The organism is Pseudomonas sp. DCB_AW, assembly GCF_026240895.1.
Lineage (GTDB): Bacteria > Pseudomonadota > Gammaproteobacteria > Pseudomonadales > Pseudomonadaceae > Aquipseudomonas > Aquipseudomonas kermanshahensis.
In genome coordinates, this window is record NZ_JAPFCE010000039.1 from 1 (window position 1) to 47,194 (window position 47,194).

Here is a 47,194-nt window from a genome sequence, read left to right on the forward strand (position 1 = left end):
GAGGTGGATGGTGACTAGGCTCCTACTCGTGCTTTAGGCACCGCTGGCTATCAGTCTGCCATCCACTGCTCTCACCCTTTTGAGTTTAATTGGCCTTGAAGACACAAGCTGGCTTGCCTGCGATGGGTCGCACAGCGACCCCACTGACCCCAACTAACTAACATCATGGCTCGCGCCCCAACACCAGCTCAGCCAACGCCCTACTCAACTACTTCTACCTCAGGACTAACACTGGCCTTGAGAGCTGCACAGCCCCCTGTAGGAGCTGGCTTGCCTGCGATGGGTCGCACAGCGACCCCACTGGCCTCAACTGACTAACATCACGGCTCGCGCGCCAACACCAGCTCAGCCAACGCCCTACTCATCTGCACGTTATGCACCGAATTCACCAGCATGCCGATCCCCGGCTCACCGGCATTGCCGCAAATGTATTCGTCCAAGGTGTCTTCAATCCCGCGCATCAGCTGAATGGCGTACAGCAACGCCTCCGGTGAAGGGACCTTGTTGTCGATGGTATAGAACGGACGTGGCGACGTTTGGCTGGGTGGATCTGGAACAATCTTCTTCATATTTCTCTCTCGTTTGATTGCATCAGGCCCCACCCATTCCCTCTCACAGGAATAGGTGGCAGCTGTACGCGGGGTGAGAGACCGGCCAAACAAGGAGGAAAACCGGCCAGGCACAAGGCCTGCCCGCGCACAGCTACCATGACGGTAAATCTCTTGAATGGAACGGGCTCTCACACCCGGTCGCCAAACCTCAGCGACCCAGGGAAACTAGCCCCAACGCCCATCATCGACAACAGAGAAACCGCTGCAGCGCCAGTAGGATAATTCCCAAACCCATCCACCACGAAGCATTTAGTTTCAAGTTCAGAATCCCCCTACAGCCGCATCATATCGCCCTGCCAGCATCCCGATTGAACCCACGCCAAATCTGCGCAGTCCACTTAACAGGCCCACCTTCCAGAGGCCTTAGAAGGAGACACCCATGAAAGGTACCGCGCTATCGGCCCTGTTCGCGGCCGCCACCTTGTTGGCATCGCCGGTGTTTGCCGCCGACGACCTCTGCACCACCAACCTGCAAAAGATCGATGACAGCATGGCCACCGCCGGCGCCACCTCCGAAGGCCTGGACAAAGCCCTGACCGAGCACGTCGACAAAGCCAAGGCCGCGCAGGCCTCGGGCGACACCAAAGAATGCATCGCCATCACCAGCAAAGTGCTGGAGCGCCTGGAAAAAACCGAGAAAGGCAGCGGCGGCAGCGGATCGTGACCCCTGGTGCGGGCGACCGGACCAGTTGTCGACGTCGCCCGCGCAATGGCGTATACTCGCTTCACGTGCCGTAAGGTGCGTTAGCTAGAGCTAGTGTGGGGCCGATTAGGATTCGACGCCGGTAGCGAAACTCTAGGTGCATGCCGAGTTGGTAACAGAACTCGTAAATCCACTGTTGCAACTTTCTATAGTTGCCAATGACGAAAACTACGAGGGTTACGCTCTCGCTGCGTAAGCAGCTGAGCCCGCTCTCCTGGTAGCTTCGGCTCCAGCAATCATCAGGGGATGCCTGTAAACCCGAAATGATTGTCATACAGAACAGGATCGTCGTGTAGCACGTTGGGGGCAAAGCGACTAAAACTTACCCAACTCATCCAAAGCACCCTGCCCGTCGGGCGGCTGCGGATTAAATCAGTAGACACGGCTAAGCATGTAGTACCGACAGCGGAGTACTGGCGGACGGGGGTTCAAATCCCCCCGGCTCCACCACTTCATCATCTAAAGACGTCCACGGACGTCTTTTTTTGTGCCTGAAACCCAGTGAATACAGGGATTTAGAGTCCACGAGCGTCCACCAGCATCCGTGACCATCTACGATTTCGTGTATTCCAAGTGGTATTCCAAGCCCTCACCTGCTATTTTTTGGAATACATAAACAGCACTGGAATACACCATGGGGGCCCAAGCCACGCGCCTTTCGGACGTAAAAGTCAAAGCCGCGAAGCCAAAGGAAAAGGACTACATACTCACCGACGGCAACGGCCTTCAGATGCGAGTGAGAATCAATGGCTCAAAGCTATGGAATTTCAACTACATCCAACCCGTGACGAAAAAGCGGATAAATATGGGATTGGGCACCTTTCCTGAGGTAAGCCTGGCTCAAGCACGCAAGAGAACCGTGGAAGCGAGAGAGCTCGTCGCCCAGGGGCTGGACCCTAAAGAGAAACGCGACGCCGAGCGGCACGCGAAAAAAGCAGCCACGGAACACACTTTCGAAAATATCTCGACAGCGTGGTTCGAGCTCAAAAAGGATTCAGTCACGCCAGCGTACGCCGAGGATATTTGGCGCTCTCTCACGCTGCATGTTTTCCCTGAGCTGGCCACCACCCCAATCTCTGCTATCACTGCCCCTAAAGTCATAAATTTGCTTCGCCCCCTCGAGACGAAGGGGAGCCTCGAAACCGTTAAACGGCTAACCCAACGCCTCAATGAGATCATGACCTATGGCGTCAATTCGGGATTGATTCACGCTAATCCGCTCAGTGGAATCCGCTCCGTCTTCAAAAAACCCAAAAAGAAAAATATGGCGGCCCTTGCGCCCGATGAGCTGAAAGAGCTCATGGTGGCAATTGCCAATGCCAGCATAAAAAGAACTACGCGCTGCCTAATTGAGTGGCAACTTCACACCATGACCCGGCCAGCCGAGGCTGCCACATCCCGCTGGGCTGATATCGACTTCGAAAAGAAGATCTGGACGATACCTGCGGAGCGCATGAAGAAACGTCGGATACACATCATTCCGCTCACTGAACAAGCTTTGGCGCTCTTGGAAGCGATCAAGCCCTACAGTGAAAATCGTGAGTACGTTTTCCCTGCAGACCGAGATCCTCGCACCCATTGCAACAGCCAGACTGCCAACATGGCACTGAAACGTATGGGTTTCGAGGGGCGCCTGGTAAGCCACGGCATGCGCTCAATGGCGAGTACCATCCTCAATGAACACGGTTGGGATCCTGAGTTAATCGAGGTTGCGCTAGCCCACGTCGATAAAGATGAGGTACGCAGCGCCTACAACCGAGCCGACTACATCGAGCGCCGACGCCCGATGATGGCCTGGTGGAGTGAGCACATCCAAGAGGCGGCAACTGGCAGCCTGTCGGTGGCAGCTATCAAAGAAAGTAGAGACAGAAAAGTCGTGTCGATACGTTGACCTGCAGCCCAGTGTCGGACAAACCAAAGGTTCTCGGGTAGAGAGAACGTCATTGCTCCGACACCTCGTCGTTGGACTCCTCTAAATCGGATTTTATCGTTGCGTACATCTTCTTGAGTAATGGCTCAACGAGCCTCATCTACCAACCTAAAGTTGTCGCTACATACGCTTCCGCGAATTCGAGCTTTTCGTCATCGGCCCAAGATACCGCGGCACATTGCCCTCTGTATATTCCGCGAGCTTATCCTCTATGGCTGCCTCAATCCGGCGCACCATTCCTTTGTCTTCAGTGATAAAGCCAAAGGGAACCGGCACCGGGTGCAGGTCGGGCTGGATTAGGTGGTAGACAACAATCGCAAACGAATCTACAAGGCACACAATCTCAAGCGCTGACAGTGCATCGGATTCTATAAAGCTGTGTAGAACCGACTCAGCCTCTTTGCATTCATTAAAAGCCCGGCGTCGCGCCTGCTCGTCGTGCTGATCGGCCAGCGGGATGAGTAGTCTCGGATTGAAGACTGACTTATCCTTCCCGCTGACCTTGAATGTTGCGGAACCAACAAACGCGCTCAACGCCTGACTATGGCGCGAAGACTTGCCCCACAAACCATGGGCGGCCGGGGACAGCCAGGTTAGTGTGACAGGCTCATTGGCATCTTCGCTCGCGAGTCGTTTCGCATATTTGGATAAAAGGTACTCCGCTCGATCCCAGTTGCGCGTTATCTGTAGAGCACCGTAGATCGGTTCTATTTCGGCCTGACCCGCTCTAAAAGTCGCAATCGATGCTTGCGCCGCCTTGCTTAAATCGAGGACGCCAGTCGAGAGAATGTCTAGCGTATGCTGATCGCCTATTCTGTCAGCAAAAGCAGCTATCGTTTCGATATTCCGCCGCCCTACAAGTCCTGCCAATAGGAGGCTTCGCTGGGCGATGTAAAGATCTTCCTCGGGCAGCCCGGTATGCTCTGCGAACCCAAAGTTCATCGTCTCCAAGTCGAGGCAGTAAGATTCGGCAAACCGGATATAACCCTCCCTCTCCTTCCGAACTTGGCTGACTTTGTATAGCTCGGGCACCTCCATTTCGTCTACCTGACCACAAAGCTCACCGGACCGATAGATTTTGAATAGATTGTGCTGAAACGCTCGCTCTGCACCCGCTGCGGATTCTGCGCGCGTAGAAGGATCTGCGCTCAGAACTACAGAGCACCTCGGGGTCTCTAAGCGATGCTTCTTATGCTCGACGAACGAGTAGGCTAGTAGATCGAATGTAAGTGGCTTCCGGTACTCCTTGCGCCCTTTGACGATAGGGGTCTCGCCACCGCCAGCAAACAGTCTCAGCCCCTTTTCCGTAAGCGTCACGCGTCCATCAACGGTGAGGGTCAGCTCGCCTTGCTGCAAGTACGGCAAGAGAGCGGTACTGACCTCCTTCGGAGTGAAACCGAAAAAACGGGCAATGTCCGCAGGCGGTAGTGCTGAGACCCTCAACAGTCGTAACAGGTACTCAGGAACAAAAGGCAACCCGCCCTGCTCAACCAGGGTGTACTCAATACGGAACTGCTGGACCGGGACGCTGACATCAACCTCAAACAAACCAAGCTCGTTCGTAGTCATTTTGCAGCTCCTTTTGCCGGTATGATTGCATACCCGGTTTCGTGCTGGCGCTCTCGAATGAACGTACAGACCCTACCTAGCGGCAACTCCGCATTTCTCCCTGCCCACATTCGCATATCCCCCACCACTACTAGCCGATCCATCGCCCTGGATAGAGCTACGTTCACCCGGTTAGATGAGCGCAGGAACCCAGGGGACAGATCCGCGCACGAGCGCGTAAGTGAAATTATCACGATGCGATTTTCCTTTCCCTGGTAGCTATCCACCGTGTCGATTTTGACCAATCGCTTAAATGCATCCGGCCAGTTCTGTTCCGCGAACTTACGTCGCATTAACTTCTTCTGATCGCCGTACATGCAAATGATGCCGATTGCAGGCTCTTGCGTACGACTCATCTCATCAATGAGCCCATCGGAAAACTCAGTCTGCTGTTCGATCTCCTTGAGCATCTGCATGATCGCGTCTACTTCGGCGTGGTTGATCAAGCTCATGCTGCCATTGGGCGATTGATGGTAAGCCCTGTTGCCAAAGGTGCCAGTGTCCAACCAACCGCACACTTGCTCCAGACAACCAAGAGCTCGCTCGAAATGTTCTGGTATGAGCCGCTCACCTGTCTCCAGCAGCCCCTGGTAGAACACCTCCGAGACCATATTGCCGATTGCCGGCTGCATCCGATATTGGGTTTTAAGCGTGGCGCTGGCCAACTGCCCGTAAGGGGACTCGAATGCCCTCTCGAAGTCGCTGCGCATGATGTGCTGGAACTCCCCAGAGGTCGTGTGGAGCTCCAATGACCTGGCGATAGCTTTCTTGTGCTCATCTTCATAGAAAGGCGGTAATTGTCGATGGTCTCCTACAAGGAGTACTCGCCGACCAACCTGCATGGCGATCGCTAGTTCTGTTGGCGAGGAACGGGCTGCTTCGTCGATAATTACCCAGTCAAATCTGCCGTCAGCAAGCTTGAGGTGGTTCAAGCCAATACCGACACAGGTGCCGCACACCAAAGTGCGAGTTCTCACCAAGAACTCATCGTAGTTCGCCTTTTCGCTGCCCATGCGCTCAAGCATGTCGTCGGAGAGCGTAATCAACGCCAGACAGCGTTTCAGTTCATGGCTACGAATGCCGAAGTCATTGGCTATCTTGTTTTGGACTTGCTCCAACCACATTAGGGGAGCGCCCTCCTCGTCAACCTCAACCTCGAAGTCATGACGCAACAACTCTAGGAGCTCGGAGCGCATCTCGTCCAAAGTCACCGCATTGTCGTTTCCGGTCGTTTCGTGGCTTTCTTCCGACTCCAAGTCGGCAGTTAGTCGAGCAAGACCTTTCACAAGTCCACCAACTTTCTGCTGGACGGTGACCAACCGCTCGAGAAAGGCAGCGCTCACGCCAAGGGATGGGGCCATGAGACTCAGCCGATGCGCTATCTCCGCGCGAAATGACTCACGCTGCTGGCTAACGATGGAGCGAGAGTAAACATCCCGAAGCTCATCGGAAACGACCTGTTCCCTATTGCTAAACCGCACCACATCGAGGTCAGTATTGAGTTTGCGACAGTGGGAGCGAATGCGCTCAGCCGCGGTGTTCACCGCTTCGTGCGATTGACTGGTAAGTAGAATATTTCGGGCACCAACCTCACTGATTAGGTAATGGCTGAACGCAGCGATGAATTCGGTCTTACCGGTGCCGGGCGGCCCCTGCAGTAAGCCAAGAGGTCCAGTGCTGACGAGCCGCGCAAATGCTTCCTTCTGTGCGTCATTCAGTCCGACGGTGGTACCGTCAGGAGCCTGACGCTCATACATTCTGAAGTGGTGCTCTGTCGGCGGTTCATTAAATCGCTCGGGTTTCGCATCGCACTCCTCGTCAAAATAGTCGATAAGATTCGGGACGACTGACAGGCGTTGCAACATGCGCTCAGTCGCGCGCTTGCGGCGCGAAAAGGAGGTTCGGGTCGATCGCGATTGCAAGAACAGCAGGTCGTCAACTTGAATGCCTTTGGCCTGCTTCGATAGGGCCAAATAGATCTCCGACTGGGTGCTTAGACGGATATTGACTGCGCCCAAATCGATTGTCTTACCGTCCCTCCGCCTCGATAGATAAACTGTTTCGTCTGAATCGAATGACTCTAGGACCTCCCGCTCCGCCGAATACGGAATCAGAAGCCCGACCCCGTCTTTGTGCATCCTGGGCACATCGGCAACCTCGACACTTGGTAAGGCCTCAGTTTCGGTCTCCAGAATCGCCTTCCATACCTTGGTTACCGGGTATGGCTTACGGGATGGTTCAGAGGAAGTTAGATCGGCGTCCTCCTCTAATACAGCCTCGACGATCGATCCAAATGGCTTTTCCTCATTTTGGGCGAGGAAAGCTGCGCGAGAGTCGTTGAGGATACTGATTGCGAGGTCGCCAAAACCCGCCTGTTGCTCCATGAAGCCAGTTAGTGTGGCCAGATTGGAATATCGGCCGACGGAAACCTTGATGCTGACGTCGACTTCGAAGTCAGCATCCTGGGCCTCACGCTGCCGAACACTGTTCTGCACCTTCGGTCCAAAGGCTTTTATGAACACTCTTGTGGCAGGATCGTAGGTGGCACGGAATGCGCCACCAATTCCATCGAAGCTTACGACCAGAAGCTTCGGATCCTGCCGATCCGAGGTGATCTTGATGTATAGCCGACCGTTATCGGGGTAGATGGTAAACCCCTCGACCTCATCTCGACTTACGACATCGATTGCGATCGATGGCCGAGCCTTGGGTGGATTGTTCGCTTCTTCAAGAGCGTCCCGAAATCGCTCGAGAGAGATGAATCCCGACTCGCTTTGCCGCTCCTGATCGATTGCTGCTCTGAGTTCGGGAATATCAGCATCGCTAGGCTCATCCCAGTCCATCCCAAGCAGCTCGACCGTCATGCGCATGACAGCAAAATTGTCTCGTTCAATGACAGTACAGTTCTCTAAGAGTGGACTGTAGCGATGATTGAACGGCTGGGTGCCCGAGGCGCATAAGTCAGGCATGTCCAGCAGGTATACGGTACAGGAGGCCGGATCGCCGGCAGTAACGCATACCTTCACGTTCTCAGGGTGGATATCACCGTGGCTTACCTGCTGCTCGTGAAGACATTCAACCGCAGCCATTAGCTTCCGGGCCACGATGAAGGCGACATCGCGCTCAGGCTTATGCAACCCACTCCAGTCGCATCCCTCGACATGACGCTGGATCAGAAACGGCGTCCCGCCCTTACCGTACCCAAAATTTTCGATCTCAGGGAGGAATTCATAGCCGCTCTTTTGCAACAACTCGAGCCGCTCAAAGAATGCAAGCAGCATAGAACCTTCACCGCCAGAGACTGAGTTGGCGTGAAGGGTCGGCCATATTTTGACTACGTGAGAACCTGACCGATAAACCTCTTTGACCTCGGAGTCGACAAGCTCATCTTCTACCGGAAAAACCTTATAGGGGACGAATCCGCTCGACCCGAAGCGCTCCAGAAGGCTGTGATCAAACTCGAATGCCCCATCAATTCTTGGCGTGTCCCGGTTCAATGCATCGAGCAGCGCACCAGCGTCGGGGTAACGGTCGTTAGGATCAATCTCCATAGCCCGAAGAAGTACAGCAGCGTACCAATCGTCCGCGCTACTTAGCTCACGGCGCGCGCTCTCAATGTGCGTGTCCTCAAATTTGAGCGGAAGCGCGGTCGCAGTGATGAGATGCCAGCACATGAGGCCAAGCGCGAAGACATCCCGTTGGAACGGTGTTCCCCGATAAACGTCGGGATTGGTGTCCTCTGGCATGCAGATTGCGCCGATGCTCAACTGGTCACGACGTGGGCCGACCGTTCCTGCTGGCTGGTGATATGCGGCAATAAAATTTGACAGCGAGATACTGCTGTCCGGTGAAAACCAAATGCTATGGTCACCGAGATCGCGGTGAGCGACTTTGAACCCATGCATAAGCGAGAACTGCGCGACCAAGACCTTTACTAACCGTATTCGGCCAAACTGATCGAACTGCCCCACATAGCGATGGATGAATTCATTTAGACGATAGTGCTCCGAGGGCAACTCACAAAGCTCGGAATACTCCTGGGTCACAGAGTCCTTTGAAGGATTTTTCATCGGCCGAAGGCAGCGTCTACCCAGGTCCAAGTCCCGGTTACTCAGATAGACCAACACGTCACGTTCACGTGAAAGGATTTTGAAACGCCCCTCCGGCGTTTTGGCATCCAGATCATCGAGCTTGGAGAAATCCCAAAGACGCAGCAGCGCACGCTCGTCTTTGTTGTTGTCGTTCTTCGCCTGGTGCTCGACATACACCTTAGCAGGGTGCTCGAAAATCAGTTCCTGAGCTCTGAAACCATCAACGATCAGCTCTTTTGGCTTAGTATTCCCTTTGTTGAGCAAGCGATCGAACACGTCGAAATGCTGATTCAGTCCCTGCTGAGCCGGGTGCGGCCGGAACCGCTTGTTGTATTGACCCTCGTTCGCGAGCGCCAAGAAGTCTCCAAGGGTCAGAACGTGGTTGAGCTCATTGTCGGGCAAGTCGGCAAAGGTGCAATCGCCGGTGAGGACAACGCAAAACTGAATGTTAGGTACGCGGTTGCCTGGGAAACTCGATTTGATAGCTTGGAGCTTCCTTTGCAGCAGGAAGAGCTTGTTCTGAGTTACGGCGACCGGTGAGCGCCCGCGTTCGCTGCCGTTCTGGTACCACTTCCCGCCGTTGTATGTAATTTCCCCGTGCCAGTGCTTCAGCTCTACGATAAGCACGTTCTTGTGCGTAACAATAACAAGGTCAAACTCACCCTCTGCGCCTCGAGCGTCCGCAAAACGGAAACCCGCATATCCACGCCAGGGCCACATCCCACCCGCCCCGGCAGCAAGAGCTTTCAGCTGCTGAGCCATCCCCCCCTTCGCTGTGGATGACCCATTGGGCGGTTCGGAGCCTTTGAAGGTTTTCTCCATGGCCTCGATGGCAGCAACTTCGTGGCGCAGAAGGCCACCCTCCCAGTACACGACCTCCATATCCTCAAACCCCAAATTCATAAGCGAGAAACGTGCTTCAAAAGATCATGTTCAGTGGGGGCCTTGGCCACTCGCGTCAGGATCACTTGAATTAAGTGATGCATTATCATGTTTGAAGTAGCCAAAGGGTCAAGACCCTTCTGCTCTCTAGGATTAAGGAAGAGCCGCCGAACTGGCCAGCAAAACCATTCAATTCGAAAAAATCTTAGTCCTACATAACCGTAATGACATCAACACCAAGAAGGTTCGTCCCATGTCATTACAGTGCCCTCGCTGTCATTCCCCCAAAATTGCCTCTTTCCATCACGCCATGAAAATCGGGGCTGCCATCAACAGCGTAGGCGGTGCAGCCCGAGGTGTCAGCGCAGTTTTAGCAGGAGGTCAGGCTGGTGCGCTTATCGGTGCTATCGCTGGGCCCATCGGCATCACCCTCGGCTCAGTGTCAGGTGTCATCCTAGGCGGACTGGCCGGCGGTGTCAGCGGCTGTGCGCTCGGCGCCCAACTGGGTGAGTCGCTAGATCGCCATCTGCTTGCCAACAACCTCTGCCTTGCCTGCAATCATCGCTTCAACCTACCAGCCTAATCCTCTTAAAAAACTCTTCGGCCAGTGCTGCGTGATGCGCAGCATTTATGCCGGCACGCACCCAAAGGAATCACTCCCATGGCTCATCTCGTCGAACAAATGGCATACGTTGGCGCTACCCCTTGGCATGGTCTGGGTAACCGCCTAACGCAAAAGCAACCACTGGAAATCTGGCAGCGCGAAGCCGGCATGAACTGGCAGATTCAGGAAAGTCCTGTTCACTTCAAGGCCGACACGGTCGGCAACCTGGGCACGATTCACTCCTTTCCGGAACAGAAGGTGCTGTATCGCTCCGACACCAAGTCCCCTTGTCGGTAGTTTCCAACCGCTACCAAGTTGTGCAGCCTCGTGAGGTGCTGGAGTTCTACCGAGATCTGACTGAGGTCTCCGGCTACGAGTTGGAAACAGCTGGGATACTCAAAGGTGGTCGCAAATTCTGGGTTCTAGCCAGGACGGGGCAGACAACCGCGCTGAAGGGTAATGATCAGGTGAATGGCTATCTTCTACTGGCTACCTCCTGCGACGGCACCCTAGCCACCACCGCCACTCCGACCACGGTGCGCGTGGTCTGCAATAACACCCTGACCATCTCCCTGAACGGCGCTACACGCGCAATCAAGGTGCCGCACAACACGCGCTTTGATCCACAGGCGGTGAAAAAGCAACTCGGCATCGCCGTCTCGCAATGGGATGAATTTATGTACCGCATGCGCGCACTGGCGGAGCGCAAGGTGCAGCGGCATGAGGCGATGGGCTTCTTCATGAATGTGCTGTGTGACGTAGCCCCCCATAGCAAACTGCCGGAAGTGCTGCCGAATGAGCGAGCGCTGCGCAAAATCCAAGGCCTGTACGAAGGCCAAGGTCGTGGAGCGACGCTTGAATCAGCTCAAGGAACTGCGTGGGGCCTGCTCAACGCCGTTACGGAGTATGTCGATCACGAGCGACGCGCCAGGAGTACTGAGTACCGCATGGACTCTGCGTGGTTTGGGGCCGGGGCCGTCCTCAAAGAGCGCGCACTGAACGCAGCGCTGCAACTCGTCGCCTAGCCCCACTCACCTACTCAACGATTAAAGCGCCTGGTCAGCTTCTGCTGGCCGGGCGTTTTTTATGCCGGATAGGAAAACATCATGGAAACGCAAACGCTGCAACAATCCTGCAGTAAACCCCGCCCCGCCTTGCGCCTGGTGGGGACCAAACAACTTCCCCGAGAAGACTGGCTGGCCGTGCGCAAACAAGGCATCGGCAGCTCGGATGCCGCCGCTGCCGTAGGTCTCAATCCTTACAAATCCCAGCTGGAACTGTGGCTGGAAAAAACTGGCCGTGACAGTTCGCTGCCAAAGTTAGATCAAAATGATGAAGAGAGTCCAGCCTACTGGGGCAATGTGCTGGAGCCCATCGTCGCCTGGCATTACAGCAAGCGCAGCGGTAACCGAGTACGACGTATCAATGCAGTGCTGCAGAATCCGGATCCTAAACTGCCCTGGATGCTGGCCAACATCGACCGAGAGGTGATCGGTGCAGACGATGTACAAATCCTTGAATGCAAAACAGCCGGCATTAACGGCGCTCTCCTCTGGAAAGAAGGCGTGCCTGAGTATGTGCAGTTACAGGTCATGCACCAGTTGGCGGTGACCGGCAAGCAGGCGGCGGATGTGGCGGTACTGCTGGGTGGCCAACACTTGGAGATCCACCGCATCGAACGAGACGAGTCGATGATTGCTCGGCTTATAGACCTGGAACGGCTGTTCTGGGACTACGTGGTCAGTGATACCCCGCCACCGGCCGATGGTACGGACTCAGCGGAAGCCGCACTACGCTGCCTCTACCCCGAGGACAACGGTAAGACCCTGGACTTCAGCCGGCACCCGGAACTGGCAACTACCTACCGGGAACTCAAGGCTGTTCGCCAGAGCATTAACCAACAGGAGACACGAGAGGCGCAGCTCAAACAAGTCCTGCAGCAGGCCATGGGCATCGCCACCCGCGCGGAGTTTACCGAGGGCTACATCAGCTGGAAGAAGTCCAAGGACAGCACCGTGCTGGATGTCGAGCAGATGCTCAAGGACAAACCCTATCTGCAGATCCGCTACAGCAAGCTCCGCGAAGGCAGTCGGCGTTTTCTGATCGCCTGACTCTACCCACCATACATAAGCCACCCGGACCTATCACGTCCCGGTGGCTTTTTTATTTCCAGATCAAGGATAACCGCCATGCTCAAAGGTTTAGCGATCACCCCTCCTGTACTCGGGCGTATTTCCATCGGCAAGGTCGTCGAGAAAAACGGCAAACGTCTGCCAGAGAAAGACGATCAGTTCACTATTACTTCGCAGGTACAGAGCCGCGACGGCTGGCTGCTGCACCCGCTCAATGAGGAACTGCGCAATGCCCAGGACGGCAAGCTACGCAGCATTCCGATCCGTTTGTTGTTCAACGAGCCGGACCTCAACTTTCGGGCTGACTACAGCCTGTTCGACCGTACCACCGGCCGGCCGCTGTGCGTGGGCAATGGTGAAACCTGCAAGCGTTTGACCGAGGACGGCATCCAGTCGTTGCCCTGCCCTTCACCGGATGGCTGCTCGCTGGCGCAATGCGGAGCCTGCAAGCCCTACGGACGACTGAATGTTGTCATCGGGGATGACGATCCGCTGGGTAGCTTTGTTTTTCGCACCACGGGCTACAACAGCATTCGTACCCTGGCAGCGCGTCTGCACTACCTACAAGCCATCTCCGGCAATCGCCAGGCCTGTCCTACGTCTGCGTGGTAAGTCCACTCGCCTGAGCCACGGCACACCGATTTTCTACGTCGATATCACGGTTCGCAACGGCCTGAGCCTAGAAGACGCCTTGCTCGAAGCCAAGCAGCTGGACGAAACCCGACAAGCCTCGGGCTTTGACCAGAGCGCCTTGGATCAGGCGGCCCAGCGAGGCTTTAACAATGGGGCCTTTGAAGACACCGAGGATGGCACTCGTACCATCGTCGAGGAGTTCTTTCCAACCATTGAAGATCAACCCAGACATATAGAGGCCCAAGCCCAACTGGCAGCGCATGGCAAACCCTCACTCGCGCAAAAGCTGGAGTCGCAAGCCACGCGGAACAACGGCAAGCCCAGCGTTCAGTAATCGGGTTGCTCAATCTCCCGCTGTTCTCACGCATTCGTACAGGAATACCCGCATGAAATATCACAAGCTGATAGCCGGTGAAACGACCGGTACCTATGTCATGGAGTCCCCGGTCACCGAGGCTGATATCCTGCAGATGGCGCAACAACTGGCGATGAGTCGTCTGTCTAAAGGTCGGGCATTGACTGAGCCTAAGCAAGTATTCAGCCATCTACAAACACTGCTCCAATACCATGAGCATGAAGTCTTTGCCTTGCTACTGCTTGATGCCAAGCACCGTGTGATTGGTTTCAGAGAACTGTTCAGAGGCACGCTAGATGGAGCCAGTGTGTACCCACGGGAAGTGGTCAAGATCGCCCTGGAGCATAACGCCGCAGCCGTGATCCTGGTCCACAATCATCCCTCCGGCGACCCGGAGCCCAGCCACGCCGATCGCACGCTGACCACAATCCTCAAGAACGCTCTCAGTATGATTGGCACCCAAACACTGGATCATGTGGTAGTGGGCGCTGAGGGCTGTGTATCGTTGGCTGAACGGGGTTACCTGTAACCCATAATGGCTGGCTGAATCACTCCGCCCGATAGACCACACCCTGGCGAATGCCAGGGGTGGTTATCGGTGCGGATGTACTCTAGCTTATGCTTTCTTATTTTTTTCAAGTTGTATACGGTGCATTTGAATGACGACCGACACCACTGTGATGCTCCTTCGGGGTCAGTCAGCCATTGCTTTCAGCAAGGCATCCTTGGCATCCGAATAAAACTGGATATCGATCTTGGTCGCCATATCATCAGACAGGTCGACCAATTGGCGTCGACATGCCACGGGTATTAACAGCGACGTTGCGCCCTTCTCAACGGCGATTTCAGCAATCGTGACCGCGTTGTGAACGGGCTCAATCGACCCCCCGAGATTGATCTCGCCAACGATGATCAAGCCTCCACGTACGCTTCGCTTCAACAGAGAAGTGCACAGAGCAATCAAAGAAGCCACACCGAGCTTCGCGCCAGACTTCACCGCATCAAACGCCCGAAGCTGCACCGTGAACTCATGCTGTCTGGGGTCCTTGTCACCAACCAGCTGCAGCGACCTGGCATAAAGGTTTTGCTCGGCGAAACCAATGCTTTCGCGGAATGCCGGCGGAATGGGTTTGTTGAGCACCTTCACACCAGACCCAGGGCCATCGTTGACTTCGATGCGGTAGAGGCCAGAGTTTTCCTCGCCGCCACCCGGGCTGATGGTCCACACCTGTCCAGGCTCCAGCGGGTCGCCACCAATACTGTTGTCGCTCTGCAGTTCTGGCGTGGAGACGAACTTCTCGACACCGTCAGCGCCCATGATGTAGCTGAAATGTGTGTTCCGGAATTCGGCAGCACCCACGCGCTTTTGCTGCTCCTTCACCCGGCGCCGAACCTCCATGGCGATGCGAACGGCCCACTCCAAATCGTCGTCGGGGACCGGGACATCTGCGCTGGGGTACATCAGCTTCAGCAAGCCGCTGACTGTTTTGTTGATCGCATTCGTGTCGCGACCAGATAGGGCGCCGCCAAAGAAGACGCGGTTCTGCAGCTCGCTCACCCGGCTCTGGTTACGAAGCTGGCTCCAGCACTCAGACAGGAAGTCGCTGACCAGACCGAAGTGATTGGTGACCAAGTCTTTGTTGATCTTGGGTACGTCCCAACCAGGCAGAAACGCGTGGATGCGGTCCATGAAGGCGGTGTCGTCGCGCATTTCCGGTGGCATAGGGCCAAACAAATGCCCCACGCGCTGCTGGTGCTCCACATCGACATCGAAGTTGCCGACCAAGACGATGCTGCCATCCGCACGAATGCTCTCCTTGCCACGGCTAAATTCGCCGGACTCCATGTAGCCCTTCATGATGTTCACGCCGTCCTTCTGATCGAAGGAAATACCGGACACCTCATCGAAGCAGACTACGTCGTACTGGCACACCAACCCCCGGCGCCCCTTGGCTGTATTCTCCACGAACATCTTGGCCACAGTGGCCTTGCCGCCAGAAATGAGGTGGGCATAGGGCGAAACCTGCTGAAACAGATGGCTCTTACCTGTGCCGCGCGGACCGAGCTCTACCAGGTTGTAGTTGCGCTCCACAAACGGAACCATGCGCAGGAGAAGAGCGTTCCGCTGGCGGTCGCTCAGCTTGCCGGACTCAATGCCGATGGATCGGAGCAGAAAGCACTTCCATTCTTCGGAGGTGAACGCCTGGCGAGCATTGGCCAGGATTTCCAACACGTCGCGCTTGGACAGCTGAATCTCCCGCAGCGACGTGATCCCAAATGGACGCCCCTTTGCTTCCTGGGCGATGGCCACATCGAACGTCACTCCCAGCTCGGCATAGAAGCCCCCGGTCAACATGCGTTGGTGTTGGTTAACCAGCTCGCTGCTGATACGCACATCCGTCAGGCGCAGGCTCGGCAGGCTTGCCACGTACTCGCCTTTGTTATCCACGCGCGCCGTCACGAGGTCAATGATCTTCACCTCGCCCGTTTCAAGTGCCTTGGCCTTGAACAGTTCTTCCTCGCCGGCACGCACCGTGCGGGACTTAAGCTGGCGCTGAACAATCTCCAGTCCCTCGTCAATCTCCTCCTGATCGATGCTAGCGCAATAGCGCCCGAGCATGAACTCGACAACGTAGGTGGGTACCGGAAATTGCCGACTGAAGGTACGCACCAAGTCTTTCCGGACCAGATACCCGTCCAACACCGAGGCGGCCTTTTTGTCTATCTGATCCAATTCAATCATTCATCACCCTCCGATCACAGTGATTGCCTCTGCCACCAGCTCGCCCGAGGCGCTGAGCAGAACCAGAAATACCGCGCGGCCTTGCAGTTCTTCGTCCTCAACAACTACCGATGCGGTGCCGTTGTCCTTGAGCGGCTTCACGCACACGATCACGCTGGATCCTGGGTCTCCTGCCTGCGTCCGTAAGTCCAGTGACAGATTCGCGTATTGGCCGTCGACGCCCACCGTGCAGCGCAAGCCTTTCCACGCGATGTCGGTCACCTCGGCTACCTGCTTGCCTGATGCGCCCCCAGCCAGGGTCACCACAAGATCCAAGGTGAGGCATTCCTGAAGACTCAGCCCGCCATGGTTGTAGTCCACCGATTTGCCGTAGCACCCCACGCCGTCGGCCAGAGCGAACTGCTGATGTGGGTTCCAGAACCAAGGATACAAACGCTCACTGGTGGAAGCGCCTGGCTTGATCGAGGCGCAGCGCCCCCATTTGTTGTCGGTGAGGTCCTTGGACATCTGAATCGTGGGTAACTTGCCCGGCATAAGCAGCCAGCCGTGGTCGGTCACCACCCTAACGCTGTTCCAACCTGCAGCCAACAAGGCGGCGATGCGTTCTGCAATCTCTGCGAGAAGCGGGTCGATGTGCTTGGCCAGCTTCCAGCCACGCGCATGTCCCTCGCTGTCGATGTCACCAAATTCGCACCACGCGTTGCCTAGGCCGTCGCCGTTCTCGGTACGGTCCAGCACCCTCCAGTGGTTGTCGTTCAGCAGCTTCTTCAGGTGATAGCCCCCCTTGAGCGACTGGCCCGTGGCGGCGACACAAGGTTCAAAGTCATCGCAGTCATCGGTGCCGCTGATCTTGCTTCTGACTGGGGAGACGGCAGCCTTTCCCGTAGCCGTTACGCTGGGTAGAGCCGTCCAGTTGATCGTCTCAGCTAACTGGTAGCCTCGCGCCTCCAAAGCTGCCGATAGCCGCCGAGCCGTATCAAAGCGCAGGCCATCCACAAACAGCACGCATTGCCCGCCGACCTTGTAGAAGGCAGGAGCTTCGGCGATGCGTCCACCTGGGTAGATCGCACCATCCACCAGCTTTTGCAGGTAGCGCGCAGACTCCTCCAGCCAGGGCAGATAGATCACCCGCGTCGCTGTCGTCACCGCGTCAACGTCAGGCGCCTTGTCAACGCAAGCCAGTGCCAACAGCACCGCATCATCGGCTCGCCAGCCCTGGTTGGCGTACCCCGCCTGCAAATCTGCAACCGAGCCGGCAGCCAGAGCAGTCTTGGTCACATCCGCCACCACAGCCAAGTGCTTGGTGGCCAACGCCAGAGGCGATTCACCCAACTCGGCCCAAACCAGGTCACGGCGAGGCGCATGGGCCTTCTCAAGCTCCAGAAGCCGCTTCCTCGCCTCATGCGCAGGCAGGTGGTTCAAGGCCAGCAGATCATGATGTAGCGACTTCTCCTGCTCCTCGTTCCATTGCGGCCAACCACTCAGCTTCTCTGCTGGGATGTCGAAGATACCCAGATCGGGCGGCTTGCACTGGCGGATTCGACTCGGGATGTTGGAGTAGCGCTTGGGTGCTTCACTGTACCGCTCCCACACCGAAAGCCAAGGCCCCTCGCGCATCGCGAGCTTGCTGGCACCCGCCAGAACGCCATCGCCCTGAGGATTGAACGCCAGCTGTGATTTGCAGACCTCAACGAAGGCCTTCCACTCATTCGCACCGCGCGTGGTTTGAAACGCGTCACCCTGGTCCAACCACTGCAGCAGGCCACGCACTGGGTCGCCGCCGGTCAGCAGGGTATTGAAGTAGTCCTTGTCCAGCCGCTTGCCCTTCAGCAGCTCAAGCTCCTCATCCAGCAGGAGGTAGAGCGCCAGTTGTAAGGCGTTTTTGGCTTCGTTGTCCTGGGCCACATCCAGACCCATGCCACCTTGGTCCGACTTCAGGAAGGCCATGATGGTCCAGTCCTTGGCGTTGGCCTGCGACCAGATCACACCGCGGTACTGCAACTCAGCCAAGGGCTTCAGCAGGTCAGGGCAGTCTTCGATCGCCCGCAAGTCCTGGCGGCTCACTCCGGGCAGATAGAATACAGGCACCCGGTCGGCAGGCAGGGTGACATCCGGCGCTTTGTCGGCGATCACGCAGCGCAGCCATATGGCTGGGCCGACGCGGTTCTCGGGCAGGAAGTCGCCCAGCACCAGCAGCTCCCCCAGCTCACTCTGCAACCGCGGAATCACCGCCTCCCACTGACGGTCCTTGTCCGGCCACAGGATGCACGACGGTGCGACCTGGACCTCGGGGTTGAATACCGACGAGTCGCGAATTGCCTTAGTCAGGTAATCAATGACTTTCATGAATTCTTCAGATCCCACTTGTCGGCCAACACACAAAGCAAGTCCTCCTGACGGCTCTTCGCAACGCTCTCGGTCCATTCCGGCGTGTTCAACACTTGGGTCGTCAACACATAGGAAGATACACCTTGCTTCCCACCGAAGTAGGCGGACTTCTTCTTGTCGAAGTCATAGTTCTGGGCTTGGGAATTCCGCTTTTGGGTCAGCGGCACGAGGTTGGCGATGCGATGTACCCATTCATCACGAACCTGCGGATCAGGCCAAGTCTGCGCCCATTCGCTTTTGGCATCGACGGTCTGCGGCAGCACATGCTCGATTGTCAAAACGCTCGGATCATAGGTTGCTGCGCCATCGGATAAGAACGAGTCCAGCCGCAAAATGAGATAGTTGCGTCGGCGGGCAGTCAGCCAGTAGATCTTGCCGTCGAGTACGGCAGACATCTCCGCCTTTTCGTTATCCGTGAGCTCCACGGCTTCTACAGGTGACTGCAAAGAGTGCGCCTTCTGCAACCCGGCAACGACAATCGCATAGCGCTCAATACGTTCATTCACGTTCTTGCCGCAGATGTGCATGAACGCCCCCAGCCGCTCCAGCTTCGTGAAGAACCACAGCACGTACTCCGGCTCGTTCTTCTTCTGTGCCAGGAACAGGATCGCCGGGGGTAGCCAGTCCGAGTTATCGATCCGGTTGAGCCATTTCAGCAGACCATTGATGTCCGACGCGTTCGCAGTGGATACGTATTGACCATTCTTGGCGACGAGATAGGCCTCGGCATAAGGCTCGATCACCTTGGAGACTAGGTCCTCCGGTGAGTCGACAGCGGCAAGGACATGCTCCTTGAACTCATCCAGCAGGGCACGCCTTGCCTTGACCCTGGCGTAGATCATCCGAATGTGACCAAACAGCTCGGCGAAACCGTTGCGCCCGGTTTGCACCTCCAACTCTTCCCACTTATCGGTGAACTCGTCTTGCTTGGATTGAGTGATGCGTCCAATCACGTTCGACTTGATGATGTCGGTCGGCAGCAAGTCCAGCCCCCGGCTATTCAGCACCGAAAAGACCCGGAAAGCAGATTGCTGGCTTGGGGTGGAAACGGCGACCAAGAAACAACGCTGCACCAGGAAGGCACCGAACTCGCAGAGTTTGTCGGCATCAGCGCCGAAAGCCTTTTTGAGTCTATCCAGCAGTAATCGCGCGTTGCCTTGAATATTCCGTTGCGATTCGTTATTGAGCTGCGCCGGATCGTGGCTCAGCAACTTATCGAGCTGCAGCGCCTGAACATGGTCGGCAAAGAAGGATAGATCACGCTCGCGTAGCGCTAGCCGTGGCTTTGGCTTCAAGCCTTGAGATGCACGACCGGGCTCGCGGATGTAGTTTTCAAAATCAGCGCGTAGCTCGCCAGCAAATTGTGCCGTCAGCGCCGACAGCAAAATGGTGAGCGTAGTTAAACGCTGTTGCCCGTCGATCACTTCGGAGAGGGGTTTGCCTTCGTCCTTGATCAATACGATGCTGCCCAGAAAATAAGTGTCCTCCGGTTCCCGCAGGAAGAAATCATGAAGATCGTCAAATAGCTCGGAAGCTTGATCAACGGTCCAGGCATAGGGTCGCTGATAGGACGGAATGACGTAATCGAAATCCGAACTGAATATTTTCGCCAGTGGATATTCGGCGCCGCTGATCTTCTTGCTCATTTTCCATTCCTTGCTTTTTGTTTTTCTTCCAGACTCAGATGATGATCATTGATGCGATCACCCACCTTGCCGTCGTACTGCAACCCGAGCTTGTACCAAGGCGCCGACGGCACATCGCTACCACGGTCCTTTTCCCAATGCAGGCTCTTCGGCTTGTCGCGCAACACCCCAGCGCCTTTTTTGCCCACATCAGGCACCGAGAGGAAGGGCCGGATATTCAGGCGCACGCCATCGTTCAGATCGGGGTTCCAGCCAATAGGCTGTTCTTCAATCGGCTTCCAGCGCACGAAGATGTCGTAGGGGGCTTCGCCCGCCAGAATCAGCTCCAGGCGCTTCTTCAGCCCCTCAGCGGCGGCCAGCTTTTCCTGGGCGCCATCCACGCCGTTGTCTGCATCGCGTTTCTGGCGGTTGATCCAGTCCCCCAGGTAGGTGTAGATCAATGCCTCCAGTGTCTTGTAATCTAGCTTGTGATAGTTCACCACCGCGGCGAATCCGTCGCGCAGGCCATCCCATATGTGCCAGATGAATGGACGTTTGTGGAACAGATTGACGTGCTGCGTGAAGAAACCTTCGCGAAGCCAAGTTTCTAATCCCTTGCTGACGTAGCCAACGTCTGCCAGCAGACGACTCAGCACGTCGTTGCTCCAATCACTGCCATAGGCTGCGGCGAGAAGATTCATCAAGCGGTCAGCAGCAGATGATTCTTGACCTACGGCTGGGATACACACAATGCCGTCGCTATCTGCCAGTTGTTCGAGACCATCCGGAGCGAGCGCCGGGCAATCGGGAAAACTTGAGCCGGTCTGGCGCGGCCACTGGTAGCCAAGCAACCGGGCCACAGCCACCTGCAACGGCTGGTCTGCGCCGACTGGGTGACCGTCGAACAACCACTGCGTCGGATCGCTCGAAAACGGCTTTGGCAACCCGCGCGGGTACCTCTCCGCCGCCACTTTTTTCCAGCGCTCCAAATCGAAGGACACCGCCTTAATTGAAGAATTGGTTAGCTTCAGTGCTCCATCAACGCTGCGCAAATCAGTGGAAAATTGCGGGTCAGCGAAGTATGTAAAAAGTGCTGAAGTGCAAACGGCATCATGGGGGATGAAAACTGCAACGTTAGTGTCAAACTTTTCGCCATGGTACGGAGTTACGGGAAAGCTGCCCATTAACGAGATGGCGACGCCTCGCTTTCCCCACGCCTGATTTCCTTGTAGGTCTCTTTTTCGGTCCTGAGATTGGCTTGCTGACAGCGCCCGCATCCGCCCATCGCCTTTCTCGAACAAAATGAGATTAGTGCGACCGCCGTACAAAGCTGCCCCCCCAACAGCGGTCAGGTGAAACTCCCAACTCGCGGAACAACGTTCCAGCTCCCAAAAACAGCGCAGAAAGCTCGGATCGTCGTTGGAAGTAATGCCTTTGAAAGTCAGGCCCATTGAAGCGAGTGAATCCTTACCATCGGACATAGAAAACGTAACGCGATTATCGCGCGCGCCACCGAGCGAGCTCCTGAGATGAAGCTCCGCCCAACTTCCGCCTAGCAGTTTTTCTCTTTTTGCATCGGGAGTCTTCTCGGATGCTGTGTCGAGACCCCACGCATGTGAGCCGGCTGCAAGTGGAGCAAATACTCCAAGAAGTACATTTACGACTTCACCTGTTATCGATCGAAAGGCTCTCGGGCCGAGTCGCGCGATACAGGTGACTCCTTCCGCTTCAATTATTGCGTCACGGAACTTCGTGTATCTCGGTTGTGAGAGCCAGTTCTGGGGTAGCACAACCGCAAGACTCTTAACCTGCCCTTTAGTGGAATACCAGCGTCTAACGAAGGCAGTGGCGAGGTCTGCTTTCGCGTCGTTGAAATTTAGTTCGATGAACTCCTTCAGCACTGGCCCTTGGTTTTCCGCCTTTAGGTATGGCACGTTGGTAGCAACGAGCGTGAACTGGTCAGCGAGAATCTCAGCCGCCTTGGCCAGGCCGCGCGCGGTCACGGCCATTTCGTGCGCAGTATCGTCCTCAGCTTCCTGCGCCAACGCCTTGTCCAGCAGCGGCTGAAGTTCATGGTAGTCGGCAACATACAGGTCGCCGGCGCCTTGTAGTGGGTTGATAAGGCTGCCAAGTACCGGTGCGCTCTCGAATGATCGGTAAAGCCCTTCCATTCCGGCTTGTAGTCGCTCGTTGTCGCCGGCGACAACGAGCCAGTCAGCTTCGCGCGTGTTTGGCGCGAGACCGGAGCAGGCCAGATTCATTGGCGGCAATTTGCAGTAGCCCACGCGCCGCCATGCGGCTAGCGCTAGATTGAACGCACCGATCTGCGTGCAGCGCGGATCAAGCTCCAAACCAAAGAGGTTGCCCTCAATAACCGCTTCCACCGCCGCTTTCTCGTCTATCTTTTCCTCTGCCATCCGCAACGCGACAAGGCGCTCGAACATTGCCACCACGAAATGTCCGCTGCCCATGCACGGATCAAGGCACTTGAGGTTTTTCGCCGTCTTCGGCCAGTCGTCAAACGTGCCAGCAGCGGGTGTCCACTTGTCGTCTTGTCCTTTGACGAAGCGGAGATAGCTCCACGTGTGGTCGTGCAGTGATACGGCATGGCGGAGTTCGTCCTCACTCTGCGCGGAATTGGCTAGCTTCGGATTCGCGACGAGTACCTTGCCTGCGTGCCATGCGCCAAGCGTGTTATCTAGCAGGAAGTCCACCATGTAATCCTCGGTGAACAATTGCGTGACCGCCGGTAGCTCCTCCGCGCCGATCTTCACTCCAGAATTATTGATTTGGTCTTTGTTATCGGCCTGCCAAAATTGATACACCCAGCCAAGAGAATCAGCAGCCAAAAAAATGTCTTTCGACAGATTGGCAACCAAACGCTCCAACTTATGCTGATGCTCCTGCGGCAGATTCAACTGATAAGCTGGGGAGTCAGGGCGAAAAATCTGAGGTAGCATCCGCGCGGCCAGCTTGCCCGCAAGTTCCCAGCCATTTTTGGCCCCTTCGCCGGGCGCTAGTTCGTCACACTCTTCGATGGTGACGGCCACTCCGTCGTACATCAACAGGTCGTTATCGGCCAAAAAGCGCGCAAACAGCATGCGGTGCCAGTGTTCATAAGCCACCTCCTGCACTAGATGTCCGACCTCCTGCTTGCCGTAAGTTGGATTGGTGCTATTGGAGTCGCGTGCGTCACCGAGCTGCTTGCCGTGGGTGCGCAGACGGTTACGCAGCGCCTTTTCGGCATCGGTCAAAAATGCTTCCGGCTTGTCCTGGCCAACGCCCAGTTGGTCCACGGAAGCATTCGCCGCAGTCTCGGCGATTGTGCGTGCCGCCTTGACGGTTCTCTCCAGCGCGCCGCGCAGGTCTTTGTCGAGTGATTGCATTGTTGTTCTGACCTTAGTGGAGGATGACCGGGCCCTGTTTCAGCGCCTGTGCAATGGCTAGCTTGGCATCTGCAAGCCAGGCTTCGATGTCTTTGTCAGTCTTGATGGTGCGGCTGGGCAGCTTGACAAACTGCGCCTTGGGCTCCATCAGCTCGGCTGCGGCAACCAACACTGCGTCGAAGCGGGAGTCGATGGCGGCCACACGGTCGGTGAAGGAAGACAGCGACAGACGATCAACGGTGGCTAGCACTTCTTCGGTGTTCCCCACCTGTACTTTCGGCGCGTCAGACAGCGTCAACTTTTGAGTGGCAAGCAGGCTATTGCGCTGCTCGGGCTCCAGTTGCTGCCAGTTGGTGTCGGCCTCTAAGCGCGCCATGCCCTTTTGGTGGCGGAGTTGGTAGTCGGTGTGCAAGTGGTTCAGCTCTTCACGCAGCAGCTGCGTGAGACTGCTCACCAGCGGCGTGATCGGATCGGGCTCGTCCAGCAACAGACGGTGCTGCTCCAGGTGCGTGATCTGCACCACTAAGATTTCGGCATCAGGCAGCCCACTGGCCTGGGCCAGCAGGCGCTTGAGGGTGCTCCAGGTGGGCAGACGCTTGTCGATGCGCTCGGCCAGATCGTTCCAGGTGTCAATTGCGGCACTTAGCTCGTCACGCTGGTTGTACAGCGCCAGCAGCTGCTCGTTGCCTGCGGTGAGGCGGATCTCTTCCAGCCCAGCGGTGGCCGGGCGTGCGGGGCGTGGGGCATCTCCCCCAGCACGGTTGGCCAGCTCTTGCGCGCTAACCAGAAATTGCGGCACATAGGCCAGCTCTTCGCCTTGCTTGGCGGTGAGGCCTACCTTCTGCAGCACCTTGCGGATCTGGATGCGCTGCGCCGCCGAAACGGTGGCGGACTCGACCTTGAACATGGTCTTGCCGATGACCTTGCGTTCCAGGTCCTTCGGGTCGATGGTTTGGCCTTTTTCGTCCTGGGCACGGATCAGCCCGGCCACCAACAGCACCTGCAAGCCGCCGTCCACCGCATCGCCCGGCCAGCCGTAGTCGCCGCCTTCGAAGTTCTTGCGGATGTCGATCCCTTTCTTGCCGCCGGCGATGAAGGCTAGGATGGCTTTGCAGACGGGGTTCTTAGCGGGTTCGCCATCGTCGCCCACGCTCTTGAGAGCATCCGGTGCGCCTTTTTGCGCCTTCTCGTAGACCTTCGACCAGCCAGCATGGTCAGCGATGTGGAATTGCGGGTACAGCCGCTGCAGCGCGTTGGTCGCCGCTTCCAGCGTCATGTCCTGCAGGTCGGTGCCCAGAATTTCGTTGCCGCCGCCTTGGAAGACACGCGCGCCAGATAAGGCCTCTTGCAGTAACTCGCGGATCTTGCCTTCAGCTGTCTGCTTGGTGGTCTCCATGGCCGATCGGGCCTCGGTGCCCTCGGCGGTGTTGGGCACTCCACGCTTGTCCAACGTGGCGCTGGCAGCTTTGAAGTCGATCAGGTAATGGCGCAGGTCGTCGGCCGAGCGCTTGGGGATGAACACGAACACAGTCGGCGAATGGTTGCCCGCCTGTCGTGCATCGGCGCGCACCGAGTTTTCATCGATACTCCAGCCGTCGCGGACCCAAACGCAAACCTTCTCATTGGCATCACCTGGCAACTGCGCATCGAACACCGGGAAGATATCGCGCGAGACCTTGGACGAGCCCTGGGTGAGCGACAGCTTGCGCACCATCTCGCCGAAGCGGCGGCGGATGCGGTCGTCACGCTCGGCGTCTACCCGGTGGGCCTCGTTGGCCAGGCTGTTACATTGGCTGAGGAATTCGTCGTTCCAAGCGGAACTTTCCTCGGTCTGGATGCGGTACTCGTCGCCAACCTTCATCAACAGCTCGCACTTGTCGAGCAGGCTCGGGAGCTTGCTGCGCAACGCGCTAGAGCCTTGGGTGAGGTCCTCTACCATCAGATCGGCCAGGGTATCGACAGTGGCGCGAATGCCGATTTCGTTGTTGCTGCTAGCCAGCTTGTTGATTAGGAACACCAGGCCACAGGCGCGGCCCATCAGGCGCTGGTCGTCGGTGCCTTTGGCCCAGACCATGGTCTTCTCATGGACCTTGCGCGGCAGGATGCGGGACTGCTGCAGCTTGTCGGCCGCATCGAAGTAGAGGTAGTCCGCTGGTACCACGCTGCCGACTGGTGCGTCCACATTGGTCTGGATGACCTTGTGGATCATCGAGAGCTGGTTGCGCAACTGGCTGTCGGTGCCGGTCTGGTCGAGCACGCGCAGGGCATTCTCCCAAAAACGGCGACGCACCGGGAGAATGGGGTAATCCTGCGGGAAAAACTGGATGTCGTCCGGGTGATGACCGATGGTGGTGCCAGTCAAGTGGCGCGAAATCTCGCCCAAGTTGGTTTGCATCACCTTTTCCAGCGGAGCCTTGGCCTCGGGTTTCTTGGCCAGGATCACTTGGCGAATCACCGCATCCACGTCGGCATCCGACAATTCGACGCGTACCGTGAATCGGCCTTCGAGCTTTTTCAGGTTGGATGTGCCAGTGACGGCGGTCTGGCCGGTACCGATGAACAGCAGCTTGGCGCCGATGTTTTTGGAGCAGGCCTCGACCACTTCCTGCACGTCGATAGAGCGCTGGCTGCTTTCGTCGATGTACTGCTGCACCTCGTCCAACACCACTAGGGTGAGCGGGAACTTGCCGTCGCGGGTGAGGGCCTGCTTGATGGCCTTGAGCATGTCGCTGCTGGATACATCCTGCACATAGGGATACAGGTTGTTCAGGGTCTCGACGCAGGAAGCCGCCGACGTGAAGAGGTTAGGCTTGGCTTTGACCAGAGCCGCGTGCAGGCCCTCCGCCACATAGAAATTATCCAACTCTTCTTCCCAGTCATGCCCTCCCTGCTCGACATAGCCACGCACCGTGTCGTAGATGTTCTCGTGTTTGAGCCACATGACGAATCGTGCCACTGGGTACTGCTCTGGCAGTCCGACCGAATTGAAGAGAATGCCGAGCAGCGCCATTCGGGCTGACTTGTCACGCGATTTCGAACCAAGCGTGCCTGATGCTGCGTGAAGACCACCATGTCGTTTGGCTTGGGTACTTAGTTCCTTGAGCTGATCGTTCACGCTTTGCGGCAGCGTCGCAAGACCGCGCGCAGTGGCGCCGTCGTCGAACTGGCTGTCCATCCAAAGCGCGCGCAACATCTTCACCAGGTGCGACTTTCCCGAGCCATAAAAGCCGCTAACCCACACGGCAGGCTGTTGCGCCTGCTCGATGTTCTTGAGATAGGTTTCTAAGATGTGGACTAAGCCCTTCTCGTACTGCCCATCGCAAACAAAGGTGTCCAATTCGTACCGCAGCACGGAAAGTGCTTCATTGGTTTTTTCGTCATTGACGCTAGCTACACCCTCGTTAACTAACTTACGGGTCGACGGATCTTTTTGGTAGATGTCGCGATTGAGCATGAGCTTCCCCTTAATCAGAATTCTTTGTCTGCGGTGATCGGCACGGCTAGGTAGTTCCAGCCGTCGTACCCATCCAGCAAGCGGTAGTTGTTGTGTTCGTAGCTGCCAGGGAAGAACACCAGCAGGCGGCCCTTCACCTTCGGGGCAAGCTTGTCCACGACCTCTTTGACCTTCAGGAAGCCGAACAGAGATCCCACGCCCTGGAGCGCCACGACAAAGTCCTTGCTAACGTTCTTATGCTGCAGGAAGGCCTCGAACTCGGTTTCGATATGGCTGAGGTACTTGGGCAGCAGCGTGGACAGCAGGTTGGGCTTTTGGAAGTAACTCTTGGCGTAACGCTGGGACGCCATCCAGTTGGGGAACGAGTCCGTCAGGTCGAACAAGGCCCAGTCATGGCCTGCGGCACGGGTAGCAATCTCAAACTCGTCTACTTTGGCTCGAAGGCGCAGCTCTTCCGTCTCTTGGTAGACGCAGAAGATGACGCGCTGAGCGGCAGCCGCATCATCCCGCCATGGCACAGCCACGTACCTGCTGTAGGACTGAGTCAATCGCTTAATTCTGCTCACGTAGCCACTCCATTTCCTGCGCAGTGATTAGGTTCGGGAAAAGCACCTCGACCACCTGGCCGACGCGCTTGAGCGAGATCCAGCCCCGGCGCGAGGCGTCCTCTGCTAACTCGATCGTCTTTTCGAAGGAGCAGTCGAGCATCCGGGTGTAATCACTCTTGAACAGCGACTCGCCCCGCAGACCGCTTACGTAGCCCAGAAGCAGTGCCAAGGACACCGTGCCTGGCGTCGATACCGCGCGGGCGCGCACTTTGCGGACGCGACCAGCCAGGTGGCCCGATTGGGTCCAGGAGGAGTTGATGTTCTGCGCGGTGGACTTTAGCGTGGCCTTGCTGAAGCGCTCCGGTTCTTGAGCGTCGATGAACTCTTCCATCGCCTCACGGGCAACGGTGGCCCCTTCTTGAAAACCGAGGACAAAGGGGGCGGTGGCTCGAAGAATGGAGTCGCGTGAGTAAGCGCACAGCGCCGCCAACAGTGGCTGCCCATCCACATCACGCAGCCAGAAGAAACGCAGTGCGCGGAACACCAGCAAATCTGGGTCCAGCGCGTAGAGGTCGGCCAGGTGCCGGAAAGTCAGCGTCCGCGTTTTGCCCGAACGCTTGCCGAGGCAATTGGCAGTCTGGATTGCTTCGAGATACTCGACCTTTGCGGCGTCGGCCTTGTCCACATAGGACAACAAGGCGCGCAATTCGACTAGCATCATTGTCCGGGCGGTATGGACCCCGCCGCGTTCGAAACTGAACCCAAGGCGCTGCAACTTATTCTGCTTGTACTCTACTTTCACTTTAAGGTCAGTCCTGCAGTTCAGCCGGCATCGGCGCCGATTCGTTGTTGGTCGGAGGGCAGTAGCCAGGCGCCAACACAGCATTCTTGACGCCATAAAGCGCCAAGTGATCTTTCAGCCATAGCCTGAATTCGGGACCGTTAAGACTGTGGTCAGATGAGCAGTCCACACTCCACTGCCGCAGAATGTATCCAGCTGTAGCAGCCCGTAATTTCACACGTAGAGATCCGCGAACCATTCCATAGTCCATCTCTGTGATCTCCGGACGAGGTTGATCGGGGTGGGGCACCATCTCAAGCTCGACAATCCGGGTCCATTGAATATCCTGGTCGCTACGCTCATGGGGCTGCACCTCGGCCCCCCTCATTAAAGTCGGGTGTCTGATCCGGGTAATGACGAAGTCCCGGAATTCCCGAGACTTTCGATCAAATCCGCGGACATGCCAACGCAGGCCGTTATCGATCAACGCAAACGGGACAATCTCACGTTTGGTACGGCCACTGGAGATCGAGTGGTACTCGATGCTAATCGGAGATTCGTGGTGGATCGCCCGTGTCACGCTCGCTAGGACATTTAGATCCGGATGAGTGAGCCGTGACGGGCTTTCGCTGGCAACCCATGCTTTGAGTAGCATAGGTTCACCATCGCCGAAGCCTTGGGTCAACCATGACAGCACGCGCTCGGAGGGAAAGTCGAAGACGCGCTGAAAGTCCGGTCCAAGGATGTAGGACTTGCCTTTGGGGTCGTAGTCAATGTTGCCGGGGGCCAACTCCTTATACAACGCCAGGTCCCTCGACGCAGCGGCTGACTGAGTGCCAAACCGAATTACTAGATCCTGGCGGCGTATCTCCCCGATGAACCACACGCGCAGCTCCACAAACGCGAGCCGGTCGCGTTGTGGCTGGGTGAGACTTTCAAGCCGTTCGTTGGACATCGTAGCTGGCTCACTTAGTTTATCGACTGCTTTTGCACATCATACTGAATAGCATACCAAGACTATTTTAACCGGCTAGCAGCACATTATAAATCTGTAATTGTAATCATTTTGATGAGTATTTTCGCAATGAGAGCCCCCTCCCGGCTCTGCGTTTTGGCGAAAAGTCGATGGATAGGTGCACTAGCGTAGTGAACGATGAAAGTTCGAAACATGCCCATTGAGCCGTGAGAATTGGACCAGCTCATGATCGCAGCCGCATGCTTGCCGCTGCGCAACGATCCAGTAAAACGCCAGATCTTGCGACCAAGTGCCCACGGCCAAACGTGCTGCTCTAGCTGGCGTTTAGTAAAGCTACCCCTTACTGGCATCAAAGCTTCGCTGGCGATCTCCATACGATTTCGTAGCAGACTTGCACAGGTAGCTGGCACGGTAGAACAGATCCGGCAGCACGTCCTCATCGCCTGCACGCACATACCTATCTACTCGGTATTCCGCATTACGGGGAATCTCAACCAGCCCATCAACTTGATTGTCAGCCAGGCCCAAGGCACTGGCCCATGCTTCTTGCATGCGGCTGATCATATTGTCAGCTTCAGATCGCAGCCGTCCAACCGTGTAGTAGGCATCTCGATTGAGCACGATCAGCAGGTGGTAGTGTGGTCGCCCTCCCCATCCCACTTCTCTGGCCCAAACGTAGCGAACCTTGCAGTCATGAGCGCATGGACTCCGCTCACAGGCCTTGTCACGGTTGTACTTGATCTTCGCCTTGAAGGACTCAATGAAGTCGCTGATGACTTTGTTCCTGTATGCATGGTCAGGTAGATCTATTCCGACTGGCAGACGGAGATCCACTCTGTAGGCCAATATCCTGGAGTACTGCTCAAGTGCCAGATCAATGGTGTGTTTCAAGCGGGACAGGTATTGCCGGACGAAGGGGCCTTTCTCAATCATCACTGGTAGGCCTTCAAAGGTGTCGTCGTGGTGCAGGCGGAGGTTGGTGTTCTCGGGATGACGAAGCATGGTTACTACTCACTGGGCTTAGGTTCATAACCAGCGCCCAGTGTGTATTTTTTTATTCACAACCTTGTAGGACATGACCTACTGGCTTTGGGAGCCAGTGGCTCCATGCATAACGGTACCAACCCTGCGGGTAGTGAGGCCTACTAAAAGCATAATACCCACACCGAGAAAGCCCGCTCCAGAAAACGGAGGGAACTGAGACCCGACTGCTCCCGCCACGCTTGCATATTGACTCCGCTATTACTCGGGTAAAAAACTATTCCCTGATCCGGCTTGAAGCCCAGTAGGCCGAGGCAATGGGAAGCAAAACTGCCTAGTGTATGTGGAGAATTTCCAAGCAATCCCGGCAAGAGCTGCTGCGCTCCGGGCCGGCAAGGTCCAGCCGGCATAACCGCCATGACCGGCTTGCAGCCGGTCATGGCGGTTATGCCTAGCTACTAGATGTCCTTACCTCAGACTTATAGATCATGCTGCAGCATGCCCGGCCAGGTCGCGTTCATCGATCCTTGCCAGGATCCAATCATGCACCTCGCTTTCAACCCAGCCAACGCAACGGTCACCCAGTGGGACCGGCTTCGGGAAGCTGCCCTCCCCGATGTACTTGTAGATGGTCGACCGTGCCAGACCGGTCGAGTCGATGACTTCTTTCAGACGGATGATCCTCATGAACGGGCTCCTCTCGTATCGTTCAGAGGATTCGCAAGGTCTGTAAATAAATACTCACCACGCCTACTGCTTAAATCTGACCGCCCAGGCTTCGCAGAAAACCCCATCAGAACGGCATAGCCTGAGCCGCTCTGCTGAAGAGTTATTAGCCTAAAACTCGACCAACGCCTCTTAGCTCAGAATCAACCGCCTCAAGCGCAGACTCAAGCTTAGGGGGCTTCGCCAATATATTGGGCAGGATATAGGCGACGAATCAATTCGACCTGCACAGAGCGCTAACTACCTCTGCACTCTCCCGACTTCGGCCACCACCTTTGCCATACGCTAAAGACTCAATCTCGTTCAGTCAGTCGCTCGAAAAACCACGCACGCTGTGCGCCCCGCGCTTCGACCAATTTACGAGCGCAACCTATAAGCATCAGTAGCACGCGCTGACAACCTCGCCGCCACTCGATATCAGCACCCACGAGCCCCATTCTTACTAATAGGCTTAACGCTACATGCGCCAACGAGTCCAGGAATGCAATAAAAACGTTACTTACGCCCCGCCTAAAAATCCTTATCGACTTACACGGCGAAAGAACGAAGCGCTGAAAAACAACAATTTATGGCTACAGAGCCCAGAATTACTGACTATCATCAGATTTATTATCTCTAGAATACCATTAGAATATTTATAGAATAATTATTGATCAACCATAGAAACCAAGTAGAACGCACGTAGAATTCACATATAAGTCCATTAGAATAAAACCAAATGAATAGCAAATTTCTTTTGTTTTATAAATTGTGATAGATAAAGACTATGAAAGAGACTTTTGTTGTTGATGAAAGCGGGGTTGACGAGCTGAGCCATCTGCTCACGGGGCCACGACAAACCACTCGTCATGACATCTGGCTATGGCTCTACCTGGACGATTACGAAAATGCCGGCTTCGATCCCGCCACGTGCAACGGCATTACTATGAGAGACACCATCGCCGGTTTTCTGAAGAAAAATACCGACAACCTTGAGACGATAAACTCGAAGAAAGATCGGTTCCTGATTCCAGATATCTACCTCAAGTGGATTGAGGAGGATGAACGCCAATATCACTGGCTACTTGGCAGAATAAAAAACATCACTGAGTCGAGACTGCCTCGGGGGCTGGTACACCTCACCGGCAGAAATCATCTCATCGCCATGCTCGATCTCTGGAATGTCGAAATTGGAAAGAAAGCAGGCGAAATCGAACGGCTTCGCGACCACTGGCTTAGCCATAGGGCTAAGGACTGTGATTTCGAGTGGTTCGAAGACAAAAAAGATGGCAACAAACGCTGCAAGTGCGCATGGGAATGGCTGGAGAAGAACCCTCCATCCATATTTAAGAGGCCACCTCCTATCAGCAACTACAAAGAGCTGCTCATGTACTTCGATGAAGCGGAGCACGGGCCTCATGAGCAGAAAGCTATCATCCAAGGCATCAAGAAGCGATGGAGCCGTAAGCAGTTCGATGAGCGCGCAGCAGACAAGAAGCAGGTTAATGTCATGCTATCGAAAACCGCGATCGAGCTACTCGATACGCTGGCAAAAAAGCACGAGCTGAAACGAGCTCAAGTCTTGGAGCTTCTGATAACGACGGAGTCTGAGGATGGCCTGTACTTCACAGGCAGGCTGAAAGGCGGCTAGGAAAACTACCTTAGGTGATGGAACCAGCCGGACACCCTCCCTCTACACCGCCACCCCAAAGCCTTGGTATTCCAAATGGTATTCCAAAGAATCTTTTAACCAATATTTTTTATTTTAAATCAATTACTTAGGCTATCAATTCAGATTACCCCGGCCCATAAATCCTAAGAAGAAGACGCCCTCGGCTAATGCAAGTCAGTTAGGGCCAATGTGGCCGCTGCGCGGCCCATCGCAGGCAAGCCAGCTCCTACAGGGGTAGCGTATTTCATGTGAATCTCGCTCACCTTTAGGAGCTGCAATGGGCTGCACAGCAGCCCCAATTACAGCCGATGACGCCTAACCGACTGGCATTACGCCCTCGGGCGTCTTTTTTGCGCCTGGATCACCCCCGAATAATCCGTTCCAACCGATCCGCCACCCCCACCGCCTCCTCCGCACTAACAATATTAGTAAACCCAAGCACCAACCCCTGCCTACGCCCCCCCTCCATATACCACTGCGACAACGGCTCAACCGCAACCCCAACCGCCCGAGCACGTCGCGAAATCTCCCTATCGTCCCCTTCACAAAGCCACGCGACCAAATGCATGCCCCCCGCCTGAGTGTCAATCAACAGCCGCCCCCCAAACTGCGCCTGCAACGCCTCAACCAACCACCGCCGCCGAACCCCATAAAGCCCACGCATCTTCTTCAAATGCCGCGCAAAATGCCCCTCCTGCAAAAACACACTCACAGTCGCCTGCAACACCTGCGGGCAGTGGTTATGCAGCCGGTCCGCCTGCCGGGCAAACGCCTCGCTTTGCTCCGCCGGCACCACCAGATAAGCCAAGCGCAACCCCGGAAACAGCACCTTGCTAAAGGTACCGGTATAAAGCACGCGCCCCTGCTGGTCGAGGCTCTTGAGCGCGGGCAAGGGCTTGCCTTGGTAGCGGTACTCACTGTCGTAATCATCTTCGATGACCCAGCTACCGCGCTGGTTGGCCCAGTCCAACAGCGCCAACCGGCGCGGCAGTGACAGGGATACACCCAGTGGGCTCTGGTGGGTCGGCGTAACCACGGCGAAGCGTGCGTCGGGGGCTCGGGCAATGCCTTGCGCGACGTCGAGCCCGTCTTCATCCACGGGAACCGGCACCAACTGTGCGCCAGCCTCCAGCAGGGCATTCCTGGCCATGAAATACCCTGGCTCTTCCATCCAGCACCCATCGCCTTGGCGCATTAACGTGTGGCTGATGAGGTCGAGGCACGCACGATAGCCTGCACACACGAACACCTGCTGCGGGTGGCAGGTAATGCCCCGTGAAATGCCCAGGTAGGTGGCGATGGCCGCGCGCAACGGGGCATGCCCTCGTGGGTCCGGGTAGACCAGCCCTTCAAGGCCAGCCTGGCGCAGCTGGCGGCCTGCCAGTCTTGTCCAGAGTTTGCGGGGGAAGGCGTCCAGCGCCGGTAGGCCCATCTGCAGGGCTAACGGCTGCGCCCCTGAATGGGTGGGCTGATACGCCGTCGAGGCCACCGGGGGGTGGTGCGTGGGTGAGGACATGGGTGGCAGTTGCGGTGTGACCACCGTGCCGGCGGCGCCGCGCGCGGTCAGGTAGCCCTCCCCCATCAGCAACTGATAAGCCGCTTCGACCGTACCGCGGGCCAGATTGAGCTCTGCCGCCAACGCGCGTACCGCCGGTACTCGGTCACCGGGGCGCAAGCGGCCATCGGCAATGGACTCACGAAAGCGCAGATACAGCTGACGGTAGATCGGCACCGAATGGCCGCGATCCAGCTTGATAGGAAGCATCATGGCCCAGTCATTTATGTATTTTATGGCCCTGCAGCTTAAGCCATTGCCGCACTAAGGTCAGCTATCACTCTACAGCGGACAATGGTCATGAATTACACACTGCAGCACCTCGAAGACTTGGAAGCCTTTCAGGCCAGTTTTGACCTGATGCGGGTACTGCGGCCGCACCTCACCCACCTGGATGCCTATGTCGATCAATTGGCCCGGCAGACTGGGCAGGGTTACCGTTTGCTGGCCGCCTGGGACGGTGAACAGGTCGTCGGCTTGGCCGGTTATCGCGAGCTGGAAAACCTGCTCTACGGGCGCTTCCTCTACGTGGACGATTTGGTGGTACGGCCTGATGTTCAGCGCAGCAGCCTGGGTACCTGGCTGTTGAGCGCTGTTCGGGAAGAGGCCGTACGGCGCGGTTGCGCCCACTTTGTGCTGGACACTGGGCTGCATATGCCGTTGGCCCATCGCTTCTATTTCCGTCAGGGGCTGCTGGCTCACGGCATGCACTTCACACAGAACCTTCAAACAGAGAACCCAGCATGAACAATGTGCTCTTGATCAATGCCAGCCCGCATGGCCACGTATCCCATGCCAATCAGTTGGCAGTCGAGTTAGTGGCAACGCTGCGCCATCGGTATCCGCGGCTTGAACTGGTCGAGCGCGACCTGGGCCGGTATCCGCTGCCGCCGCTCGACATGGACTATGCCCATGCCCTGGCGACCCCCACGCCGTTCGACTCACCGGTGTTCGAGCACTCGGAAGCGCTGATCGGCGAGTTGGAACGCTGCGACATCCTGTTCATTGCCACCCCGATGCACAACTTCACGCTACCCGCTGCGCTCAAGCTCTGGGTCGATTACGTCCTACGTATTCACCGGACATTCCGCTCAACCCCTGAAGGCAAAATCGGCCTTCTGAAACAGCGTCCGGTGTACGTGTTGGTGGGCTCAGGTGGTTTTCACCAAGGCGAGTCAGCGCGGCAACCGGACTTTCTGACGCCTTACCTGCACCAGGTACTGAATACCCTCGGGCTGCTCCATCCGCACTTCACCTACCTGCAGGGCTTGGTATTCGGTGATGAGGCGGTGCGCTCAACGCTTGAAGCTAGCCGTGCTCGGCTGGCACAGGAGCCTCTGTTCAAAGACCTGCTGGGCGCTTGATCCAGTCACTGATGAACGCCAGCGTGCCGGGCGCATAGGCGTGACGCCCAAGCGCCACGAACAGATACTGCTTCCATATGGGCCATTGCGAGACCAGCTGATAATTGAATAGCTCAGCCCTTAACAAGCTATGCGTGGCGTTGGGGACTAGGACAACTTGCCTTCCACTGGCACCAGAAAATAACGCCTTGTAGACGTTCGAGTCTTCGGCCGCATTGACATTCACATCCTGCGCGCCCCAAACCGCCAGCACCGGCCCTTTCATGGTTTTCAATGCTGGCGTCACGTCTTCGTTGTAATTTTTGATCACGAAATTGAAGCGGTCACGGTCCATCTCGGCAAAACCATCAGGGGCGTTCTGGTCATTGGGATGGCCGAATACCTTGTCGTTCTTTTCGTACTCCTCCCGCACCTCCACTTCAACTTCAGCTGGCGTGCGTCCCTCGCCCGCCAACCGCAACCCGGTGTAGTACATGCCCTGGCGTCGCCAGTTTACCGCCCCGCCGATAATTACCGAGAAGTCAGGGTCCCCTTCACTGGCGGCCCGCGGTATCACCCAGCCACCTTGGGAGAACCCTAGAAAACCAACACTACGCCCAGCTACACGAGGTTCTTCACGCACACGTGCCAGTGCGGCCAGCGCCTCAGCAGCGCGGTCTGACATGGACTGGTTGAGCCAATTGCCGCCGCTTTCCCCTATGCCCTGTTTGTCCCAGGTAAACACACCCACCCCCGCGTCGAGCAGGCTATTGATTAGCGGTAAATACCCACGGGATGCGAAGCGGTCCATAGGGCCGTCACCGTGAATGAGCAGCACGACAGATTGCACATCCATCGGCAATACCAACGTTCCGACCACGTCCACGTCACCCGAGCGAAACTTCAACGTAGAGACTTGCGCATCGTTGAGCTCAAAGTCGGATAGGTTCTGGACAACAAACACGGCCAGCCCCAGCAGCATCGACAGGCCACCTGCCAAAGCCAGCATCCCTAATTTTCTTCGCACGCCAATCCCTCCTTGTACCGGCGCAAGCAGCCCGGCTCATCCCATTGCGATTTATAGACTAAGCACTTAGTCTAGAATACGCTCGCACAGAGTGAATCGTCCAGGGCGCCGCAGCGGCCTCGGCACAGGGAAATCGATACAAGGAACGCTCACCGAGGGTGAGCAACCATTCAGCGCCTACAGGGCCGGAACAAAAATGACTGAACATGGCACAGCAAAAGCCGACACCTACCATGACCTTGCCGCCAAGCATGTCTCGGCAAGCCGGATCATCGCGCTGTTCGTTCCCTATAAGATGCAAATCGCGCGGGTCATCTGCCTGATCCTGGTGTGTTCCGCGATCGGCATGGCGTCCCCTTTTCTGCTGCGGGCGATCATTGACGAGGCGTTACCTGACGCCAACATGCGCCTGCTGGTGTACCTCGCGGGTGGGCTGATTGGCGTTGCCGCGCTAACGGCAGGGCTGAATACGTTGCAGATTGTCATGTCGACGAAAATCGGCCAGTCGATCATGCATGACCTGCGCGTGAGGCTTTACTCACACCTGCAATCGCTCTCGCTGTCGTTCTTCACAGCAACACGCTCTGGCGAAATCCAGTCACGCATCGCCAGCGATATCGGTGGCCTGCAAACGCTCGTTACCCACACAGCCAACGAGTTGGCGCGTAACTTCAGCATCGTGGTGATGACCACCATCGCCATGTTTCTACTCGACTGGCGGCTTGCGCTGTTTTCGATGATTGCGGTGCCGATCTCCATCCTGCTGAGCGACCGCGTCGGCAAGCTGCGGGAAAGCATTACCCACGAACAACAGGTACGCCTTGGCGATATGTCTGCAGCGGTTCAAGAGTCGCTGTCGATTTCGGGAGTGATCTTGGCGCGTACCCTTGGGCGCGCAGCACATTTGACCCAACGCTTCACGCGTACCTCGAAAGAAGTCGCAAGCCTTGAGGTCCGCTCCCACACTGCAGGCGAGTGGCAATGGCAATTGATCCTGCTGATGTTGTCGATGTTCCCGGCCCTCACGCTTTTGCTGGGCGGCCTACTGATGAACGCTGGCGTTCCAGCGACTATCGGCACGCTGGTGGCGATGATCGCCTTGCAGGAGCAGTTGCTCTGGCCACTGGAAGGGCTGCTGGAGATAGGCCGCGAAATGCGCACCACCCGCGCCTTGTTCACCCGTGTTTTCCAGTACCTCGACCAGCCCGTGGAGATCACCGAAAAACCCGATGCCATCACGTTGGACCGGCTGCACATGCAAGGCGCAGTGCAACTGAAAAACGTCAGCTTCTCTTACCCTGCCAACCTGCAACCGACGCTGACTGATGTATCAATCGATATTCCTGCCGGCTCCAGCGTCGCCATCGTAGGTTCGACAGGGTCGGGGAAGACCACGCTGGGTTATCTGCTGGCGCGTCTTTACGATGTCTCGGCCGGTGAAATCCGCTATGACGGCGTGGATGTACGGACGCTGAGTTTTGAAACGGTGACCGATCTGCTGGGTGTCGTTACACAAGAACCTTATCTGCTGTACGCCTCGGTGGCGGAAAACCTTCGCTTCGCAAAACCAGGCGCCACCGATGAAGAGTTGATCGCAGCTGCCAAGATTGCGCAGATCCACGACAGCCTGTCGGCCCTACCCCAAGGGTATGACACGCTGGTTGGCGATCGCGGATACCGGTTCTCAGGGGGTGAAAAACAGCGCCTTGCGCTCGCGCGCACCATCTTGCGCAACCCTCCGATCCTGCTGCTCGATGAAGCGACCAGTGCGTTGGACACAAAAACCGAACGCGCCATGGAAGTTGCCCTGGCGGCCCTGTCAAAAGGCCGAACCACCATCACCATTGCACATCGCCTGTCCACCATTCGCCATGCTGACCAGATCGTCGTTCTGCAACATGGCCGCGTTGTTGAATGCGGCACGCACACCGAGCTGGAGAGCCTCAACGGTGTTTATGCGGGGCTCATCGCCAACATGAATTCAAATGCCGCTTGACCTCAGCTTAACCTGAGGTTTTATAAGGGTGGTCGGTTTGCCTTCGCAAACCCTACTCGCAATGGCGGGTGAACTTACGAAGTGGAGCCGACATGAACAAGCATCACGCCTCACCTGATTCAGGTTCGCAACCCATGCCAGAACGGCACACGCCTGTGGATAACCGCCCGGCCAGTGCAGGCTGGGCTGCCCTGCTGTCAGGCACCAATGGCGTGCGCTCGCTCGCCTTGGCTGGGGGCGTCGTGCTGCATGCGATCAACGTCTACATTGCCACCACGATCCTGCCTTCAGTGGTCAGGGACATCGGCGGCATCGACTATTACGCGTGGAATACCACGCTGTTCGTCGCTGCCTCAATCCTTGGTTCGGCATTGTCGGCGCGGTTGCTTGGCGGTGCGGGGCCGCGAGGCGCCTACATCATCGCCACACTGGTGTTTGCCAGCGGCGCGCTGCTGTGTGCGTTTGCCCCATCGATGCCGATCATGTTGGCCGGCCGCCTGGTTCAGGGGCTCGGCGGAGGGTTTTTGTTCGCCCTCTCCTACGCCATGATCCGGCTGGTTTTCGATGAAGCGTTATGGCCGCGGGCAATGGCGCTGGTTTCGGGCATGTGGGGGGTGGCGACGTTGGTCGGCCCGGCAGTCGGCGGTATTTTCGCCGAGCTCGGCGCCTGGCGCGCCGCGTTCTGGTCACTTATCCCCGTTGCCGTGTTGTTCGCACTGCTGGCGGCCGTTGTGCTGCCCAAGCGCACCGATGAACGCGTTGGCCGCGCGCCGCTGCCACTGGCCCAATTGCTGTTTTTGACGTTGGCAGTGTTGGCCGTTTCGGCCGGCAGTGTCTTGCCTGGCCTGCTCTGGAACATCGCCGGGCTGGGCGCCGCCGTTATCTTCACCGCGCTGCTGATGGGCACGGAAAGCCGCTCACGCCATAAGCTGCTGCCGACAGGTGCTTTCAGCGTCACGTCTGCGTTGGGCGCACTGTATGCGACGATGTCGCTGCTGGCCGTCGCCGTGACCAGTGGCGAGATTTTCGTGCCGCTGTTCCTTCAGGTGCTTCACCATCAATCCCCCCTCGCCGCCGGCTATCTTGCCGCGCTCATGGCTGCCGGGTGGACCCTCGGCTCGCTTGCCAGTGCTGGGGCGAGTGACAACGGCGTCAGGCGCGCCATCCTCGCCGGCCCGATCCTTGGGTTGGCCGGGATGGTGACGCTTGCCGTTCTGATTCGAGCCGAGAGTGCAGGTGGCTGGCTGACGATCACGCCCATCTGCCTGGCCCTGGTCGCCATCGGGTTGGGGGTGGGCCTGGCTTGGCCGCACCTGCTGACCCGCGTGTTTCAGGTCGCGTCAGCTGGCGAGCAGGGCTTGGCTGCAGCGTCCATCACAACCGTGCAACTGTTTGCCACAGCACTCGGTGCGGCGCTGGCCGGCATGGTGGCAAACCTTGCCGGGCTGACGGACCCAGGCGGTATCGTGGGTACGGCCAGCGCTGCAGCTTGGCTGTTTGGCGTGTTCGCGTTGGCGCCCCTGTTGGCCTTGTTTGCGGCCCAACGCGTGGTCCGGCTGCACGCCCAATCCATGGGGCAACCGGCCTGCAATCGCTAGAACGGCGCGCGACGGTTTATTCGAGAAAGCGCCGGATCATGCGCATCAACGTTGGCGTATAGGCTTTGGGCTTGAAGTCCCGGTCCAGCACGGAGCGGGAGACTGCACCGTCAATGAGTGCAATGAGCCAGGTGGCAGCGATCTTCGGATCCAGGGATGCATCGATCTGACCTTGGGCGATCCCCCGCCGCAGAAGCGTTACCAGGTCGCCCTTGATCGAAGCCTCGCTGGCCGCGAACAAGGTGGCCATCTCGGGGTTGCGCATGCTTTCGGCAACGACTTCGACCCCGATCTTTGCGTAGAGAGGGTCGGCGCACTGTTTGAGGAGGTCTTTGGCCAATCGCTCGATTGCCAGAATGGCATCGGGCTCTTCGGCAAGTTGGGCGAAGCGTTCGCTCATTTCGCGCCGGTCTTCCTCCACAATGGCCTCGATCACGGCCTGTTTGTTGGGGAAGTAGTGGAACAGGTTGCCTGGGCTCATCCCCGCAGCTGCACAGATTTCGTTGGTCGAAGTGCCGCGAAAACCTTTCTCGGCAAAGCACGCCACAGCGGCTTCGAGGATGTGCTGCAGCTTGGCCTGGTGTTTCTGAGGATCGACTTTTCTCATGCTTTCTCCGTGGATGCAGGTGCCGACCTGCAATCCCACTCGTTAGATCGACTACTTAGTCTCTCATTGGAAAAAGCGTCTACACAAGGATGTTGGCAATGCCCGCCATACGGCGTAATGCTGTTCACTTAAGAATGCCGGTGCCGCTCCCACACCGACCGCGTTATACCCCTATTTACAAGGCATGCGCGAACATTGTGGGAGCGGCCTTGTGCCGCGATGGGCCGCAAAGCGGCCCCAATACAGGCGATGGATAACTTAAGTGAACAGCATTACGCCATACGGCGGGCACTTCACAATCCAGAAATCGCCTTACCAGCTATAACTCAACTTGGCTGTGACTTCACGCCCCGGGTTGTAATAGTTCGCCGTCCCCGACCCCACCACATGCTGCTCATCAAACAGATTGCTCACATTCAGCGCAAGGTCGGTCCCCTTGGCAATCTTGTAATTCAAAGCCGCATCAAACAGCGTGGTCCCATCGCTTTTCTTGGTATTGGCCGCATCCATGTAATACCCGCCCACATACCGCGCCCCCAGCCCAACGCTCACGTCAGTATCAGGAATGCTGTAGTAACTCCAAAGCGAGGCAGAATGCTTCGGCGCCGTGGTGAACTCTTTACCCTTCAGCGACGAGCCGTCATACAACGACCCACGCAGCACTTCAGACTCCATATACGAATAAGCCCCGATCACGCTGATGTCTTGCGTCACCTGCGCCTTGGCTTCCAGGTCCAAGCCGCGCACGCGAGACTCACCCACCGTCTGCTGTTCGATGATGCCGCTCGGCAACACCACGGCAATGGTGACGTTCTCCTGCGTCAGGTCATAAATGGCTGCAGAGAACAACGCATCCATGCCCATGGGCGAATACTTAATGCCCACTTCGTACTGCCGGCCCGTTTGCGGGGTAACGCCAACCTGCGGCGGGGAAACGGATTCCACCATGCTCACGTAGGTCGACACTTCATCGTTGACGATGTAGGTCAACGCACCGCGGTAAGAGGTTTCGGAGAAGCTGTCGTTTTCACTCGAGGCGCCGCCGATGTATTCCTTGCTGGACAAGTCCATGGAGTCGTTACGCACACCTGCGGTAGCAATGACGCGGTCGTAGAACGACAAGTTCTGCTGCAGGAAAACAGCCTTGGTCGTGGCGTCATTCTTTTTGCGGGTATACGGCGAGATATCGCCCGGCACGCCGGTGAAGATTGGGTTGGCGATATCGATGGAAGGCGCCAGGCCGTAGACGGAGCTTTGCTTGGTGGTGGAGTCGAGGTACTCCACACCCACCAGGGTGCTGCTGTCGATGTGCTCGAACTGGGCATCGTATTGCAACATCAGGTTGCCGTTGAGTTGGTCGGCATCGCTGTCGGTACCAAACACGTAGCGTGGGATCGTGGTGCCAACACGCGTAGGGCTGTCGCTCAGGTAGGCGTAGCCGAAGTCATCGCTCAGCTCGCTGTAACGCAGGTTGCTGCGCAGCACGAAGCCGTTGTCGAAGTCGTGGGTGATGTTGCCGCTGAGGCTGGTGCGCTCGACGTTGTGGAAGTTGTAGCTGGGCTCACCGTAAAAATCGCTGCGGTCGTATTCCTTGTCCAGCGGGTAGCCACCGCTGTTGGGCGAGCTGTCGGTTTTCAGGTAGTCCAGGATGACGGTGGCCGAGGTGTAGTCGGTCGGCGCCCAGGTCAGGCCACCCATCACGAAGCGGTTGTCGTCTTGCGAGTGGTCGTACTCGCGGTCGCTGTTCTGCATCTTGGCGGTGAAGCGACCGGCGACGGTTTTTTCGTCGTTCAGCGCATCGCCAACATCGATGCCGGTCTCGGCATGGTCGTAGGAGCCGTAAGTGACGTAGCCCTGGCCGAACTGCTCGAAGCGGGGCTGTTTGGTCACGAAGTTCACCGAGCCACCGGGGTCGGCCGGGCCGAACAGGGTGGAGTTGGCGCCGCGCAGAATTTCGATGCGCTCGTAGGCGTAGGGGTCTTCGCGCACACCGCGCATGGAGCTTAAGGTCAGGCCGTCGCGGTAGGTGGTGGCCTGGAAGCCGCGGATCTGGAAGTAGTCGTTGCGGTCGTCCGAGCCGTAGAAGTCGCTGATGACGCCTGGGGTGTAGAGCAGGGCCTCTTCGGTGGTGCTGACGCTGCGCTGCTCCATTTCCTTGCGGGTAACCACCGACACCGACGCGGGCGTGTTGAGGATGCTGGTCGCGACTTTGCCACCCACCCACAGCTCTTTGGCGACCACCGAGTCGGCGTCGTCGTCAGCGCTGGCCTTAACCTTGGCATTGATGATGACGGGCGCCAGGCGATAGTCCTCGGTCGCGCCAAGTTCGAGCGGGCCGGCAGGCTTGGTTTGCGGAATGATCAGGTAGGCATTCGGGCCTTGCTGCTCTGGCTGCAACTCGGTCCCCTGCAACAATGACGACAGTGCTGCCGGCGTCTCGAGCGTGCCTTGGACGCCTTGGGTCGTGCGGTTGCCGATGCTCTGCGCATCGTAAGACAGGCTGATGCCCGCCTGGCGCGCAAAGCGGTCGAGCGCCGGCGCCAGCGGGCCCCCCGGGATGTTCCACTGCTGCAGTTGGTTGTTGTGATCAGTGGCCAAGGGTTGCGCAAGCGACGGCAAGGCATAGCTGCTGACAACCAACCCCAAGAAAGCGCCGTGCAGGGCACGATTGAAGGGGTGGCGCTGTGGAACCGGGGTCGAACTCATTTTCTCGCTCCGTGGAGTGCTGGCAGACTGGCCTGTATTCCGGCCTTCTCTACAGGCCGAACGAGAATGAGAAAACACCTCATTTATTTTCAGGTTTCTGCGCAACACACGTCACACGCGCGCTATTGAGCCTCCCACACCGCCGTCCAGGCTTACCGTGCGCCCTATTCCTGCGTTGACTGTGCCCCGTCGTCGCGGTCATTCAACTTCAGAATGTGCGCTTTGATGGAAGTACCCGCCAAGCTGACGAACGTCATATAAAAGTCCTTACCCAGATGCAGCAATGGCGAGCCTTTCAAGGATTCGGCGGCAGCCTTTATTGCAAATACCCCGAACTGTTCCGAGATGATTTCGACGCTGCGCGCACGCTTGGAGGGCTCGTCATAGGGCTTCTGATACCAAGTGGCGATTTGGTAGTCGACATCTTCTCGTTCAAACACCGCATAGACATGGCTGACCAGGGCTATGCTGGTTTCGCGAATCAAGCCAGGGTCGACATTGTGTTGTTCAAGCAGCGCTTCGATGGGCTGGTTCATGACAAACAGCAGGTCTGCATTCGTATAACCGGGCATCGGAGGGAACACGCCGGGAGGCAGTTCGATGGTTGGGGCAGTTACGTCGTCATTGTGCATGTGAAGCTCCTTCTTCAGCCTGAATTGGCGCGCAGTCAATGACATTTGCCAATTGAATTAGTTGCGCGTCAAGAAGAAACAATCGCATTGCGCCCGAGGCCTCATCACTAGCCTTCGGTTAAACGTGCATCCTGCAGGGCCGGCAGGGGTCGGCTCAGTAACACGCCGACCAGCACCGCGAACAACAGCGCCGCCACGCCCGCCACGTGCAACACGGCTTCAAACCCTCCGATGAAGGCCTGGCGGGCCAAGGGCGCCACTGCCTCACGCAGGCCAGGGTCCAGCACGGCTAAAGCCGCCTGCAGGTCGCCCGCGGCAACGCGCGTGGCCATCGTGGCAACCTCGCCCAAATGCGCGGGCGCCACGGCGGCCACGGCCTCGTGCAGCAGTTGGCCGCTACGGGCCGCGAGCACGCCGCCGAGCACACCGATGGCCAGCACGATCGCGCCAAAGCGCGTGGTGGTGCTCAGCCCCGAGGCCATGCCGGTACGCTCACGGGGCACGCAGGCCATGATGTTTTTCTGCGTGTCGCCATTGAGCAGCCCTGCCCCCGCGCCCAGCACCACGCTGGCCAGGGCAAAAGCGCTGTAGCCGCCGTAGCCAGCGGCCCAGGCACACAGCAGGTTGCCCGCGCCCACCAGCAACAGGCCGAGGGCGAACACCTGGGCCGGGCTCAGGTGAGTGGCCAAGCGCATGCCCAGGCGGGGTGTCAGCAGCATGGCCACGGCGAACGGCAGCATCCCCGCCCCTGCCGCCAGGGCCGACAGTTGCAGGCCGTTTTGCAGGTAGAGCGGCAGCAGGGTCATCATTACTTGGGCACAGGCCGCGTAGCCGAACATGCCCAACAGGGCACCCACAAAACGCCCGCTGCGCATCAGCCGCAGGTCGATCATCGGCCGTGTCTGGCTGCGTTCGACCATGATGAACAGGCCGAACAGGAATGCGCTGATCAGCAGCCGCGCCAAGGTCTGGGCGCTGCCCCAACCGGCTTGGTTGGCGTCAATCATTGCCCAGATCAGGTAGCCCAGGCTGCCTGCGAAGGTCAGGCTACCCCAGGGGTCGAGGCGTGCTGCGGCGCTGTCGCGGGACGGCTCGACGCTGCGCAGTACCATCACAGCCAGCACCGCCACCAATGGCAGGTTGATGTAGAAGATCCAGCGCCAGCCCAGCGTGCTGGCGATCACCCCGCCGAGCAGCGGCGCGAAGGTGATGGTGGCGCCCATGCAGGCGCCCCAGAAGGCCCAGGCGCGCAGGCGTTCCTGGGGTTCATGGAAGCGGTGGCCGATGGCCGCGAGTGCCGAGGTCAGCAGCATGGCAGCGCCGATGCCCTTGGCTGCTCTGGCCAGGTTGAGGAACATTAAGCTGGGGGCTGCGCCGCAGGCCAGCGAGGCGATGCCGAACACCGCCAGGCCGATCAGCAGCAGGCGGCGTCGGCCAAAGCGGTCGGCCAGGCTGCCGGCGGGCAGCAGGCAGGCGGCGAAGGCCAGCAGGTAGGCGCTGACCACCCATTCGATATCGGCGAACGCGCCGGACAGGTCGCGGGCGATGCTGGGCAGGCTGACGGCGACGATGTTGGTGTCGAGGATGATCAGTGCGCAGACCAGTGAGGCGGTGAGCAGGGTGAAGCGCGGGGAAGCAGGCGTGGGCATGGCGAGGCTCCGAAGGCGGGCTGGTTGTCATGGGGCCTGGTGTCATTCAGTGGCATTGCACGGACCTGTGGGAGCGGGTTTACCCGCGAACACCGGCAAAGCCGGTGCCATATACCGCGTCACCTTCTTCGCGGGTAAACCCGCTCCCACAGGGTCTATATCACGGGCACCAACGATACCTTTGCCGACATGGCACCAGCCTTGTAGTGTTGTCCTCACCCTAACGCCATCAGCCCCACGGCTTGTTAGCCACAGTGGCCCGCGTCATTAGCTTGCAGGTAACACCGCATGGAAATCCGCCATTTCCGCTACTTCCTCTGCGTCGCCCAGCACGGCCATTTCACCCGTGCCGCAGAACAGCTGGGCATCGCTCCGCCTACCCTCAGCCGGCAGATCCAGGACATGGAACGCGAGCTGGGCGTGCGCCTGTTCGAGCGCAGCCAACGCGAGGTGAACCTCACCGCTGCAGGCCAGGCATTGCTGATCGAAGCCGAACAGGCCGTACGCCAGTTCGATGCCGCACAACTGGGCGCGCAGCGTGCAGGGCGCGGCGAAAGCGGGCGTATCGAAATGGGCTATGTGGCCTCTGCCGCGTATTCGGGCATGCTGCAGCGGCAGGTGACCGGCTTTAGCGAAAGCCACCCAGACGTACGCCTGAACATCCGCGAGCTGCCAATGCTGGAGTTGCCTGGACAGGTGCGCGATGGCCTGCTCGACCTCGCCTACGTGCGCTCGCCGATGGAGCTGCCGGAAGAACTGGAAGCCATCGCCCTGCACCAGGAAGGTTTCGTTCTCGCCCTGCCTGCCAACTCGCGGATCAATGAGTTGCCACAGATCCCGGCATCACGCCTGGCCAATGAGACCTTTATCCTCCCCGAGCAGATTTCCGGCACGCTCGAAGTCTCGGCACAAGGTGGTTTCGTGCCACGGCTCGGCCCGCAACCCGGCAGCCTGGTCGCAGTAATCACTTTGGTTTCGTTGGGCCAGGGCATCGCCGTGGTGCCGGAGTCGGTCGTGCAGCGCATCAGCCTGGCGCAGGTGAATTACCGGCGTATCGCCGATTGCCAGGCCAGCTCATGGCTGAGCCTGATTCATCGGCGTTTCGAAAAGGCACCTGCGGTGATCAGGTACATCGAGATGATGCGCTGATCCCCCGCAGTAAACGTCTCACCCCATCGCCTGTATTGGGGCCGCTTTGCGGCCCATCGCGGCACAAGGCCGCTCCCACAATGTTCGCGCATGCCCTGTAAATAGGGCATAACGCGGTCGGTGT

Annotated in this window: 31 protein-coding genes, 1 other RNA gene and 2 pseudogenes; 14 read left to right on the top strand and 20 right to left on the bottom strand. The window is 57.5% G+C overall.

The genetic code is table 11. From position 1 onward, the window contains the following. Positions 1 to 320: 320 nt before the first annotated feature. On the bottom strand, positions 321 to 569 hold the full coding sequence (locus OO306_RS19150; RefSeq protein ID WP_085274244.1) for a hypothetical protein: 249 nt from the start codon (positions 567 to 569) through the stop codon (positions 321 to 323). Between the two features lie 421 nt (positions 570 to 990). On the opposite strand from OO306_RS19150, the gene OO306_RS19155 reads away from it, so the two are divergent. The 3 genes from OO306_RS19155 to OO306_RS19165 all read left to right on the top strand — a co-directional run bounded on the left by OO306_RS19155 (position 991) and on the right by OO306_RS19165 (position 3,205). Further along, positions 991 to 1,275 carry a hypothetical protein gene (locus tag OO306_RS19155; protein ID WP_085274245.1) on the top strand — a complete coding sequence of 95 codons (285 nt, stop codon included), beginning with the start codon at positions 991 to 993 and terminating at the stop codon, positions 1,273 to 1,275. Between the two features lie 97 nt (positions 1,276 to 1,372). Beyond that, positions 1,373 to 1,764: a transfer-messenger RNA gene (gene ssrA, locus OO306_RS19160) on the top strand. Positions 1,765 to 1,948: 184 nt separating this feature from the next. Beyond that, positions 1,949 to 3,205, top strand: coding sequence for an integrase domain-containing protein (locus OO306_RS19165; protein ID WP_265969616.1), 1,257 nt, complete (start codon positions 1,949 to 1,951; stop codon positions 3,203 to 3,205). A 159-nt stretch (positions 3,206 to 3,364) separates the two neighbouring features. On the opposite strand, the gene OO306_RS19170 is transcribed toward OO306_RS19165, so the two are convergent. Then, a complete protein-coding gene (locus OO306_RS19170; RefSeq protein WP_265969617.1) occupies positions 3,365 to 4,813 on the bottom strand; it encodes a hypothetical protein in 1,449 nt (482 codons plus the stop codon). Then, on the bottom strand, positions 4,810 to 9,825 hold the full coding sequence (locus OO306_RS19175; RefSeq protein WP_265969618.1) for an AAA domain-containing protein: 5,016 nt from the start codon (positions 9,823 to 9,825) through the stop codon (positions 4,810 to 4,812). Before OO306_RS19175 ends, OO306_RS19170 begins: the two co-directional genes overlap by 4 nt. Positions 9,826 to 10,078: 253 nt before the next feature. On the opposite strand from OO306_RS19175, the gene OO306_RS19180 reads away from it, so the two are divergent. The 5 genes and pseudogenes from OO306_RS19180 to radC all read left to right on the top strand — a co-directional run bounded on the left by OO306_RS19180 (position 10,079) and on the right by radC (position 14,078). After that, positions 10,079 to 10,408, top strand: a complete 330-nt coding sequence (locus OO306_RS19180; protein WP_265969619.1) for a hypothetical protein — start codon at positions 10,079 to 10,081, stop codon at positions 10,406 to 10,408. 78 nt (positions 10,409 to 10,486) lie between these two features. Further along, positions 10,487 to 11,454: pseudogene (locus tag OO306_RS19185) on the top strand (DUF932 domain-containing protein). An 81-nt stretch (positions 11,455 to 11,535) separates the two neighbouring features. Next, positions 11,536 to 12,540 carry a YqaJ viral recombinase family protein gene (locus tag OO306_RS19190; protein WP_265969620.1) on the top strand — a complete coding sequence of 335 codons (1,005 nt, stop codon included), beginning with the start codon at positions 11,536 to 11,538 and terminating at the stop codon, positions 12,538 to 12,540. A 78-nt stretch (positions 12,541 to 12,618) separates the two neighbouring features. Continuing rightward, positions 12,619 to 13,528 (top strand): annotated as a pseudogene (locus OO306_RS19195) (hydrolase or metal-binding protein). A 52-nt stretch (positions 13,529 to 13,580) separates the two neighbouring features. Further along, positions 13,581 to 14,078, top strand: a complete 498-nt coding sequence (gene radC / locus OO306_RS19200; RefSeq protein WP_265969621.1) for a DNA repair protein RadC — start codon at positions 13,581 to 13,583, stop codon at positions 14,076 to 14,078. A gap of 165 nt (positions 14,079 to 14,243) precedes the next feature. On the opposite strand, the gene brxL is transcribed toward radC, so the two are convergent. The 11 genes from brxL to OO306_RS19255 all read right to left on the bottom strand — a co-directional run bounded on the left by brxL (position 14,244) and on the right by OO306_RS19255 (position 31,118). Continuing rightward, positions 14,244 to 16,292 carry a BREX system Lon protease-like protein BrxL gene (brxL, locus tag OO306_RS19205; RefSeq protein WP_265969622.1) on the bottom strand — a complete coding sequence of 683 codons (2,049 nt, stop codon included), beginning with the start codon at positions 16,290 to 16,292 and terminating at the stop codon, positions 14,244 to 14,246. Between the two features lie 3 nt (positions 16,293 to 16,295). Continuing rightward, positions 16,296 to 18,638 carry a BREX-1 system phosphatase PglZ type B gene (pglZ, locus tag OO306_RS19210; RefSeq protein WP_265969623.1) on the bottom strand — a complete coding sequence of 781 codons (2,343 nt, stop codon included), beginning with the start codon at positions 18,636 to 18,638 and terminating at the stop codon, positions 16,296 to 16,298. Further along, positions 18,635 to 20,326, bottom strand: coding sequence for a DUF262 domain-containing HNH endonuclease family protein (locus tag OO306_RS19215; RefSeq protein ID WP_265969624.1), 1,692 nt, complete (start codon positions 20,324 to 20,326; stop codon positions 18,635 to 18,637). Before OO306_RS19215 ends, pglZ begins: the two co-directional genes overlap by 4 nt. Beyond that, positions 20,323 to 23,691 carry an SAM-dependent DNA methyltransferase gene (locus OO306_RS19220; protein ID WP_265969625.1) on the bottom strand — a complete coding sequence of 1,123 codons (3,369 nt, stop codon included), beginning with the start codon at positions 23,689 to 23,691 and terminating at the stop codon, positions 20,323 to 20,325. Before OO306_RS19220 ends, OO306_RS19215 begins: the two co-directional genes overlap by 4 nt. 13 nt (positions 23,692 to 23,704) lie before the next feature. Then, positions 23,705 to 27,145, bottom strand: coding sequence for a BREX system P-loop protein BrxC (brxC, locus tag OO306_RS19225; RefSeq protein WP_265969626.1), 3,441 nt, complete (start codon positions 27,143 to 27,145; stop codon positions 23,705 to 23,707). Between the two features lie 14 nt (positions 27,146 to 27,159). Then, positions 27,160 to 27,711 (bottom strand): BREX protein BrxB domain-containing protein, encoded by a 552-nt coding sequence (locus tag OO306_RS19230; RefSeq protein WP_265969627.1) that lies wholly within the window; start codon positions 27,709 to 27,711, stop codon positions 27,160 to 27,162. Next, a complete protein-coding gene (locus OO306_RS19235; RefSeq protein ID WP_265969628.1) occupies positions 27,698 to 28,495 on the bottom strand; it encodes a hypothetical protein in 798 nt (265 codons plus the stop codon). The genes OO306_RS19230 and OO306_RS19235 overlap by 14 nt, the downstream gene beginning before the upstream one ends. Before the next feature lie 7 nt (positions 28,496 to 28,502). Beyond that, positions 28,503 to 29,429: a WYL domain-containing protein gene (locus OO306_RS19240; RefSeq protein WP_265969629.1), complete on the bottom strand. Its 927-nt coding sequence runs from the start codon at positions 29,427 to 29,429 to the stop codon at positions 28,503 to 28,505. A gap of 86 nt (positions 29,430 to 29,515) precedes the next feature. Further along, on the bottom strand, positions 29,516 to 29,824 hold the full coding sequence (locus tag OO306_RS19245) for a hypothetical protein (RefSeq protein WP_265969642.1): 309 nt from the start codon (positions 29,822 to 29,824) through the stop codon (positions 29,516 to 29,518). Then, entirely contained in the window at positions 29,784 to 30,452 is a 669-nt protein-coding gene (locus tag OO306_RS19250; protein WP_265969630.1) for an inovirus Gp2 family protein, read from the bottom strand. Before OO306_RS19250 ends, OO306_RS19245 begins: the two co-directional genes overlap by 41 nt. 465 nt (positions 30,453 to 30,917) lie before the next feature. Further along, positions 30,918 to 31,118, bottom strand: coding sequence for an AlpA family transcriptional regulator (locus OO306_RS19255; RefSeq protein ID WP_265969631.1), 201 nt, complete (start codon positions 31,116 to 31,118; stop codon positions 30,918 to 30,920). An 805-nt stretch (positions 31,119 to 31,923) separates the two neighbouring features. On the opposite strand from OO306_RS19255, the gene OO306_RS19260 reads away from it, so the two are divergent. Continuing rightward, positions 31,924 to 32,787: a hypothetical protein gene (locus tag OO306_RS19260; protein WP_265969632.1), complete on the top strand. Its 864-nt coding sequence runs from the start codon at positions 31,924 to 31,926 to the stop codon at positions 32,785 to 32,787. Positions 32,788 to 33,169: 382 nt separating this feature from the next. On the opposite strand, the gene OO306_RS19265 is transcribed toward OO306_RS19260, so the two are convergent. Beyond that, a complete protein-coding gene (locus OO306_RS19265; RefSeq protein ID WP_265969633.1) occupies positions 33,170 to 34,576 on the bottom strand; it encodes a PLP-dependent aminotransferase family protein in 1,407 nt (468 codons plus the stop codon). Between the two features lie 87 nt (positions 34,577 to 34,663). Here OO306_RS19265 and OO306_RS19270 point away from each other — a divergent pair, with 87 nt between their 5' ends. Next, positions 34,664 to 35,110, top strand: coding sequence for a GNAT family N-acetyltransferase (locus OO306_RS19270; protein ID WP_265969634.1), 447 nt, complete (start codon positions 34,664 to 34,666; stop codon positions 35,108 to 35,110). Continuing rightward, complete coding sequence (locus tag OO306_RS19275; protein ID WP_085274248.1) at positions 35,107 to 35,727, top strand: FMN-dependent NADH-azoreductase; 621 nt, start codon at positions 35,107 to 35,109, stop codon at positions 35,725 to 35,727. Before OO306_RS19270 ends, OO306_RS19275 begins: the two co-directional genes overlap by 4 nt. Here the strand turns inward: OO306_RS19275 and OO306_RS19280 are convergent. Beyond that, entirely contained in the window at positions 35,705 to 36,733 is a 1,029-nt protein-coding gene (locus OO306_RS19280) for a S9 family peptidase (protein WP_265969635.1), read from the bottom strand. The two genes, OO306_RS19275 and OO306_RS19280, sit on opposite strands and share 23 nt — an antisense overlap. Before the next feature lie 196 nt (positions 36,734 to 36,929). Between OO306_RS19280 and OO306_RS19285 the strand changes: the two genes are divergently transcribed. Together OO306_RS19285 and OO306_RS19290 are read left to right on the top strand one after the other, a co-directional pair. Next, positions 36,930 to 38,729 carry an ABC transporter ATP-binding protein gene (locus OO306_RS19285; protein WP_265969636.1) on the top strand — a complete coding sequence of 600 codons (1,800 nt, stop codon included), beginning with the start codon at positions 36,930 to 36,932 and terminating at the stop codon, positions 38,727 to 38,729. A gap of 134 nt (positions 38,730 to 38,863) precedes the next feature. Then, complete coding sequence (locus OO306_RS19290; RefSeq protein WP_265969641.1) at positions 38,864 to 40,327, top strand: MFS transporter; 1,464 nt, start codon at positions 38,864 to 38,866, stop codon at positions 40,325 to 40,327. Positions 40,328 to 40,343: 16 nt separating this feature from the next. Here the strand turns inward: OO306_RS19290 and OO306_RS19295 are convergent, their stop codons facing one another. The 4 genes from OO306_RS19295 to OO306_RS19310 form a co-directional block, all read right to left on the bottom strand. Next, positions 40,344 to 40,934, bottom strand: a complete 591-nt coding sequence (locus OO306_RS19295; RefSeq protein WP_265969637.1) for a TetR/AcrR family transcriptional regulator — start codon at positions 40,932 to 40,934, stop codon at positions 40,344 to 40,346. Positions 40,935 to 41,246: 312 nt separating this feature from the next. Then, complete coding sequence (locus tag OO306_RS19300; RefSeq protein ID WP_265969638.1) at positions 41,247 to 43,640, bottom strand: TonB-dependent siderophore receptor; 2,394 nt, start codon at positions 43,638 to 43,640, stop codon at positions 41,247 to 41,249. Positions 43,641 to 43,804: 164 nt separating this feature from the next. Further along, the gene (locus OO306_RS19305; protein WP_238215358.1) at positions 43,805 to 44,272 is read right to left on the bottom strand and encodes a hypothetical protein; all 468 of its coding nucleotides are present in this window, start codon (positions 44,270 to 44,272) and stop codon (positions 43,805 to 43,807) included. 107 nt (positions 44,273 to 44,379) lie between these two features. Beyond that, positions 44,380 to 45,921, bottom strand: a complete 1,542-nt coding sequence (locus OO306_RS19310; protein WP_265969639.1) for an MFS transporter — start codon at positions 45,919 to 45,921, stop codon at positions 44,380 to 44,382. A 288-nt stretch (positions 45,922 to 46,209) separates the two neighbouring features. Between OO306_RS19310 and OO306_RS19315 the strand changes: the two genes are divergently transcribed. Then, positions 46,210 to 47,070 carry a LysR family transcriptional regulator gene (locus OO306_RS19315; protein ID WP_265969640.1) on the top strand — a complete coding sequence of 287 codons (861 nt, stop codon included), beginning with the start codon at positions 46,210 to 46,212 and terminating at the stop codon, positions 47,068 to 47,070. Positions 47,071 to 47,194: the final 124 nt, after the last annotated feature.

Bases quoted from the DNA above. Each gene is read 5' to 3' on its own strand.
- OO306_RS19150 (WP_085274244.1), bottom strand. From the start codon at position 569: ATGAAGAAGATTGTTCCAGATCCACCCAGCCAAACGTCGCCACGTCCG.
- OO306_RS19155 (WP_085274245.1), top strand. From the start codon at position 991: ATGAAAGGTACCGCGCTATCGGCCCTGTTCGCGGCCGCCACCTTGTTG.
- OO306_RS19165 (WP_265969616.1), top strand. From the start codon at position 1,949: ATGGGGGCCCAAGCCACGCGCCTTTCGGACGTAAAAGTCAAAGCCGCG.
- OO306_RS19170 (WP_265969617.1), bottom strand. From the start codon at position 4,813: ATGACTACGAACGAGCTTGGTTTGTTTGAGGTTGATGTCAGCGTCCCG.
- OO306_RS19175 (WP_265969618.1), bottom strand. From the start codon at position 9,825: ATGGAGGTCGTGTACTGGGAGGGTGGCCTTCTGCGCCACGAAGTTGCT.
- OO306_RS19180 (WP_265969619.1), top strand. From the start codon at position 10,079: ATGTCATTACAGTGCCCTCGCTGTCATTCCCCCAAAATTGCCTCTTTC.
- OO306_RS19190 (WP_265969620.1), top strand. From the start codon at position 11,536: ATGGAAACGCAAACGCTGCAACAATCCTGCAGTAAACCCCGCCCCGCC.
- radC (WP_265969621.1), top strand. From the start codon at position 13,581: ATGAAATATCACAAGCTGATAGCCGGTGAAACGACCGGTACCTATGTC.
- brxL (WP_265969622.1), bottom strand. From the start codon at position 16,292: ATGATTGAATTGGATCAGATAGACAAAAAGGCCGCCTCGGTGTTGGAC.
- pglZ (WP_265969623.1), bottom strand. From the start codon at position 18,638: ATGAAAGTCATTGATTACCTGACTAAGGCAATTCGCGACTCGTCGGTA.
- OO306_RS19215 (WP_265969624.1), bottom strand. From the start codon at position 20,326: ATGAGCAAGAAGATCAGCGGCGCCGAATATCCACTGGCGAAAATATTC.
- OO306_RS19220 (WP_265969625.1), bottom strand. From the start codon at position 23,691: ATGCAATCACTCGACAAAGACCTGCGCGGCGCGCTGGAGAGAACCGTC.
- brxC (WP_265969626.1), bottom strand. From the start codon at position 27,145: ATGCTCAATCGCGACATCTACCAAAAAGATCCGTCGACCCGTAAGTTA.
- OO306_RS19240 (WP_265969629.1), bottom strand. From the start codon at position 29,429: ATGTCCAACGAACGGCTTGAAAGTCTCACCCAGCCACAACGCGACCGG.
- OO306_RS19245 (WP_265969642.1), bottom strand. From the start codon at position 29,824: ATGGAGATCGCCAGCGAAGCTTTGATGCCAGTAAGGGGTAGCTTTACT.
- OO306_RS19250 (WP_265969630.1), bottom strand. From the start codon at position 30,452: ATGCTTCGTCATCCCGAGAACACCAACCTCCGCCTGCACCACGACGAC.
- OO306_RS19255 (WP_265969631.1), bottom strand. From the start codon at position 31,118: ATGAGGATCATCCGTCTGAAAGAAGTCATCGACTCGACCGGTCTGGCA.
- OO306_RS19260 (WP_265969632.1), top strand. From the start codon at position 31,924: ATGAAAGAGACTTTTGTTGTTGATGAAAGCGGGGTTGACGAGCTGAGC.
- OO306_RS19265 (WP_265969633.1), bottom strand. From the start codon at position 34,576: ATGATGCTTCCTATCAAGCTGGATCGCGGCCATTCGGTGCCGATCTAC.
- OO306_RS19270 (WP_265969634.1), top strand. From the start codon at position 34,664: ATGAATTACACACTGCAGCACCTCGAAGACTTGGAAGCCTTTCAGGCC.
- OO306_RS19275 (WP_085274248.1), top strand. From the start codon at position 35,107: ATGAACAATGTGCTCTTGATCAATGCCAGCCCGCATGGCCACGTATCC.
- OO306_RS19285 (WP_265969636.1), top strand. From the start codon at position 36,930: ATGACTGAACATGGCACAGCAAAAGCCGACACCTACCATGACCTTGCC.
- OO306_RS19290 (WP_265969641.1), top strand. From the start codon at position 38,864: ATGCCAGAACGGCACACGCCTGTGGATAACCGCCCGGCCAGTGCAGGC.
- OO306_RS19295 (WP_265969637.1), bottom strand. From the start codon at position 40,934: ATGAGAAAAGTCGATCCTCAGAAACACCAGGCCAAGCTGCAGCACATC.
- OO306_RS19300 (WP_265969638.1), bottom strand. From the start codon at position 43,640: ATGAGTTCGACCCCGGTTCCACAGCGCCACCCCTTCAATCGTGCCCTG.
- OO306_RS19305 (WP_238215358.1), bottom strand. From the start codon at position 44,272: ATGCACAATGACGACGTAACTGCCCCAACCATCGAACTGCCTCCCGGC.
- OO306_RS19310 (WP_265969639.1), bottom strand. From the start codon at position 45,921: ATGCCCACGCCTGCTTCCCCGCGCTTCACCCTGCTCACCGCCTCACTG.
- OO306_RS19315 (WP_265969640.1), top strand. From the start codon at position 46,210: ATGGAAATCCGCCATTTCCGCTACTTCCTCTGCGTCGCCCAGCACGGC.